General features: G+C 39.0%; 44 protein-coding genes, 3 tRNA genes and 1 pseudogene. 34 read left to right on the top strand and 14 right to left on the bottom strand.

The window, feature by feature from the left end:
• Nucleotides 1-89 precede the first annotated feature (89 nt).
• Nucleotides 90-1,118: a hypothetical protein gene (locus tag BUA16_RS14865; RefSeq protein WP_072765538.1), complete on the bottom strand. Its 1,029-nt coding sequence runs from the start codon at nt 1,116-1,118 to the stop codon at nt 90-92.
• Between the two features lie 156 nt (nt 1,119-1,274).
• Here BUA16_RS14865 and BUA16_RS14860 point away from each other — a divergent pair, with 156 nt between their 5' ends.
• Nucleotides 1,275-1,736 (top strand): Lrp/AsnC family transcriptional regulator, encoded by a 462-nt coding sequence (locus BUA16_RS14860; protein ID WP_072765537.1) that lies wholly within the window; start codon nt 1,275-1,277, stop codon nt 1,734-1,736.
• 82 nt (nt 1,737-1,818) lie between these two features.
• Here BUA16_RS14860 and BUA16_RS14855 read toward each other — a convergent pair.
• Nucleotides 1,819-1,894, bottom strand: a tRNA-His gene (locus BUA16_RS14855).
• A gap of 524 nt (nt 1,895-2,418) precedes the next feature.
• Nucleotides 2,419-2,494 (bottom strand) — tRNA-His (locus BUA16_RS14850).
• Nucleotides 2,495-2,835: 341 nt separating this feature from the next.
• Here BUA16_RS14850 and BUA16_RS14845 point away from each other — a divergent pair.
• Entirely contained in the window at nt 2,836-4,830 is a 1,995-nt protein-coding gene (locus BUA16_RS14845; protein ID WP_178338893.1) for a tetratricopeptide repeat-containing sensor histidine kinase, read from the top strand.
• On the opposite strand, the gene bshB1 is transcribed toward BUA16_RS14845, so the two are convergent.
• From bshB1 to ccsA, 3 genes are all read right to left on the bottom strand, one after another.
• Entirely contained in the window at nt 4,827-5,549 is a 723-nt protein-coding gene (bshB1, locus tag BUA16_RS14840) for a bacillithiol biosynthesis deacetylase BshB1 (protein WP_072765535.1), read from the bottom strand. The genes BUA16_RS14845 and bshB1 overlap by 4 nt on opposite strands.
• Before the next feature lie 229 nt (nt 5,550-5,778).
• Entirely contained in the window at nt 5,779-6,954 is a 1,176-nt protein-coding gene (locus BUA16_RS14835) for a trans-sulfuration enzyme family protein (protein WP_072765534.1), read from the bottom strand.
• 197 nt (nt 6,955-7,151) lie between these two features.
• The gene (gene ccsA, locus BUA16_RS14830; protein WP_072765533.1) at nt 7,152-10,325 is read right to left on the bottom strand and encodes a cytochrome c biogenesis protein CcsA; all 3,174 of its coding nucleotides are present in this window, start codon (nt 10,323-10,325) and stop codon (nt 7,152-7,154) included.
• 312 nt (nt 10,326-10,637) lie between these two features.
• Between ccsA and BUA16_RS14825 the strand changes: the two genes are divergently transcribed.
• The 8 genes from BUA16_RS14825 (at nt 10,638) to BUA16_RS18450 (ending at nt 18,863) form a co-directional block, all read left to right on the top strand.
• On the top strand, nt 10,638-11,402 hold the full coding sequence (locus BUA16_RS14825; RefSeq protein WP_072765532.1) for a Rossmann-like and DUF2520 domain-containing protein: 765 nt from the start codon (nt 10,638-10,640) through the stop codon (nt 11,400-11,402).
• Nucleotides 11,386-11,913, top strand: a complete 528-nt coding sequence (locus BUA16_RS14820) for a KdsC family phosphatase (RefSeq protein ID WP_072765531.1) — start codon at nt 11,386-11,388, stop codon at nt 11,911-11,913. The genes BUA16_RS14825 and BUA16_RS14820 overlap by 17 nt, the downstream gene beginning before the upstream one ends.
• 4 nt (nt 11,914-11,917) lie before the next feature.
• Nucleotides 11,918-12,505, top strand: coding sequence for a Maf-like protein (locus BUA16_RS14815; RefSeq protein ID WP_072765541.1), 588 nt, complete (start codon nt 11,918-11,920; stop codon nt 12,503-12,505).
• 34 nt (nt 12,506-12,539) lie between these two features.
• The gene (locus BUA16_RS14810) at nt 12,540-13,487 is read left to right on the top strand and encodes a septum formation inhibitor Maf (RefSeq protein ID WP_072765530.1); all 948 of its coding nucleotides are present in this window, start codon (nt 12,540-12,542) and stop codon (nt 13,485-13,487) included.
• 3 nt (nt 13,488-13,490) lie between these two features.
• Complete coding sequence (locus BUA16_RS14805; protein WP_072765529.1) at nt 13,491-14,039, top strand: mechanosensitive ion channel domain-containing protein; 549 nt, start codon at nt 13,491-13,493, stop codon at nt 14,037-14,039.
• Nucleotides 14,040-14,110: 71 nt separating this feature from the next.
• Nucleotides 14,111-16,633 (top strand): PIG-L family deacetylase, encoded by a 2,523-nt coding sequence (locus BUA16_RS14800; protein WP_072765528.1) that lies wholly within the window; start codon nt 14,111-14,113, stop codon nt 16,631-16,633.
• A gap of 113 nt (nt 16,634-16,746) precedes the next feature.
• On the top strand, nt 16,747-18,453 hold the full coding sequence (locus tag BUA16_RS14795) for a sodium:solute symporter family protein (RefSeq protein WP_072765527.1): 1,707 nt from the start codon (nt 16,747-16,749) through the stop codon (nt 18,451-18,453).
• A 209-nt stretch (nt 18,454-18,662) separates the two neighbouring features.
• A complete protein-coding gene (locus BUA16_RS18450) occupies nt 18,663-18,863 on the top strand; it encodes a hypothetical protein (RefSeq protein WP_143150527.1) in 201 nt (66 codons plus the stop codon).
• 16 nt (nt 18,864-18,879) lie between these two features.
• Here the strand turns inward: BUA16_RS18450 and BUA16_RS14790 are convergent, their stop codons facing one another.
• Nucleotides 18,880-19,725 carry a DUF2911 domain-containing protein gene (locus BUA16_RS14790; RefSeq protein ID WP_072765540.1) on the bottom strand — a complete coding sequence of 282 codons (846 nt, stop codon included), beginning with the start codon at nt 19,723-19,725 and terminating at the stop codon, nt 18,880-18,882.
• Nucleotides 19,726-20,039: 314 nt separating this feature from the next.
• On the opposite strand from BUA16_RS14790, the gene BUA16_RS14785 reads away from it, so the two are divergent.
• The 10 genes from BUA16_RS14785 (at nt 20,040) to BUA16_RS14740 (ending at nt 27,246) form a co-directional block, all read left to right on the top strand.
• The gene (locus tag BUA16_RS14785) at nt 20,040-20,537 is read left to right on the top strand and encodes an SRPBCC family protein (protein WP_072765526.1); all 498 of its coding nucleotides are present in this window, start codon (nt 20,040-20,042) and stop codon (nt 20,535-20,537) included.
• A gap of 1 nt (nt 20,538) precedes the next feature.
• Nucleotides 20,539-21,228: an SDR family NAD(P)-dependent oxidoreductase gene (locus BUA16_RS14780; RefSeq protein ID WP_072765525.1), complete on the top strand. Its 690-nt coding sequence runs from the start codon at nt 20,539-20,541 to the stop codon at nt 21,226-21,228.
• Nucleotides 21,229-21,338: 110 nt separating this feature from the next.
• On the top strand, nt 21,339-22,646 hold the full coding sequence (locus BUA16_RS14775; protein WP_072765524.1) for a cryptochrome/photolyase family protein: 1,308 nt from the start codon (nt 21,339-21,341) through the stop codon (nt 22,644-22,646).
• 63 nt (nt 22,647-22,709) lie between these two features.
• Complete coding sequence (locus BUA16_RS14770) at nt 22,710-23,129, top strand: DUF1801 domain-containing protein (protein WP_072765523.1); 420 nt, start codon at nt 22,710-22,712, stop codon at nt 23,127-23,129.
• A 50-nt stretch (nt 23,130-23,179) separates the two neighbouring features.
• A complete protein-coding gene (locus BUA16_RS14765) occupies nt 23,180-23,764 on the top strand; it encodes a Crp/Fnr family transcriptional regulator (protein ID WP_072765522.1) in 585 nt (194 codons plus the stop codon).
• 80 nt (nt 23,765-23,844) lie between these two features.
• Nucleotides 23,845-24,723 carry a pirin family protein gene (locus tag BUA16_RS14760; protein ID WP_072765521.1) on the top strand — a complete coding sequence of 293 codons (879 nt, stop codon included), beginning with the start codon at nt 23,845-23,847 and terminating at the stop codon, nt 24,721-24,723.
• A 386-nt stretch (nt 24,724-25,109) separates the two neighbouring features.
• Complete coding sequence (locus tag BUA16_RS14755) at nt 25,110-25,355, top strand: (4Fe-4S)-binding protein (RefSeq protein WP_072765520.1); 246 nt, start codon at nt 25,110-25,112, stop codon at nt 25,353-25,355.
• 144 nt (nt 25,356-25,499) lie between these two features.
• Entirely contained in the window at nt 25,500-26,009 is a 510-nt protein-coding gene (locus BUA16_RS14750; RefSeq protein ID WP_072765519.1) for a DUF3124 domain-containing protein, read from the top strand.
• 213 nt (nt 26,010-26,222) lie between these two features.
• On the top strand, nt 26,223-26,516 hold the full coding sequence (locus BUA16_RS14745) for a hypothetical protein (protein WP_072765518.1): 294 nt from the start codon (nt 26,223-26,225) through the stop codon (nt 26,514-26,516).
• A 28-nt stretch (nt 26,517-26,544) separates the two neighbouring features.
• Nucleotides 26,545-27,246, top strand: coding sequence for a lysoplasmalogenase (locus tag BUA16_RS14740; protein ID WP_072765517.1), 702 nt, complete (start codon nt 26,545-26,547; stop codon nt 27,244-27,246).
• Nucleotides 27,247-28,120: 874 nt separating this feature from the next.
• Here the strand turns inward: BUA16_RS14740 and murA are convergent.
• From murA to BUA16_RS14720, 3 genes are all read right to left on the bottom strand, one after another.
• The gene (murA, locus tag BUA16_RS14730) at nt 28,121-29,431 is read right to left on the bottom strand and encodes a UDP-N-acetylglucosamine 1-carboxyvinyltransferase (protein WP_072765516.1); all 1,311 of its coding nucleotides are present in this window, start codon (nt 29,429-29,431) and stop codon (nt 28,121-28,123) included.
• 15 nt (nt 29,432-29,446) lie between these two features.
• Nucleotides 29,447-30,100, bottom strand: a complete 654-nt coding sequence (locus tag BUA16_RS14725) for a DUF4290 domain-containing protein (RefSeq protein WP_072765515.1) — start codon at nt 30,098-30,100, stop codon at nt 29,447-29,449.
• An 86-nt stretch (nt 30,101-30,186) separates the two neighbouring features.
• Nucleotides 30,187-30,474 carry a DUF493 family protein gene (locus BUA16_RS14720; protein WP_072765514.1) on the bottom strand — a complete coding sequence of 96 codons (288 nt, stop codon included), beginning with the start codon at nt 30,472-30,474 and terminating at the stop codon, nt 30,187-30,189.
• A gap of 116 nt (nt 30,475-30,590) precedes the next feature.
• Between BUA16_RS14720 and BUA16_RS14715 the strand changes: the two genes are divergently transcribed.
• The 5 genes from BUA16_RS14715 to BUA16_RS14695 all read left to right on the top strand — a co-directional run bounded on the left by BUA16_RS14715 (nt 30,591) and on the right by BUA16_RS14695 (nt 35,106).
• Nucleotides 30,591-31,133: an AAA family ATPase gene (locus BUA16_RS14715; RefSeq protein ID WP_072765513.1), complete on the top strand. Its 543-nt coding sequence runs from the start codon at nt 30,591-30,593 to the stop codon at nt 31,131-31,133.
• Entirely contained in the window at nt 31,133-33,037 is a 1,905-nt protein-coding gene (locus BUA16_RS14710) for a RecQ family ATP-dependent DNA helicase (protein WP_072765512.1), read from the top strand. The genes BUA16_RS14715 and BUA16_RS14710 overlap by 1 nt, the downstream gene beginning before the upstream one ends.
• Nucleotides 33,034-33,981, top strand: a complete 948-nt coding sequence (gene fmt, locus BUA16_RS14705) for a methionyl-tRNA formyltransferase (RefSeq protein WP_072765511.1) — start codon at nt 33,034-33,036, stop codon at nt 33,979-33,981. Before BUA16_RS14710 ends, fmt begins: the two co-directional genes overlap by 4 nt.
• A 178-nt stretch (nt 33,982-34,159) precedes the next feature.
• Nucleotides 34,160-34,432 carry an HU family DNA-binding protein gene (locus BUA16_RS14700; RefSeq protein ID WP_072765510.1) on the top strand — a complete coding sequence of 91 codons (273 nt, stop codon included), beginning with the start codon at nt 34,160-34,162 and terminating at the stop codon, nt 34,430-34,432.
• 113 nt (nt 34,433-34,545) lie between these two features.
• Nucleotides 34,546-35,106, top strand: a complete 561-nt coding sequence (locus BUA16_RS14695) for a YqgE/AlgH family protein (RefSeq protein WP_072765539.1) — start codon at nt 34,546-34,548, stop codon at nt 35,104-35,106.
• Here the strand turns inward: BUA16_RS14695 and BUA16_RS14690 are convergent.
• The gene (locus BUA16_RS14690) at nt 35,103-35,948 is read right to left on the bottom strand and encodes an aminotransferase class IV (protein WP_072765509.1); all 846 of its coding nucleotides are present in this window, start codon (nt 35,946-35,948) and stop codon (nt 35,103-35,105) included. The two genes, BUA16_RS14695 and BUA16_RS14690, sit on opposite strands and share 4 nt — an antisense overlap.
• A 54-nt stretch (nt 35,949-36,002) precedes the next feature.
• Nucleotides 36,003-36,386, bottom strand: coding sequence for an START-like domain-containing protein (locus BUA16_RS14685; protein ID WP_072765508.1), 384 nt, complete (start codon nt 36,384-36,386; stop codon nt 36,003-36,005).
• A 142-nt stretch (nt 36,387-36,528) separates the two neighbouring features.
• Between BUA16_RS14685 and BUA16_RS14680 the strand changes: the two genes are divergently transcribed.
• Nucleotides 36,529-36,602 (top strand) — tRNA-Met (locus BUA16_RS14680).
• A gap of 483 nt (nt 36,603-37,085) precedes the next feature.
• Here the strand turns inward: BUA16_RS14680 and BUA16_RS14675 are convergent.
• Nucleotides 37,086-37,208, bottom strand: a pseudogene (locus tag BUA16_RS14675) (JAB domain-containing protein); the annotation flags it as partial.
• A 682-nt stretch (nt 37,209-37,890) separates the two neighbouring features.
• Entirely contained in the window at nt 37,891-38,730 is an 840-nt protein-coding gene (locus tag BUA16_RS14670) for a M23 family metallopeptidase (RefSeq protein ID WP_178338892.1), read from the bottom strand.
• Nucleotides 38,731-38,791: 61 nt separating this feature from the next.
• Between BUA16_RS14670 and BUA16_RS14665 the strand changes: the two genes are divergently transcribed.
• The 8 genes from BUA16_RS14665 (at nt 38,792) to BUA16_RS14625 (ending at nt 50,044) form a co-directional block, all read left to right on the top strand.
• Complete coding sequence (locus BUA16_RS14665) at nt 38,792-40,015, top strand: hypothetical protein (protein ID WP_072765506.1); 1,224 nt, start codon at nt 38,792-38,794, stop codon at nt 40,013-40,015.
• Between the two features lie 122 nt (nt 40,016-40,137).
• The gene (locus BUA16_RS14660; RefSeq protein ID WP_072765505.1) at nt 40,138-40,968 is read left to right on the top strand and encodes a hypothetical protein; all 831 of its coding nucleotides are present in this window, start codon (nt 40,138-40,140) and stop codon (nt 40,966-40,968) included.
• A 194-nt stretch (nt 40,969-41,162) separates the two neighbouring features.
• A complete protein-coding gene (locus tag BUA16_RS14655; protein ID WP_178338891.1) occupies nt 41,163-42,578 on the top strand; it encodes a toprim domain-containing protein in 1,416 nt (471 codons plus the stop codon).
• Between the two features lie 105 nt (nt 42,579-42,683).
• Entirely contained in the window at nt 42,684-45,212 is a 2,529-nt protein-coding gene (locus BUA16_RS14650) for a type IV secretory system conjugative DNA transfer family protein (protein ID WP_072765503.1), read from the top strand.
• Nucleotides 45,213-45,223: 11 nt separating this feature from the next.
• A complete protein-coding gene (locus tag BUA16_RS14645; protein WP_072765502.1) occupies nt 45,224-45,622 on the top strand; it encodes a hypothetical protein in 399 nt (132 codons plus the stop codon).
• A gap of 964 nt (nt 45,623-46,586) precedes the next feature.
• Nucleotides 46,587-46,997 carry a Fur family transcriptional regulator gene (locus BUA16_RS14635; protein WP_047788656.1) on the top strand — a complete coding sequence of 137 codons (411 nt, stop codon included), beginning with the start codon at nt 46,587-46,589 and terminating at the stop codon, nt 46,995-46,997.
• Between the two features lie 67 nt (nt 46,998-47,064).
• A complete protein-coding gene (locus BUA16_RS14630) occupies nt 47,065-49,248 on the top strand; it encodes a TonB-dependent receptor (protein WP_072765500.1) in 2,184 nt (727 codons plus the stop codon).
• A gap of 1 nt (nt 49,249) precedes the next feature.
• The gene (locus BUA16_RS14625) at nt 49,250-50,044 is read left to right on the top strand and encodes a cation efflux transmembrane domain-containing protein (protein WP_072765499.1); all 795 of its coding nucleotides are present in this window, start codon (nt 49,250-49,252) and stop codon (nt 50,042-50,044) included.
• Nucleotides 50,045-50,580: the final 536 nt, after the last annotated feature.

Below are 50,580 nucleotides of genomic sequence, written 5' to 3'. Positions count from 1 at the left end.
ATGCCCCAAATGGTCTTTTAATTGTGTATTCCTGTTGCCATTTTCTGTGTATTCCTATTTACCGAAAACTGTGCAGATTTAATTTCCGATTACACAAGATCTACATCGTAAGGAGTATGCAACAGAGAACAAGAAGAAGCTATACAGAGTTTGTCCTTACTAACTTTTTGTGATGCCTTTTTTATAAGATCCAATGAGGCTTCGTAATTATTCTTCCAGATATTTCTTCCATCAACCACTCCCAAAGACAACAGTTGCTTTCCTGTGAAAGCCGGCGATTCCAAGATATCGTCCAACTGTAAGGGACACCTAATCAAATCTAAATGTAAGGCATAGACCGGAAGCTGTAAAACCGTCTCTAAATTGTCGCCATAACAGTCAAAATAATTGGTCAGGATAATTTTTAACTCCGGAAATTTTTCTGCTAATTGCGCATACAAGCTTACTATAGCCGTTCTTTCCCTATCGCTTAAATCTAGCGACAAGCAAGGCTCATCTACCTGAATGTATTCTGCCCCTGCCAAGGCTAATTGTTCTAACAATTCAAAAAACACAGGCAAAAGCCTATCGAGTAATTCGATCCTATGAAAGCCCTCTTCTTTTTCCTTTCCTAAATAAAGATAGGTAACAGGGGAAATCAGCACCGGTTTCGTAAAGATTCCCAAGTCCGATGCTTGTTTAAACTCCTCTACGGCCTTCAAAGACAATAGTTCAAAGGACTGATTTTTTGTAAACTCCGGTACTATATAATGATAATTAGTATCGAACCATTTGGTCATTTCCATTGCAGTGATATCAAAACCATCTTTTTGGATCCCTTTTGCCATAGCAAAATAAAGATCTACATCAGATTTACTTCTTTTAACTCCATGAAATCGAGAAGGTATACAACCAAAAATCATGCTAGCATCGAGTATTTGGTCATAAAACGAAAAGTCATTAGACGGAATTAGATCAATGCCGGCACTTTTCTGCAATAGCCAATTCTCTTTACGAAGCTCATTCCCCACTTGTATTAATTCATTTGCGGTAATTTGGTCTTTCCAATATTTTTCGGAAGCCTTTTTTAGTTCTCTATTGCCACCAATTCTTGGGAAGCCTAAAAGGTTTGTTTTCATTTTTACAGTATTATATTTTCTCCTGCAAAGCTTGTATTTTAATAGGAATTATCCTTATAATTGTGTTTTTTTAGATAATTCATCTATACATGACCTATATTATGGTTGCTTATTCTTTTTAAGGAAGTAACAGGACACTAAACAGAAAAATATTCCATGACAGATTTAGACAAGATTGACATTCAAATTTTAAATTTATTACAACATAATTCTAACCTCACTACCAAGGAGCTGTCCAATAAGGTAAACCTATCTACCACCCCCGTTTTTGAACGAGTGAAGCGTTTGGAAAAAAACGGATACATAAAAAAATATGTAGCCATTTTAGATGCTGAAAAACTAGACAAAGGCCTCACGGTTTTTTGCAACATTACCTTAAAACAACACACCAAGGAAATAGGTAATAAGTTTGTTCGGGACATAGCGGCTATAAAAGAGGTGACCGAATGCTACAATATTTCTGGTGATTATGATTTTTTATTAAAGGTGATGGTCAAGGACATGAAACATTACCAAGATTTTGTACTAAACAGTTTGGGATCGGTAAAAAATATCGGCAGCGCCCACAGCACCTTTGTCATGGGAGATATAAAAAATACCTACGCTGTACCTATTTAGTTAATGTAAGAACTAGAAACTATAAATCTTTTAAATAAGCCACAAAAAAAGCCTTGTCTTTTAGACAAGGCTTTGTATTTTTGGGTGGAAGACCGGGTTCGAACCGGCGACCTCTGGAACCACAATCCAGCGCTCTAACCAGCTGAGCTACAACCACCATTTGTAAGCGGTGGCAAAGATAACCCTTTTTATTAAATATCCCAATATCTATGGGGATTATTAAAGTAAAAAATTAAAGTTTTTATGAGGATTTACAAGGGGTAACATTTATTTCTTGCAAGGAGTTTTTAGAATCCATTCCTAATGTTTTTATAACCATAATTTTACAGTCTACAACACACCTTCCTAGCGTGTCCGAGACCACACGAAACAAATATTATGCATCGAAAAAAAATTAGGCGAGTATGGCTAAATATCAATAATCGGGTGTGAATTTATTTCATTATTACGCGTTAGGGAGCGCGGCGGCATCCCCGAAGCAGAGCGAGGGATATAGCCAAGAGCCCGACCGACGCAGTCGGGAACGCCCAAATTATTTTTGATATGGCCTTAAGGGCTTTTATAAAGAATAGAAATTATTGCAAAATCCCCACAACATGTGACCAGATCTTGGATCCCTCCTAATTCGTTAAAAATGAGACACAAAAAAAGCCCTGTCTAAAAGACAAGGCTTTGCATTTTTGGGTGGAAGACCGGGTTCGAACCGGCGACCTCTGGAACCACAATCCAGCGCTCTAACCAGCTGAGCTACAACCACCATTTGTAAGCGGTGGCAAAGATAGTTCTTTTCATTAATCTTCCAAATAATAATCGCCTTTTTTTTAAAAAAAATATAATATCCCTTCCATAACAAATAATTGAGAATATTTTCAAAAATAATTCAACTTTATCGACTAAATGCATATTTTTATTGTTTAAACACCAAAAAAACAGGTTTACACAACAAAATCTCTGAGTGTATTCTTACAATTACATACCTTTAAGCTCTTAATCTATTTTTGAAATGTATACACCAACAAGAATCTTTCTTCCCTTAAGGTCAAGATTCATAAAATACTATTTCTTCCTGTTTTGCGTATGCTATCTTTCCCAAGTGAGCATGGCACAAACCGCTCATCACAATAGCACCAAAAACAAGCTTTTGGCTATAGAGGCTTCGAAAAACTTTTCCGCAATAGATACCACTTATATTAATTTGTTAAATGAGCTTGGGAACGAGCAGCTTTTTAAAAATAATGACAGCCTGCTCTTATTAAGCAAAAAAGCTTTATCGCTGAGCAAAAAGGCCAATTACCCTTATGGCACCGGTGAATCTTTGTTGGGGATAGGACAATACTACGCGGGTACCGGCGAAATGTTAACTGCCATTTTGAAATATGAGGAGGCCCTTTTAGCCATTAGCACCTACAACTTCCCTAAATTAAGATTCCGAATCCTGTCTGACCTTGCCATGACAAGAAGCTATCAAGGAAATCTAGCCGAGGCCCTTGCAACGTACATGACCGCTTTAGAATTGGCAGAGAAAGAGGATCAAAAGTATTGGATGTCGGTTGCCAAAGACAATATAGGCTCTTTATACTCTTCTCTCAATGATTACGATCAAGCAATAAAATACTATACTAGATCTCTGAAAATACAGGAAGCATTGGGAAATGACTTGCATTCAGCAGAAACCCAAAGCAATTTAGCGGCCGCTCTTACCAAAGCAGGAAAATTGGATGAAGCTTTAGAGTACCTAAACCCCAGTATTAAGATCTTTGAAAAAAACGACAAAATAGGTTGGTTGGCCTTTTGCTATGAAACAAAGGGGCAAATATTTATTGATAAAGGTTTATTTAATACCGCTTTAAAATGGTACGAAAAAGCAGCTGCTTTACATGAACAAATAGACGAGAAAAAAGAAAAAGTGTTTGTTTTAAACGGAATGGCCAAAGCATATTTAGGCCTTAAAAACTCTACGCTTTCCGAACAATACGCTATCGAAGCTTTAACATTATCAGAACAAATAAAATTTATCGAAGGAGTACAAGAAAGCACAAAAACACTGTATAGGATCAACAAAGCGGAAAATAACTTTGAAACTTCTTTAAATTACTTTGAACACTACATTACACTGTCAGATTCTATTGCTAGAAAAGAAAATCAACTGGCCTTAGATCTCTTAAAAACCAAAAAATCCTTTCAGCAGCAAAGAGAGGCTTTAATTAAAGAAAACGAAAAAGCCCTGGCCCAACAACGCTTTTACATATATTTAGCTTTGGCCTTTTTATTCATTATGGTAGTGGTTTCTCTTCTAATTGCTAGAGGTAAAAAAATACAGAAAAATATAATTAATGAATTAAACAAGCAAAAAAAGAATTTAGAATTACGAAAAGAAGAGCTTCAATTTGCCAACGATACCAAGAACAAGCTGTTTTCTATTATTGCGCATGATCTACGCGGCCCAATGGGGGCTCTCGATGGGCTCTTAGCATTATTAATGAGCGGAGATTTGAAAAATTCTGAATTTAAGGCCCTGCTGCCCAAACTAAAAGCCGACGTTAACAACCTTTCTTTTACCCTTAACAACTTACTTAGTTGGGGCAAGACGCAATTAAACGGTACCACTACTACCAGAACAAACACCAATTTACATCGATTGGTGAATGAAAATATTGTTTTACTACACAAACTTTCGGATTCAAAATCGATTACTATCGAAAATACACTTCCTAAAAAGACAGTGCTTTGGTCGGATAAAGATCAGTTAGATATTGTGATAAGGAACCTTTTGAGTAATGCTATAAAATTTACCCCCAACAACGGAAAAATCACGGTGGGCGTCAAAGACTTAAATGGTTTTATAGAGGTATTTATCAAAGATACCGGCGTAGGAATGACCAAGGAGATTCAGGAAAAAATACTATTAAAGGATTCGCATTTTACAAGCTACGGTACCAACCATGAAAAGGGCACAGGCTTAGGTTTATCACTGTGCAAAGAAATGCTTTCTAGAAACGGAGGATCCCTACAAGTACGAAGTATTATAGGAGAAGGCTCTACTTTTTATTTCACCATCCCCAAGGGCAAAAAAGGATTGAAAAAGACAGCCTAAATAAGGCTGTCCAAACTTTTTACCGCCACATATCTTTCGGCCGTAAACCCTTCGCCATATTCGACACCGATAAGCCTTCCTAAATCACGAGCTCTATAGTTAACGCTATCCGTGAAATTTCTACTACTGATAGGTGTTTCTGGCTCTTTGCTATTTGGATCAAAAAACTGTGAGGAATACGCCATAATAGCCTTTTCTTTTACACTTATATAATTGGACACCTCCACAACGAAATCAGGTTCCAAATTTTTCCACTGAATATAGTGGTATACCTGTTTGGGACGCCATGGCTCTTGCCATAGCTCTTCGCCATATAATTTGGTATCTATTTTCTTTAAGCCGCTTAAAAAACAAGCATCACTAACGAGTTTACTGCCTTTAGCATGATCTATATGGCGATCGTCCACGGCATTGCACAAGACAATCTCTGGCCGATACTTCCTGATCATTTCAATTACTTTCAGCTGATGTTGAGCATCGTTCACAAAAAAGCCGTCGGCAAATTCCATGTTCTCTCGTACCACTACCCCTAATATTTCAGCTGCTTTTGCCGCTTCCCTATCTCTAATTTCGGCAGAGCCACGAGTCCCTAACTCTCCTCTGGTCAAATCGATGATTCCTACTTTTTTTCCGCTGGCCACTTCTTTTGCTATGGTAGCCCCAGCTCCCAATTCTGCATCGTCGGGGTGGGCGCCAAACACCAATATATCTAATTTCACAAGCTTACATTTAAAGGGTTACATCAATAATTTAACACTATAATCAAGGGCAGCTGTAACCAAGGCCATCCTAATTATTTAAAAAACTTTTACCGTCTTTTTGGATTTAGGCAAAGATATTGCTTAAAAAGGGTAATGCTTTAGAAGCCGATCCTTTTTTTTTAGCATTCCGTTGGGATACTAAAGTAATATTTTCTGACTGCTTTTGTATTCAGAGAATCCCTAAGATCTAAGGTAATTTTAAAGTTGAATTTGATTTTACATTTTCCAAGGCTTGGTCGATATCTGCCATCAGATCTTCTACTTCTTCGATTCCCACGGAAAACCGTATTAGCCCATCGGCTATTCCCTGACGTTTTCTCTCTTCTGCACTCAATAAGGCGTGAGAGGTTTTTGTCGGAGAAAGCATGGTACTCTCTACCCCTGCCAAACTCATGGAAGACTTTATAAGCTTTAGGGATTTTTGAAATTCTGAAGCATCGATTCCTTCTTTTAGTACAAAAGACAGCATTCCGCCAAATCCCTTCATTTGAGCCTTGGCTATTTCATGATCGGGATGAGAAGGCAAGCCTGGATAATATACAGTTTCTATATCCTTATGCTCGGCCAAATACGCTGCCATTTCTAGGGCATTTTTATTTTGTGCACGGACCCGTATGCCCATGGTTTTTATACTTCTCTCTAGGAGCCATACGGTATAATCACTTAAGCTACCGCCCAGATTCTTGCCCAAATGGAATATACGGTGAATATAGTCTTCCGTAGTGGCCACTGCCCCTGCCAGTATATCCGAATGCCCTCCCATATACTTCGTTGCACTATGGATAACCACATCGACCCCAAAGTCTATGGGGTTTTGGTTTACAGGACTAGCAAAGGTATTATCAATCATAGATATGATATTGTGTTTTTTACACAGAGCAGATACCGCATTTAAATCGGTAATGGTCAACAAGGGATTCGATGGGGTTTCGATATAAATCACCTTTGTATTCTCCTGAATTTTAGCTTCAAAATCCGCCACCTTCAGACCATCGGTAAAAGAATAAGAAATACCAAATTTACCAAACTCTTCGGTCACTAAATTATAGGTCCCCCCATACAGGGTTTTCTGTAATACCACATGGTCGCCTGCTTGCAAAAAAGCTAACAAGGAAGTACTAATTGCCGCCATTCCGCTACCAAAAATCAAAGCTGCTTCGGCATGCTCCAAAGCGGCTATTTTTTGAGCCAAGGCTACTTGATTAGGGGTGTTAAAATACCGTGGATAACGCTTTACAGCTACCTCTTCAAAGGCATAGGACGTGCTCATATACAATGGCGACACCGCACCTTTATAAACGGTATCTTCTAATTCACCAAAATGAGTACATATGGTGTTGATTCCTTTTTTTCGTTCTGCCATAACTATGAATGAGATTGATTGTACGTGTTTAAAATTACAAAAAAATCATCGGAAACGTTTTTTATACACCCCAGTTATTTAGCCACGACCACGGCTCGTTTTTTGTGCCCAACGCCACAGTGGATCGCAAAAAAAATGTCCTAGGGGTACCCCTAGGACATTTTAGATCTTTTCTTAAGAAATCGGAAAAATAGAACTTATTTAGAATAAAATATTTTATATCTCCAATAGCTCACCGCCCCTAGAATGACTACTCCAACTACAGTATAGTAAATAAAGGAAGGGGTAATCACCTGTGCCCCACTAGCGTAACTATGCAGCCCTACCAAATAAAAATTCACCCCAAAATAGGTCATCATTATGCTCCCAAAAGCTACAACACTCAGGAAATTAAACATCCAACGTCCTCTTAAACCAGGAACTAATCTGGTATGTATCACAAAGGCATATACCATAATAGAAATCAGGGCCCAAGTTTCCTTAGGGTCCCATCCCCAATAACGGCCCCAACTCTCATTGGCCCATTGTCCTCCTAAGAAGTTTCCTATGGTCAACATCACCAAACCTGTCGTCAAGGACAATTCATTAATTATAGTGAGTTCCTGAATATTTATTGCCATTCTTTCCTTGTTCTTTTCATTGGTAATCACCATCAAAATCAAACAAACAACCCCTAATATCATCCCTACTGTAAGCGGACCATAGCTACCAACGATCACCGCAACATGGATCATTAACCAATAACTATCCAAAACAGGTTGTAGATTGGCTATAGCAGGATCTACCCAGCTCTGATGTGCTATCCATAACAACATAGCGGTCACAAAAGTAGATGCCGCTACGGTCATATTACTCTTGGTTGTAAATAATAACCCCATTCCCAAGGTTGCCCATGACACATATAGTATACTTTCATAAGCATCACTCCAAGGAGCGTGTCCAGAGATATACCATCTCATAATAAGACCTGCCGTATGAGCTGCAAAAAACAAGTATATAATTACCTTTAAAGCGCTTACACTAATAGTATACACCTTTCTTTCCTTAATAATTTGGAATACCAATATGGTAAACATCAGAAACCCTACCAAGGCATAATATTTATACAGCTTGTTAAAAACATCAGCTTTATTATAAAAAATTTCGGCCTTTACCTTATTTTCTGAAGGCAAGACTTCACTGCCGTGATTTTCTTGGTTCTTTTTAAAAGCTGCCAGTAATTTATCGGCTTCCGAATAATCTCCGCTCTTTTTGGCTTTTTGCAAGCTCATTAGATAGAATGGTATGGAATTCTTAATAAAATTACCGTAAAGGGAGTCTTGAACTTCAAATTGTCCCCCACGATATTCAATCGCAGAAATCCATTTATTGTTTTCGTGGTTCAACAGTGGAAATATTTTTACAATTTCGCCACTTAAGGCCCTGTTCAACAATACCAAGCGCCCATCTATATCTTTAAAATCCTGCTCAAATTTATTAGGGGTATTGGTACTATAAGCATCCTTTAGATAAGGTGCTAATTTGTATTGCCCCTTGCTATCAAAGAAATCGGTAGCCTTTACATATCGCTTTCCTTCCGCAACGCCAATAATTTTTCTCAGACTGTCGTTCTGACCTTTTTTGTCCAAAGCAATAAATTCGGTATTGTACCATGCGGCCGGATTCAGCATCATGGAAAGAAATACCTGATCAGAATTGAAATCCATAAACTTATCCTTTAGGCTCAACTTCCTTAAGAGCTCTGAAGAAAAGGTATTTATAGGCTTCATTCTACCCCCTTCATCCTGTATGACCAATTTGGCAAACTCTGCCGCATGTGCTTTGGACGGGGTGATAGCGTGCAACAAAGAATCGATCTCCTGTGCCGTAGGCATGTTGCCATGCTCATGCTCACCTGCAGGTTTTTCCTGAGCCATAACATTTAACCCTAGTCCTAAGGCCAATACAGCTACTATCTTCGTTCTTTTCTTTTTTAATTTTTCTAAAGATTCTCCTAGATCTTTAAATCTTGTCTTACCAAAAAACATAATTCCCATTAGGCCTGCATACAGTAAAAAATATCCAATATACGTAATCCATGTTCCCCAAAAATCGTGGTTTACAGATAGTACGGTCCCTTTTTCATCTGGGTGAAAACTCGCCTGAAAGAAGCGGTACCCCTTATGGTCTAATATATGGTTCATATAAATATCGTAATCAAACGGACGCTCGTCCTCAATGGTCACCTTACTCATAAAGGAAGAGTAACTGTTTTCTGTTCCTGGATGTCTTTCTGCAATGAAATCGTTCAATTTAACGCCAAAGGGCAACTGATATACCTTTGAACCATAACTCATATTAAACTTTAATCCGCCTACTTCAAAATTCCCCGAAAAATTCGATGTCCCTCTGGCGCCCAATAATTTCTTTCGCACCGTTTCACCATTACTAGTAACATCTAGGACTAGCGCATTAAGGTCATTTTCTGTTTTTTCATCTTCAGGAATGGCAACAACACCATAAGAACCTTTTACCATAGGATCTGGAATTACGAATTGCATTCCTGCCATGTTGTATAAAGAGCGTAATTGTAAGGTTTGCAAGCTATCCTTGGTTACCGTTCCCTGAAATTGGTCGGCCATCCTCATAAAGTTCCCTTCGAAGGGCGACATTATTTGAAACTCTCCGTCCTTACCGATAATATTAATAGCGCCTTCCGTCATTTTATTCAGGGAAAAAAGCACATTGTGTATACTAGAAACTTGTCCGTTTTCTAAATAGTGATCATGTCTGTCCCCATCACCGGCTTCGACAATTTTTAAATATTCTTTTCCATTGGCATCTTCTACAAGTCCTTCTTTGGCACCTTCAATAAAGTCGACATAAGAAACCTTAAAGTCCTGATCGTTATAATCATATTTCCAAGGTAAATTGGATCTCTGTGCTTCGGGAGTCACCAAAATAGCGTCTTCCAAAATCTTTCGCCTAGGCTCGCCGTCAATTTCTCCATCAACATAAACAGTCAAGTACGTTTTGTCAGAATAAAACACATTCTCGGTTTCTCCTTCTCGTATCGGCATTACGCCTTCAAAACTTATATATCTAGTAACAAAGGCTCCTACAATAATAAGGATCCAAGAAAGGTGTAGTAGTAATACGGCCCATTTTTCTAAACGCAATAATTTATAACGAGCAATATTGCCTATAAAATTAATTACAAAGAACACCATGATAGCTTCGAACCAAGTGGTGTTGTACACCCAAATTCTGGCGGTATCTGTACTATACCAGCTTTCAATAAAGGTTCCAAAGGCCATCGCAGTTGCAAAAACAATGTACAAAACTGCCATTAAACGGGTAGAAAAGAAAAACTTTTTAAAGAGTTCGGTCATCTTACAAGGAAAAGGTTAAATTTAAAATTGCGAAAATACGTCTTTCTATAGGTATAAATATCAAATCTTTTGTTAATTGACGCGTATTTTTCACTTTTAATTAAATATGTTACACAAAACTATCTTCCTCAATAATTGACAGGCGCACTACAAGAATGAACTTTAGGTATTCCTAATAAATGCTCCTTTAAATTCACCTTAAAAGTATGCCCCCCCTTCCGACGGTTGCTCCTACACCTTAATGAAAATGCCGGAATAAAAAACTTCTTAAAAAGAACCATTGCGTTTTTGATTTAATATTTACTTTTGGGCATGATTTCGATTGTAATTTTAGGCAGCGGGAATGTTGCCGAACATTTGTTGGATACTTTTTTGCAGTTTGATACGATAGTGGTCAAACAACTCATTGGTCGCAGTGAAACCTCGATTTCTTCCTTTACCAACAAAACTGTAACCAGTATTGGATATGATGCTATTGAAGAAGCAGACGTATATATTATAGCTGTTAGCGACGATGCTATAGCCGAAGTGGCCGAAAAACTTGCCCAAAAACAAGGCCTCGTAGTACACACTTCCGGTAGTGTCCCCATGCAGGGGTTGCACCCTAAAAATAGAAGAGGCGTTTTTTACCCTTTACAGACTTTTAGCCCAGGTAAGAAAATAGATTTCAAAAGCGTGCCTATCTGTATAGAAGCAGAAAACCAAAAAGACATAACCTTATTACAACAATTGGCTGCTATTATCTCGGATAAGGTATTTGAAATTTCTAGTGAACAGCGAAAAAGCATTCATTTGGCCGCAGTTTTTGTCAATAATTTCACCAATCACCTCTTTCACATTGGTCAGCAAGTATGCCAGGAAAATGAAGTGCCGTTTGAGGTGTTGCTGCCCTTAATTAAAGAAACGGTTCAAAAATTAGAACAGTTGTCTCCCTATGACGCCCAAACGGGACCCGCCAGGCGAAACGATAGCAACACCCTGGAAAGACACCAAAATCAACTCAATAAGAATATTTATAAAGATATTTACAGCTTGTTAAGTAAATCGATTAAAGAAACCTATGGACAAAAGTTATAAAGAACTATTAGAAAACATTACCACCTTTGTATTTGATGTGGACGGAGTTTTTACCGATGGCTCCGTAATGATTACCTCGGAAGGTGAATTATTAAGAACGATGAGTATTAAAGACGGCTATGCCGTCAAGGTCGCAATTCAAAAAGGCTACAATGTTTGTATCATTTCTGGTGGTACCAATGAAGGAGTCAGGGTTCGCTTACGTGGCCTGGGCGTTACCGATATCCATATGGGGGCCCATCATAAAATAGATCCTTTTGACGAATACCTGGACGTTTACAATATAGATCCTAAAAACGTTCTTTATATGGGCGACGACATCCCCGACATCCCCCCTATGGAATTGGCAGGACTACCTACGTGCCCACAAAATGCAGTACCGGAAGTGAAAGGGGTTGCCAAATACATTTCGCATAAGAACGGTGGCGATGGCTGTGTTCGCGATGTTATTGAACAAGTCTTAAAGGTTAGAGGCGATTGGATGGAAAATTTTAGTGCTAAAAACGATTAAAATGATGCTACAGGAAAAACTTTCCGGCTATCAGATCATCTTAGCTTCTGGTTCCCCAAGAAGACAACAATTTTTTAGGGAATTGGGCATAGATTTCTGGGTTCAGGCCAAACCAGTAGACGAAGTATACCCCTTACATTTACAAGGAGCACAAATATCGGACTATTTGTCGGAACTAAAAGCAGCTGCCTTTGAGGATAGCTTAGAAGAGATGGATATTCTAGTGACCTCCGACACCGTGGTATGGCACCAGAACAAATCCTTGGCAAAACCTGCCAATGAACAAGAGGCTTTTCAAATGCTAAAAACCTTGTCCAATGACTGGCATGAGGTGATTACATCGGTATGTTTTACAACCCTTAAAAAACAAGAAACCGTCAACCATACCACCAAAGTAAAATTTAAGGAGCTCAGCGAAGATGAAATCTGGTATTACATAAAAAACTACAAGCCATTTGATAAGGCCGGAGGCTACGGAATACAAGAGTGGATAGGACTGATCGGTATTGAAGAAATCAAAGGTTCCTACGCCAATGTAGTAGGTTTACCCACTCATTTGGTGTACAAAACGTTAATGCGCATGGTTGGGTAAATTATTTTAAATATTTTTATGGAAACCATACTTCATGAAAATGTCCAAAATAGCTCAAGTAATACCATTGTTGGCCTTTTCTGTTTTGCTTACCGCCTGTAATCAAACCTCTAAAAAAGAGGATAAAAACATGGAGGCAACAACCAAAAGAGAAAAGGTCACTTCCAAGCCCACCGCACAACGCTCTGAAGAATTTAAAAAGTACTGGTATAGCGGAACGGCAGAAATCAGCTCTTATACCCTAGAACAAGCCCGCTATGGAGAAATAAGGGAAGGAAGCGCTGTACTTGTATATGTAACCGAACCCTTTTTGGCAGACAAACAAGTCAAGGCCGATGAGCACCACCCCGATAATATTCCAGTATTAAAACTAAATAGCACCAAAAACTTCCTAACCGGAATTTACCCCTACTCTGTCATGAATAGTAGTTTTTATCCGGTGTCCGACCAACAACACGCCCTAAAACTAACGACCTCGGTACAGGAATGGTGTGGCCATGTTTATGTACAATTAAATAATAGGAAACAGTTTAATGTGGAGTCTTTCTCTTATTTTGCCTCCGAAGGGGATCAAAAATTACAGTTGGAAAAAACTCATTTGGAAAACGAAATATGGAATAAAATACGGATCGACCCCAATAACTTGCCTTTAGGAACAATAACCATGATTCCGTCCATGGAATACTTGCGTTTTTCACATCAAGAATTAAAAGCCTACGAAGCTACCGCCTCTATAAGCAACGATGTTGGCCAAAAAACCTATACGTTGCACTACCCCAAACTCAATAGAACATTGCGTATTAGCTTTAATACCGCCTTCCCATATCATATTGAAGGCTGGACAGAAAGCTATAAAAGCGGCTTCGGCCCTAATGCTCAGATACTTACTTCCAAGGCTTCAAAAATTAAAACTTTAAACCGTGCATATTGGAAAGAAAATCAAAATAGGCATGTATTTTTGCGTGATAGTTTAGGATTATAATTTATGGAAACATTTTTAATTACCTATGATGAACAAATCTTAGGGACCGTCATTTTAGTTGTAATATTGCTTGTTCTAAAGTATTTGGGAGCGAAAGCAATTAAAAAAGTCGGAAAACTTAGTGATATCCACGAGGTGAGAACCAGACTTATTATTAAATTTTCTAATATTACCGTCACTTTTATAGGGATCGTGGCCCTCACCTTCGTTTGGGGGGTGGATTTTCAGAAATTAGGATTGATTTTTTCTTCGGTCTTTGCCGTTATTGGTGTAGCCCTATTTGCCCAATGGTCTATTTTAAGCAATATCACTTCGGGTATTATCTTATTCTTTTCCTTTCCTTTTAAAATTGGTGACCGGATTAAAATATTGGACAAGGAAGTAGATCTCAACGATGAAATTTTCTTCATTGACGATATTCGTGGTTTTCATGTGCATCTTCGAAGGTCCAATGGGGAACTGATGACCTATCCCAACAACTTAATGCTACAAAAAGCAGTAGTTTTAATTCAGACTTATGAGGATTCAAAAGACAGCACGGATGATTTATAAGCAATTAGCGTTGTTTTAAAAAACTATCCTTTATATCTTTCTCTATTTATAAAATCTATTAAATAAACGATATGCGCACTGTTTTGGCTTCCCTTATAGGACTACTTTTTTTTCATAGCACTGTTATCTCACAAGCCCCTATAAAAACCAGTGTTACCGATATTTACCATTCGCTTCAGAAATTAAATTTTTTAGGAACCGCCTTGTATATCGCCGCTCACCCCGACGATGAAAACACCCGGTTAATTTCCTACCTATCAAACGAAGTCAAAGCTCAAACCGGCTACTTATCCCTAACCCGTGGCGATGGTGGACAGAATTTAATAGGCCCAGAATTACGAGAGTTATTGGGAACCCTAAGGACACAGGAATTACTGGCGGCACGAAGAATCGACGGGGGAGAACAATTCTTTACCAGAGCCAATGATTTTGGCTACTCCAAACATCCTAATGAAACTTTAAAAATATGGGATAAGGAGGCTGTTTTAAATGATGTAGTTTGGATTATACGGAATTTTAAACCAGATGTTATTATCAATCGGTTCGATCATAGAAGCCCAGGAACTACCCATGGCCATCATACCTCATCGGCCATGTTGAGTGTCGAAGCTTTTGATTTGGCCAACGATCCATCCGTATTCCCCAATCAATTGGAGTCCACAGAAGTTTGGCAACCAAAACGACTATTTTTTAATACCTCTTGGTGGTTTTACGGCAGCGAAGATAAATTTTTAAAAGCCAATAAATCCAATATGCTATCGTTAGATGTAGGGGTCTATTATCCTTTAAAAGGTTTATCCAACAACGAAATTGCCGCTTTGGCCAGTAGCCAACACCTATGCCAAGGCTTTGGTAGACTAAGTAACAGGGGAAGTGAAAAGGAATACCTTGAAGTGCTAAAGGGCAATACTCCCAAGGATCCTACCAATGTATTCGAGGGAATAGACACCAGCTGGTCTCGTATAGAAGGCGGTGAGGCGGTAGGTGAAATTTTGTACGCCTTGGAAAAGGAATTCGATTTCACCAATCCGGCCAAACACTTACCGGCCTTATTAAAGGCCCATAAGGCCATACAAGAACTGAAAGACGAGCATTGGAAATCTTTAAAAACTAAAGCCTTAGAAAATATCATCTTGGACATAAACGGCTTGTACCTAGAGGCATCAGCGACAGCCCCCCATATGTATCCCGGCGGTAATCTTCCCATCAATATCGAAGTGCTTAATAGAAGCAGCAATGCCGTAACTCTAAAATCGATCTCCATTGCCAATGGGCAGGAAGAAAATAAAAACATCGTCTTAAAAGAAAACAACAAGGAATCTTTTCAGATGAATTTAGACATTCCAAAAAACACCCCTTATACCACGCCTTATTGGTTGACCGAAAAAGGAAGTATTGGAATGTATACCGTAAAAGATCAAGATTTGATTGGCAGACCAGAGTCCCCTGCGGCTTTTGAAGTTACTTTTGAATTAACACCGAACGGTTACCCAATCCGTATTAAAAAACCCGTTGTGTACCGGTATTCAAAACCCGATAAAGGAGAATTATATCAAGACTTCGTTGTGTTGCCTAAAGCTTCGGCCAGCATTAAGGATAAGGTCTTAATTTTCCCAAATGATCAGCCAAAGCTTATTCCCGTGACCATAAAGGCACATAAAGACAACCTAAAAGGCGAAATTCAACTCCATTATGGGAAAGGATGGCAAGTAGATAAAGAAGTGCAATTTTTTAATATTGAAAAGAAGGGCGATCAAACAACTATTAGCTTTCAATTGTCCCCTCCTACCGAAGAAGACGAGAGCTATGTTTCTCCAATAATTAAAGTCAACGGGGAAGAGATCTCTAAAGAATTAATAGAAATTTCTTACGACCATATCCCTAAACAAAGGGTGCTTCTTCCTACTGAAACCAAAGTGGTCAGAATAAATATCGATAAGGCCGGTGAACATATCGGATATATTGTAGGGGCTGGAGATGATATTCCGGAAAGCTTGGAACAAATAGGATATAAAGTTCATAAAATTGATCCCTTGACCATCAAAAGCAGAACCTTATCTCAATTCGATGCTGTCGTTGTTGGGATCAGGGCGTATAATGTGAATGCCGATCTAAAATTCAAACAACCTTATTTGATGGATTATGTAAAAGAAGGCGGTAATCTCATAGTTCAATACAATACGGTCGATAGAAGTGGTAAAGGCATCGAAAACTTGGCTCCTTACCCCCTTTCCTTGTCACGGGATAGAGTAACGGAAGAAAATTCTGCCGTAGAAATTCTTGCTAAAAACCATCCGGTGGTAACCACGCCCAACATAATTACTGCGAAGGATTTTGACGGATGGGTCCAAGAAAGAGGCCTGTATTTTCCCCACCAATGGTCCAATGAATTTACCCCTATTTTATCCATGCACGACCAAGGAGAAGAAGCCTTAAAAGGCAGTCTTTTAGTAGCCCCATTTGGTAAAGGATATTATATGTATACCGGCTTAAGTTTCTTTAGGGAATTGCCCGCCGGGGTCCCAGGGGCCTTTAAGCTATTTGCTAATATGCTTTCGCTGGATAAAGAGAAAAACAACAAAAAAAACCCATAAATACTTCCCTATGCTCAATAAGTTTGAATGGAAAAAAGAATATACCTTGGTAATTGTCATGAATATAATTTACATCCTTGTTTTTTATTTTATAATGACCGGAAATTCTTAATATGGCAAGTTTAGACTGGATTATTCTTTGCGGAACCCTTCTCTTTATTGTTGCTTTTGGAGTTTGGAAGACTAAGGGAAGTAAAGACGTTAAAGATTATGTTTTAGGCGGAAGCGATGCTAAATGGGGCACCATAGGCCTGTCTGTTATGGCTACCCAGGCCAGTGCCATTACCTTTTTATCTACCCCAGGACAGGCGTTTCACGACGGAATGGGCTTTGTTCAATTCTATTTTGGACTCCCCATAGCCATGATTATCATTTCCATTGTATTTGTTCCCATCTACCATAGGCTCAAAGTATATACGGCCTATGAATTCTTGGAAAATCGATTCGATGTAAAGACAAGAACCCTTGCAGCCTTGCTCTTTTTAATCCAACGCGGACTCTCGGCCGGAATAACCATTTTTGCTCCTTCTATAATTCTATCGGCAGTATTGGGATGGGATTTAAAGACCCTTAATATCATCATAGGTATTTTAGTTATTATCTATACGGTATCTGGAGGAACGAAAGCGGTAAGTGTCACCCAAAAGCAGCAGATGTTTGTAATCATGTGCGGAATGTTCATGGCCTTCTTTTTTATCATGAAGTACCTACCAGATGATATCACCTTTAACAAAGCCCTTAAAATTGCTGGTGCCAGCGATAAATTAAACATCTTGGATTTTAGTTTTAACACCACTAGCCGCTATACCTTTTGGAGTGGTGTTACCGGTGGGCTATTCCTAGCCTTGGCCTATTTTGGCACCGATCAGAGTCAGGTACAACGTTATCTGTCCGGGAAAACAGTACGAGAAAGTCAGCTTGGACTAATTTTTAACGGCCTATTAAAAATCCCCATGCAATTTTTTATTCTATTGGTAGGGGTTATGGTCTTTGTATTTTTCCAGTACAACCATTCGCCATTAAATTTCAATCCGGCGGCCACCAATGCTATCGCCAATTCGGCTTACGCCAAGGAATACCAACTTTTAGAAGAAGCGCACTTACGTTTGGAAGCCGAAAAAAGAATGGCTCAGAACAAATTTTCTACAGCCCTGGACCTTAAGGAATACGGCGCCACGGAAGAAGCCAAAAAGAAAATCGTCAATATCAATAAAATAGAACGCACGAATAGGGATTCGGCAAAAGCTCTTATCAAAAAAGCCGATGAAACGGTTGAAACCAATGATAAGGACTATGTTTTTATCCATTTTATATTAAATTATCTCCCGAAAGGGCTTATTGGTTTATTGTTGGCAGTAATTCTATCGGCAGCCATGTCCTCTACGGCATCCGAATTAAACGCTTTGGGCACCATTACCGCCTTAGATCTTTATCAGCGCAATACCAAGGGCGCCTTAACCCAAGCGCATTACGTAAAAATGTCGAAAATATTTACCTTGCTGTGGGGAATAATAGCCATTTTGATCGCCAATATTGCCAACCTTTTTGACAACCTAATACAGTTGGTAAATATCATCGGTTCCATCTTTTACGGCAATGTCCTTGGCATTTTTCTAATCGCCTTCTTCCTTAAATTTATAAAAGGCAATGCGGTATTTGTTGCTGCACTGATAACCCAAGTAATTATTATCTGGGGATTTAGCGATGACTGGATGTCTTATCTATGGTTAAATGCCTTTGGTTGTGGCCTTGTTATTTCTTTAGCAACTATTCTCGAAGGTTTTAATCGATTTATATCAACCTCTTCTACCCCAAAATAGTATCGCAGTTAGGCTTCTTATGTAGAATAAGCGATTGTGGAGTTCCGTAATTAAGTCAGGGTAATTTATAATTCCGATGGCTTTTAAGAGTACGGTTTTGGGCGTTCCCCCCTTCGGCGGTCGCGCCCTTGGCTATATCCCTTGCTCCGCTGCGGGGATGCCGCCGCGGTCCCTAACGCAGATACCGGCCAAAATGGAGCAGCCTGATCATGTTCCTATTGGTTACCAAATCAATTGGAGAATTTGGCAGTAAGAAGAAAAAAAATACGATAGGGAAATTAGATAAAACAATGCAGCATGGTACAAGGGCCGAAGTGATAAGAGGCCTTCGAAGGAACACCATCTGCCTGTCCGTCAAGGAAGTACATACAATTACCATAAAAAAGCTCGCCGTTTGGCGAGCTTTTTAACTTAGAAAGTATCGATTTACTTGCCTCCCCACTCTTTCAGGGAATCTTTGTTCATCTTAATATAATCCTCATTCCCTGCGGCTTGCGAAGCAGCCAAGGATTCTTTTGCAGCGGCGATAGCGCCTTTTTTATCACCAGCTTTGGCATAGATCAAAGATTTTTGCCTTAATTGCCAAAAAGCAGGCTTTGGAGTCATACTCATGGCCTTATCCATCCATTCTTTGGCCTTGTTAATATCCTTACCAGCATTCATATAATATACAGCAGCCGCATAATAATCTCCAGCACCTGGTCCTGCCATGGCTTTTTCTATCCCTTTCATAACTGCCTTATCGGTTGGCACCTCAAACTTTACGCCTACATAGGTATTTTCCCAAAGCATCCCTAAAGTGGCCGAAGTATCCGAGAGGTCATCTATAGAAATGGTAAAAGTCTCTATAGGCGATTCCATGGTATGTACGGCAGCAGTAGTCTTGGCTGCCACTTTACTTTCATCCCATTGTGCCGGGGTTCCTCCCCCTTCGGTATCGGTATAAAAATAGACATCCCAAGAAGTTGCTGTAGGTTTGGTAAAAATAGCATAAGAACCAGCAGTAAGCTCCTGCCCACCTATCATTACATTTTCACTAAAACTAATGGTAGTCCTTGCATTGGCACCCGTACGCCAAATTTTATCAAAAGGGACCAAGTCGCCAAATATAGTTCTCCCACGCATGGAAGGTCTAGAGTATTCTACCGTAACTTCGGTTAATCCAACAGTCTGACTCAACTTGGCAGCCGGACTTGGTTGTGGTGTCATTATCTGGGCCTGCATCCCGGCAGAAGCTAAAACAGATACGACCAAAAGTGCTAATTTTTTCATTTTTCCTAAGGTTTTTAAGATTTTCACTAATTTACGAATTAAAAAGATACCGCTTACGGCTATAATTAAACATCCATCCTTTAAATTATTTACAATAATTAAAGCGATACAGCCTAGCTATGATCCAATGTCATAAAATTATAGTGTGAAAAACCCATAGAATGGCATCACTCAATATATAGCTGCCTTTCTAATAACAAAGACACTCTATAAGCTCGGGGTTAATATCCATGCCAGCGTACTTAAATTTATTTTTTGTTCATTCTTTAACTTAATTTGTTAAACAAAATAACTATATTTGTGTAAATTACGCTATGAAATTATATCAACTTCATGCCAAACAATCACTTCCCATTTCCACCGAGGAGGCTTGGGATTTTTTGTCCAGACCAGAGAACCTTAAAATCATCACTCCGCCACATATGGGATTCCATATTCTCTCAGGAAACGGCAAAAAAATGTTTCCCGGACAGATTATTCAATATAAAGTCTCTCCTTTTAAAGGGTATACTACCAAATGGGTAACAGAAATAACCCATATAAAGGAAGGCGAATACTTTGTGGACGAACAGCGTTTTGGTCCTTATGCCTTGTGGCATCACAAGCATTTTATACATCCCATTACAGGAGGTGTTACAATGGAAGATATCATCGACTATAAAATTCCCTTCGGAATCTTGGGACAACTTGTCCACCCTATTATTGTTAAAAAACAACTTCGGAAAATCTTTAGTTATAGGGAACAAAAACTTACCGAGCTATTTGGCAACATTGCAGAAAAACCGGCAGAATTTAAATTAAAATCGTTCTGATATGAGAAAAAACATACTAATGATCGGCGGTTCTAAAGGGATCGGGTTTGCAGTTGCGAAACTATTATCGCAAGAGCACACCCTTTACATTGCCTCAAGGGACCGGGGAGATTTAGGTGAAGTAGCGCATCATATCCCTTTCGATGTTACCACGGACGATCTAGACCCTACTAGCTTGCCCAATGAGTTACATGGAGTTATATATTTACCAGGGAGCATTAACCTAAAGCCTTTTAAAATGTTAGACACCGATACCTTTTATAAGGATATGGAGCTTAATTTTTTTGGCTTGGTAAAGGTTATTAAAGCTATCATCCACAAAATGGCCGAAGGGGCTAGTATGGTATTCTTTAGCAGCGTTGCCGTTAAAATAGGAATGCCCTTTCATACGAGTGTTGCCGCTTCCAAAGGGGCTATTGAAGGTTTTGCCAAATCCTTAGCCGCAGAATATGCGCCAAAAATACGGGTTAATGTCATTGCGCCTTCCCTAACAGACACTCCATTAGCTTCCCGATTTTTGAGCAATGATAAAAAACGTGAGCTTATGGCCAATCGCCATCCCTTAAAGAAAATTGGATCTCCATTGGATATGGCCAATATTGCAGTATTCCTATTGAGTGATGACAGCGCATGGATGAGCGGACAGGTCATTGGTGTCGATGGAGGTCTATCGACCTTAAATGTTACCTGATATAATATGTACCAATTCTTTTAGATTCCTTATATTCATAGCAATCAGGAATAAACGCCCCACAATAAAACCACTTCCTTGCCACTTACAAGGACACACTATACTTTGACATGCAGAAAAAAGTTTCTATTTTTTGGTTCAGACGAGACCTACGCCTAGACGATAATACTGGTTTTCTTGCCGCCTTAAAAGCAGGTGTACCGGTATTACCGATTTTTATATATGACCAAGAAATTTTGGAACAACTCCCTAAAGATGATGCTCGGGTTAGCTTTATTTATAGTTCCTTACAAAAAATACAGCTTCAGCTTCAACAACAAAATGCTTCGTTAGCTACTTTTTACGGAACACCCACAACTGTCTTTCAACAGCTTTTGCAGGAATTTGAGCTTCAAGAAGTGTACACTAATGAGGATTATGAACCCTATGCAAGAAAGAGAGATCATGAGATCTTTACGCTGCTGCAAGCCCATCACATTCCCTTTAACACCTACAAGGATCAGGTTGTATTTGATAAATCGGAGGTTGTAAAAAAAGACCACACCCCTTATTTGGTGTATACTCCCTATAAGAATCGCTGGAAACAAAAATTCAATCCAGAAAAAGATCTCCAGCTCCAGGACAGCCTTAAGCACCTTGGAAATGTTTTAAAAAACACAGACCTACCCTTTGTTTCCCTTTCGGATATAGGTTTTACCCCTTCCTCCATTCGAGTTCCAGATTATGATTTAAGTCCACCCCTAATCCAAAATTATGAGGCTAGGCGAAATTACCCTTCTATAGAATACGGCACCTCCAGATCAGGGCCACATTTACGCTTTGGAACCCTTTCGATACGTACAGCGGTAAAAAAAGCCATTGCGGAACAAAACGAAGTCTTTTGGAACGAACTCATTTGGCGCGAATTTTTTATGCAGATCCTTTGGCATTTTCCCCATACCGTTCATAAATCCTTTAAGCCAAAATACGATCGCATCCTGTGGCGGAACCAAGAAGGGGAATTTGAAAAATGGAAAAACGGAGTTACGGGCTATGCCTTGGTAGATGCCGGAATGCGAGAGCTGAATGCCACCGGCTATATGCACAATCGGGTGCGTATGTTGGCAGCAAGTTTTTTATGCAAACATTTACTGATCGATTGGCGTTGGGGAGAAGCCTATTTTGCAGAAAAATTATTGGATTACGACTTGAGTGCCAACGTGGGAAATTGGCAATGGGCCGCCGGTTGTGGTGTAGATGCTGCCCCTTACTTTCGGATATTTAACCCTATGACCCAAATAGAAAAATTCGATAAACAGAAAGACTATATAAAGAAATGGGTTCCGGAATGGCAAGAACTTACCTATCCCAAAAGAATGGTAGATCATAAAGAAGCTCGCGAACGCTGCTTAAAAGTGTACAAAGCGGCACTGACATAAGTTTTTTTAGTAACTTTATTTGCATGCATCCCTTAAAATTGGAATAAATTAACACACCCCATCATGGCCGAAAACAAAACGAAACCTACTTCAAATTCCGTGACTACTTTTCTAAATGCTTGCGAACCCGAGCAAAAACGCCTAGAGGCCTGGGAATTAGTTGCATTGTTTCAAAAAACCACAGGCGAAACCGCCGTCATGTGGGGCGAAAGTATTGTGGGATTTGGGAAGTATCACTATAAATACAAAACTGGAAGAGAGGGAGATATGTTATTGACCGGATTTTCACCTCGCAAGCAAAACTTCTCCATATACATCATGGCCGGATTTCCTAAATATCAGCATTTACTCGAAAAATTAGGGCCCCATAAAACCGGAAAATCTTGCTTGTACATAAAACGGCTTTCCGATATTGATCTAAATGTCCTCGGCGAGTTGATAAAAACCTCCTTTGAAACCTTCAAAGATAAAAAATGGCCCTAAAGCCAGTCCCTGAGCATATCGATTAAATAGACCACTAAAAAACAAAAACCGTGAAGAACTTCACCAAATATTTAAAGACCAAAGCGCAAGTTTCCGAAGAAAACTTTGAGCTACTGATAAAAAAAGTTACGGTAAAAAAAATAGCGAAAGGCACCGTTATTTTAAGGCCCGAAGAAGTTTGTAAATTTTCTTTTTTTGTTGAAAAAGGCCTTTTAAGATCTTATACCATTAACACCTCGGGAAAAGAGCACATCCTTCAATTTGGTTCCGAAAACTGGATTGTGGCCGACCGTAGCAGTGCCTTTTTTAACGAACCATCCGAGCTGTTTATAGATGCTATAGAAGATTCGGAGGTGGTACTCATTGGAGCCGATTTCATAGAACAGGCCAGTGAGATCAGCCAATATTTCCGAAAATATAACCAGATAGCCCTTCAAAACCATATTCGCCACCAACAGAAAAGAATTAATCTTTTGTTGAGTGCTTCGGCAGAAACCAGGTATATGAATTTTATACAACTTTATCCCGACCTCATCAGCAGGGTCCCTCAATGGATGATAGCCTCCTATCTGGGGATAACGCCCGAAAGTTTAAGCAGGGTACGCAAAGAAATGGCAAAAAAGCCTTTGAAGTAGTACTAAAACTTTCTTATCATGGATCAATGCCCAGGCTTTAAATACTCCCTAACTTTGGTTGTAATTAAATAGAAAAGACCATGAGCAGAAAAAATATAGAAATCGTAGTAGCCCCAAAAACACCACATTATGTAGGGGATGGATTTAGAGTACACAATTTTATCCCCAGCGGGTATCATTTGGATATGGAAAGGATGAATCCTTTTATTTTAATGGATTATAATGCTCCGTTCTATTTTCCCCCTACCGATAAACCACGTGGCGTAAGTGTGCACCCCCACCGCGGTTTTGAAACCGTCACCATTGCCTATAAGGGTAGGATTGCCCACCATGACAGTGCCGGAAATAGCGGAGTTATTAAGGAAGGTGATGTGCAATGGATGACAGCTGCCGCTGGAATATTGCATAAAGAATACCATGAAACCGAATTTAGCAAGGCTGGGGGCGAATTTCAAATGGTTCAATTGTGGGTGAATCTTCCTGCAAAGGATAAAATGTCGGCTCCAAAATACCAAGGTATTACCCATGACCAAATACACAAATACGAATTGGCCGGCAAAAACGGTCTCGTTGAAGTTATTGCAGGGAATTATAAAGGGATTCAAGGAACCGCAACTACCTTTACGCCGGTAAATCTATTAAACACCCGATTAAACAAAGGCGCAAAAACCGACTTTAGCTTCCCTAGCAACTATAACACTGCCCTTTTAGTTTTGGAGGGTGAAATAAAGGTAAACGATACAGAAGTTGTGCCGACAGATCATTTCGTTTTGTTCGAAAACAAGGGGGAGGATTTTGTGGTAGAAGCAATGGAAAACGCCATTATCCTTGTTCTTAGTGGAGCACCCATCAACGAACCTATTGCGGCCCAAGGTCCATTTGTCATGAATACGCGTAGCGAATTGATACAGGCCATAGAAGATTACAATCTGGGAAAATTTGGCTATTTGGAAGAATAGTTTTACCGGCGACAACCGCAACATTCAATAAAACCGGTCAGCCCTAATCAGGGAAGCACAGCATTGTTTTATGCTAATTGGTCATTGTTAGCCGAATGCCGCGTAAGCTATTGCAGCGGCATCCTTTTTTAGCGGGCTCGGCCCGCTAAAAAAGATACAGCGAAAAGAGCGACCCGATAGGGAAACGCCCAAAATAAAATTCTCTCAAAAAAATATTTAATCCGCACATAAACAAACTTTTATCAGTTTCTAAAACAACACCTTAGCATACTTTTCCTATAAATTTAAGTACCTTTATAACAGTGACCGCTACCTTGTAAATACGTTTCAAAGACAATTTAAGTCACAGAAAACAATACTATTAATTGGACTAATAACTTAAAATCATGGCTAGTAATGAGATTAAAAAAGAATATACCAATGGTGAGATTACCGTGGTTTGGAAACCGAAAAAATGCATACACTCTGGGATTTGCGTAAAAACCTTGCCACAGGTGTACAACCCAAAAGAAAATCCTTGGGTAAAACCCCATAATGCTACTACGGACTCCCTTAAAGCCCAGATATCCAATTGTCCTTCGGGTGCCTTGTCCTTTTATATCAACGAAGAAAAAAACAGTCCACACGCCTAAATTACGCCTCTAAAAAAAATAAAATATAGCTACTTCTAAAAAAATAATGATGGCAATTGGGATATTAGTTATGGAACGTGAACCTTTAATAGGTTGCTTTTTGTAAATTACTTTGGCAAAACAAAATGTCAAGAAGTTTATTCCATGAAAAAGTACTTATCCATTGGTTATAGCCTAATTTTAGGGGTAATAAGTTGTAATGAGAACAAAGAAACTACTCATATAGACCCTGTAAATTGGGATAGCAAATATATTTCCGTGCCGGAAAAAGATTCTTTGATCAAGGGCAGCTCGTACCTCTCCGTCTATTCTTCTATATACGACGGCACGGAGAAGGTGCTACACCACTTAACGGCTACCACAAGCATCCGCAATATAAACCCTACCGATTCTATTTATATTTTAAAAGCGGCATATTACAATACCGAGGGCGCTATGCTACGGACTTATTTTAAGAAACCTATTTTCCTTAAACCCCTAGAAACCATAGAGATTGTCATAGACCAAGACGACAAACACGGCGGCCCCGGAGCCAATTTCATTTTTGATTGGGCGGTAAAGCCCAAAGATCACGAGCCCATTTTTGAAGCCGTCATGATTTCCACAACGGGACAACAAGGTATTTCCTTTACGACACAAGGAATAAAATTATGAGTGCTTCTTAATAAGCTCCCAATAACATTAGTATAGGTACGATAATTGCGATTTTCGCATTCTAGGGATGTTAAAATAATGTATATTTAAAACTATAAACCGTTCTTCAAAAAAGCGCTATAAACCGTAGGCACTTTTTTAAGATGAGTTAAATTGCCCTAGAAATAAAACCTTTTAACATTTGTCCAACCCCTTTTTAATGATATTAATAAGATGAGTTTTTTACACAGTATCCCAGAAAGTATTTTTGAAACTATAGGTATCACGGCCGGTTTGGGCGCTTGTTTTGTCATTGCCATTCAGGTGTACAAAGAGTTTAAATTTAAAGGTCTTAGCAGTCTTTCTTACGGCTTTGTTTTTGGGTGGGTCTTTATATACCTCTTTTGGTGTTTTTACGGAATTCGCTTCAATACGGTAGCCCTATGGCTTACAAATGGCATTGCCGTGGTACTGCAAACAACCCTTTGCTTTATAGTGGTCAGAAAAAGAAAACTTTATGCAAACTAGCAAGTAGCAGCTACTTTAACTACCGCCTATGAAATTAAGAACAATACCCTTTTTATGGTTTTTTCTACTGCTCGTTATTCTAGATCTATGGGTAGGCACGTCCGATTTTACCGGTTTTCGTCAGCTAACAAAACCATTAATTCTTACCGCATTACTCCTTTATTTTGGTCATTTTGGAAAATCCCTGCCAAAATCTATCTATAGACCTACCCTTTTGGCCCTTTTATTTTCGTTACTGGGTGATATCTTTTTGCTTTATGACACCCAATATGAGCTGTTTTTTATTTTGGGCCTAGGGTCCTTTTTTATGGCCCATCTCTGTTACGCCCTGGTTTTTTTTAATCAACGAAGCCCACAACTCCCTAAAGGTTTTTGGTTTGTCCTTAGCCTTCTTATTACTTACGGAAGCACCCTATACTTAGTATTAGCAGAAAAACTAGGTGCCTTAAAAATTCCGGTGCTACTCTATATCCTAGGAATATTGACCATGGCCATCACCGCTTTTGCAAGAAAAAAAGAGGGTCGCCCTAAACCTTATACCCTTGTTTTTACTGGGGCTTTATTCTTTATAGTTTCCGATAGTATTTTAGCGGTCAACAAATTTTTAACGGCTGTACCTTGGTCACACCTCTTGGTAATGGGCACCTATGCCGTGGCACAATACCTTATTGTGATGGGGTTGTTAGGAACGAAATCAAAATCAAGAGCTACTTCTAAAGTAATTAGCTAGATGTTTATAGCATACTATTTTGAGCGTTACCCCCTTCGGCGGTCGGGCTCTTGGCTTTATCCCTTGCGCTGCTGCGGGGATGCCGCCGCGATCCCTAACGCAAAATGATATTAAAATAAAGGAAAAGACCTTGGGAACGGTCTTAATTTTTAAAGGCACAGGCCAACTAAGCGCATCTTCTTAATATAAATCAACGCCCATCTTACTCCTTGGTATATCAATAGGATTTTAGGGCAAGTATGCTAAAATGCGCCCCCTTTTTTTTATACTAGTTACCTTTCTGTAGACGTCATTACTTTTGGACTTTTCTTTTACCTAACTTATAGGCTACCAACCTTGTTTTTTATGAAACAATTCCTCTTTTAATTTTTATCGCTCAATATTCTATTACTTATGGACAGGGATTTGACTTTAGTATAGACCATTCTTCCCTACTTGTAGCGGACTCAAAAGCTACGGGCGATTTTTATGCGGACGCCATACAGCTAGAAGAAATTCCACATCCCGATAATTCGCCTGGATTTAGATGGGTTCTAATTCAAGGCAGCACTCAATTGCATCTTATCCTAAAAGATACGGTACCCATCAAAAAACACAAATCCATGCACCTATGCCTGTCGACTCAATAACTAAAAGCATTTATCGATTATCTGGAGCAGCACAAAGTCCCTTATGAAGATTGGCGCGGGAAGAAAAATGCCATTACAATGCGGACCGACGGGGAGCAACAAATATACCATCAGGATCCCGAAGGTTATTGGATAGAAATCAATACCGCAAAACATCCCTAAATTTTTCTAGGCGCGCATAAAAAAAAGAATTCTTAGACTGGGTGCCTAAGAAGCCTTATAATTTATAACAGAAAATTCGTTTTCTACTGGAGTCGGGTTATCTTCGCCCCTATAGCACGTAAACGTGTATCGATATTTTCATATCCACGGTCTATCTGTTCAATATTGTGAATGGTCGATGTTCCTTTTGCCGAGAGCGCCGCAATAAGCAGGGATACTCCGGCCCGTATATCTGGAGAAACCATCGTAGTAGCTTTTAGGGTCGATTTAAAATCGTGCCCTATAACCGTAGCCCTATGCGGATCGCAAAGAATAATCTTTGCCCCCATATCTATTAATTTATCGACAAAAAACAAGCGGCTTTCAAACATTTTTTGATGAATAAGCACTTCTCCTTTTGCCTGGGTAGCCATTACTAAAATTATACTCAACAAATCTGGCGTTAACCCTGGCCATGGCGCATCGGCTATGGTCAATATAGACCCATCGATATAATTTTGAATTTCATAACCGTCCTTATGTTCAGGAATTACAATATCGTCGCCTTGGCGCTCTAACTGTATTCCCAATTTTTTAAATACGGTAGGTATCTGTCCAAGGTCGTCCCAATGAACATTTTTTATGGTCAGGTGACTTCTGGTCATCGCAGCCAGTCCAATCCAGCTACCGATTTCTATCATATCGGGAAGCATTCTATGTTCGGTACCCCCGAGAGAATCTACACCTTCTATTTCCAAAAGGTTAGAGCCGATGCCATTTATTTTGGCGCCCATTCTATTGAGCATTTTACATAGTTGCTGCAAATAAGGTTCACAAGCGGCATTGTAAATGGTTGTTTTTCCTTCTGCCAAAACCGCAGCCATAACAATATTGGCTGTTCCGGTTACCGAAGCTTCATCTAACAACATATAGGTACCTGTAAGCTTTTCAGCTTCTACCCCATAAAAATGCTCTTCTTTGTTGTACCTAAAAGTAGCTCCTAACTTTATAAAGCCTTCAAAATGGGTATCCAACCTTCGTCGGCCAATTTTGTCACCGCCCGGTTTTGGAATATATCCTTTTCCAAATCGCGCCAATAAAGGTCCAACCAGCATTATAGAGCCTCGCAATCCTCTTCCGTCCTCTTTGAACTGGGCAGATTGCAGATAGTCTAAGTTAAGGTTGTCAGCTTTAAAGGAATAAGTGCCCTTGGCTTTCTTTTGAGTTTTCACCCCCAAGTCCTCCAACAAGGAAATTAGCTTATTTACATCGACAATATCTGGAATGTTGCTGATGGTTACTTCTTCGGATGTGAGTAAAACGGCACACAGAATTTGTAATGCCTCATTTTTTGCCCCTTGTGGTGTAATTTCACCATGCAATTGATGGCCACCTTCAATTATAAATGTCCCCATTAAGCGTTGAGAAAATTAGTATCGCTTTTTACTGCGAGTGTGAGTTCTTTGTGTTTTTTTACCAGAAGTGGTTTTTGGTGATTTGGCGACCCTATTCTTAAGAAACTGTCCGCTATCGGTTAAGTTTTCACCTTCCTTAGCTAGGTCAATTTGCCCATCGCTCAACTCGTATAAGTGTTTAAATATGGCCTTGTCCTCTACGGTATCCTTGTTCCAATTTAAATAGCACTTCTTCATATGATTGGCTATGGCATATTCCAAGCCGTCTCTCATATCCCCTTTTTCCCAATTGACTGCCACATCGATCATCCTTTTTATGTTATTCCCATAAAAGCGATATTTTGGAAAATTCTGTGGGTATTTTAAAGGTTCGGGCCGTTTCTGAAGTGTTTCTTTTGAAGTTACCGGAAAAGGAGAATCTACATTCAACTTAAAATCGGACATTATGAATAATTGATCCCAAAGTTTATGATGAAAATCGGGCACATCCCTCAAATGAGGCTGTATATTTCCCATTACACTTATTATAGCTTGGGCTACCCGATTACGCTCTTCATCGTCTTCTATGGAAATGGCATGATCGACCATTTTCTGAAAATGACGGCCATATTCGGGAATAATGAGCTTTGTACGCTCAGTATTGTATTCTAAGTTTTCTACTAAATTCAAATTGAAATATTTTTACTTAAAAATTTAAGACAAGGAAGTATTCTTGTACGCATGCAAAATAACAAAAATATGCCACAAAAACTATTTTAAAGTGAGATTACCCCTTTTACAGCCCCTACTTGTTTGTATTTATGAATGACTTCGTCTGGACTCTTAAGGTTTACAGTAATCGAAAGACTGGTATACTTGGCGTTCTTAGATTGCTTTGTTTCTATTACAGCCCCTGTATTATCAAAAATTTTTTCGATCTGGCTAATTTTTCCAGCATCGGTGGGCACAATAAATTTGTATAGGTAATCTGAAGGCCACTTTGTTCCTTGGGACAATTGTTCCTTTAACCTGATATAAAACTCGTCTGATTTTTCTTGATCCATAGCAATGTTTTTGCAAATATATAAAGTATCCTTGGCAATTTTTTAGTCTTAGGGGTATTTCATTACTTTGCAGTAGCATTTTATCCCTAAAAAAGGAAAATCCAAAATCATAACAATTGAAGACCAAAAAAATTGTCATCACAGGAGGTCCCAGCACCGGGAAAACATCTATAATAGATACAATTGCAGAGAAGGGCTTTTTTTGCTTCGAGGAAATATCCAGGGAAATTACCTTAGAAGCGAGAAAACAAGGTATTCCGCAATTATTCGTTTCGGACCCGTTATTGTTTAGCGAACGGATTATGGAGGGAAGGATAAAACAATACCAAGAGGCCGAAAAAATAGCACAACCTTTAGTTTTCTTAGACCGTGGCATTCCGGACGTATTGGCTTATATGGATTGTTTTGGACAGCCTTATGAAAATAAGTTTATTACGGCCACCACCTCTTTTGTCTACGATCAAGTATTTTTATTACCGCCTTGGCAAGAGATTCATGCTTCGGACAACGAGCGATACGAGAATTTTGAAGAAGCCTTGCGCATACACACCTATTTAGAAAAAACCTATAGGTATTACGGTTACAACATCATCATGGTGCCTAAGGATACCGTAGACCAAAGGGTTAACTTTATCCTTAACCATATAAAAAACGTATAGTGCCCCAGCACCCAAAAGAAATTTTACAAGAATTCTGGGGGTATCCAGAATTCCGAAACTCTCAGGAAGAGATTATCAATGCCGTTCTTGACGGTAGGGATGTTATGGCATTGCTGCCCACCGGCGGCGGAAAATCACTTTGTTATCAGGTTCCGGCACTTGCAAAAGATGGTATTTGCATTGTCGTATCTCCTTTGATTGCCCTGATCAACAACCAAGTAGATGCCTTAAAAAAACGCGGGATTAAAGCACTTGCCCTCACTGGCGGAATTTCTTTTGAGGAAGTTAACAACCTATTGGACAACTGCCTGTACGGCAAGTATAAATTTTTATACCTATCCCCAGAAAGGCTTCAGCAAGAATTGGTACAAAATAGGATACGCCAAATGGATGTAAATCTTATCGCCATAGATGAAGCACATTGTATTTCGCAATGGGGAAATGATTTCAGACCAGCCTACTTAGACTGTATCATTTTACGTGAACTTGCACCAAGCGCACCTGTGATAGCCCTTACGGCTACAGCGACAGAAGTTGTGGTACAAGACATGATGAGCAACCTAAAATTTGAAGCCCCCCTTCTTATTAAAGATTCCTTTTCCAGAGATAATATTTCCTTTTCTGTCTGTTGGGAAGAAGATAAAAGATACCGTCTAAAACAGTTGTGCAGCGAAACAAAAACAAGTATCATCATATATGTTCGCAGCAGGCGAATGACACAGGAAGTCGCCAACTTTCTTCACCAACAAGGGTTTAAGGTTACTTTATTTCATGGCGGCATCCCCAAAAAGGAAAAAAAAGAACGTTTAAACAATTGGCTTCAGAACAAGATTCAGGTTATGGTAGCCACCAATGCATTTGGAATGGGTATAGACAAACCAGACGTGGGCCTGGTAGTACATTACCAAATTCCGGACAGTATGGAAAACTACTTTCAGGAAGCCGGAAGAGCAGGTAGGGACGGCAGCCCGGCAAAAGCTGTATTAATCACCAATAAGGCAGATGAAATTCAGGTCAGAAATCAGTTTTTAAGTGTGTTGCCAGATATTGCCTTCGTTAAATTACTGTACAATAAACTGAACAACTATTTTCAAATCTCCTTTGGCGAAGGCACCGAAGAAACATTTCAATTGCCTTTTAATGCCTTTTGCAGTACCTATAAGTTAAACCCCATTACCACCTATAACGGTTTGCGGATTTTAGACCAAAATTCGGTCATTGCCTTGTCCGAATCTTTTTCTAGAAGAACGAGTATCCGTTTTATATGTACTAAGAACAGCATCTTTAACTATTTGGACCTACATCCAAAGCAAGCTCCTATCATCCAGACCATTCTAAGAACCTATGGGGGGATTTTTGATTTTGACACCAAAATCAACACCTTGTTAATTTCAAAAAAAACCAATTCTTCGGAAAAGTACGTTATATCGATTTTGGAACAATTAAAAAAAGACGACTTAATCGAATACCACGCACAACATAGCGATCTGGAAATTAGTTTTTTAGTTCCCAGAGAAGACGATAGAACCATTAATATATTTGCTAAAAAAATAACACAGTTACAAAAGATAAAAACAGACAATATAGAAAGCATCATTTCCTTTATAAAAAACGACTCCATTTGTAGAAACAAGCAACTATTGGCTTATTTTGGAGAAAAAGGGAGCGAAAATTGCGGGAAATGCGATGTATGCCTTCGGCCTAAAAATTTAAACGGAGATATTATCCGAATCATTAAACAAGAAATTTTACCACTTTTAAAATCAGGCCCTCAAAATTCTAGAGCCATCATAGAGACCCTTATATACAAGGAAGTCAATATTATTTTGGCACTACAAGAATTGTTGGAAGAGGGTACAATAAAGATAAACGCGGTAAACCAATACGAAATAAACAAAGTATGAGCAAGCTAAGAATAGTATTTATGGGTACCCCCGATTTTGCCGTGGCAATTTTAGATTCCCTTATTGCGAACAACTATGAGGTTGTCGGAGTCATTACTGCTCCCGACAAACCGGCGGGAAGAGGCCGAAAGCTTCACGAATCGGCTGTAAAGGTATACGCCAAAGAAAAGGGACTCACCCTTTTGCAACCCACTAATTTAAAACAAGAAGAGTTTTTAAACCAGCTCAGTGATCTTAAGGCCGATCTTCAGATTGTGGTTGCTTTTAGAATGTTACCACGAGAAGTATGGCAAATGCCAGCACTAGGCACCTTTAACCTACACGCGTCTTTACTGCCACAATACCGCGGTGCAGCCCCCATAAACTGGGCCATTATCAATGGAGAGACAGAAACTGGGGTGACCACCTTTTTTATAGATGACAAAATTGATACCGGAGAAATTTTACTCCAGAAAAAAACAACTATAGACAAGGACGATACAGCAGGGATCCTGCATGATAAACTGATGTACTTGGGCGCCGATTTAGTTGTAGAAACCGTAAAACGAATAGAAAACAAAGACATAGTTCCTAGCAAGCAACAGGATAACAACGCCTTAAAGGAAGCCTACAAAATACACAAGGACACTTGTGAAATTGATTGGTCGCAACCTATAAAAAATATTTACGATAAAATAAGAGGCTTAAGCCCCTACCCCACTTCGTGGACTACCCTGTATAATGGAGAGGACGAATTGTTCTTAAAAATCTACACCGCTTCCATGGAAGAAGCGGAGCATGATTTAAAAACAGGTTCGCTATTTTTTAACAAATCCCAGATAAAAGTAGCGGTCGATGGAGGGTTTATAGCGCTATTGGAGATACAATTACCAGGGAAACGAAAAATGGCCACAAAAGATGTTTTAAACGGTTTAAAGTTAAAAAACGAGGCCTATGTTGGCTAAACCCCCATGTACATTGAGGGTGCCGGGAAAAGTAAAAAACCTCTTACGTTATTAACAAACAATCAAAGTTATTAACAAAATAATGGATTTCCCCCTATTTTACTTGCGTTACTGACAAATCCGTATAAATTTGTTGAAGTATTAAAGTTTAAACAATAACAATTAATTTAACAAAATTATGAACAAAACAGAATTAATCGATGCAATGGCAGCTGATGCTGGCATTACAAAAGCTGCGGCAAAAAAAGCATTAGAATCTTTTTTAGGAAATGTTGAAGGTTCATTGAAAAAAGGCGATAGAGTTTCTCTAGTAGGATTCGGATCTTGGTCAGTTTCTCAAAGAAATGCTAGAGAAGGAAGAAACCCATCTACTGGTAAGACAATCCAAATTGAAGCTAAAAATGTTGTTAAGTTTAAAGCAGGAGCTGATTTAAGCAACGCTGTAAACTAGTCATAATTACCCGATAATTTAAAAGCACTTCTTCCAAGAGGTGCTTTTTTTTTTGAAAAATTCTTTAGACTTAAAAAGAAATGTTTTATTTTAGAGACTAGAACTACTAAATGATGGTTGAAGTAAAACCAAAAAAAGGAACCCTTTTGATTGCTGAACCGACTCTTTACGGAGACGTGTCCTTTAACAGATCAATTGTTTTATTGGCAGAACACGGTGAGGAAGGCTCTATTGGATTCATCCTTAACAAACCGTTAGATTACACCATCAACGACCTTGTAAAGGAAATTGAGACACCATTTAAAGTCTATAACGGTGGTCCTGTAGAACAAGACAATCTATATTTTATTCATAAGGTTCCTCATCTAATTGAAAACAGCATCGAAATATCGGACGGTATATTTTGGGGCGGAGATTTTGGGTCCATAGTCGACCTGATCAATCAAAATATTATTGGCGAAGATGATATCCGCTTCTTTTTAGGGTACTCTGGCTGGTCTTCCCTCCAATTGAATGAAGAGCTAAGCTCTAAGTCTTGGATAGTAGTAGAGAATGTATATGAAAGTAATATCATTCAAAAATCGCCCAATGCCTTTTGGAAAGAAAAAATGGTAGAACTTGGGGGCAATTACCTTATTTGGTCGAATGCCCCGGAAAATCCAAATTTAAACTAATTCAACCTAGCTGCAGCGTTAAGCTTTCCTAACAAATCTGCTGCCACAGTACTACCGTATTCCTTTTTCCTATATTTTGTTATCGGCTGTATTCCTACAATAGCATTAGTGATAAACAATTCATCAGCTTTTTGCAACTCAAATGGGGAAATAGCCGATTCTTCAAATTCATACCCTTCCAAAGCGCCAAGGATACCGATCAATTTTTTCCTGATGATACCATTTAAGCAACCATCTTTTACCGATGGGGTTTTAATCAGGTTTCCCTTTACCAAAAACACATTGCCATTAAGGGCCTCTACCACTCTTTTATCTTGATTGAGCAACAGGCAGTTTTGGTATCCGTTTTCGCTTGCAAAAACGCTCCCAACAACATTTATGATCTTATTATTGGTCTTTAGAGTAGAAAGCATGTCTGCATTGACATAAAAATCTTTAAACAACTCCACCTCGTACGCACCTTCATTTAATATAAAAAACGGTGTATTTAGGGCATTAGCCTCTACGATATAAGAGATGTCATTGGTTTTTGGAAGGTATAAGCCCCCGTTGTTCCTGAACACGGTAAAGCGGATCCTGACCGGTTTACTTTGTAGGTTGTTAGCGTTAACGGTAGCCAATATTTGTTCTTCTAAAAACTCCATGGAAAAATTCATGGGAATTTCCATTCTTAGAATCCGCATAGAGGCCATTAGCCTTAGGTAGTGGTCTTCCAAAAAAAACACCTTGTTGTTCACAACCCTAATTGCTTCGAACAACGCATCGCCATAACGAAGCCCCCTATTTTCTTGATTTAAAAAATAGGAGTCTTTTGAATGTAAGTTGCCATTAAAATTAATCATAAGAAAAGCCTTGATTTATCAAGGCCAAAGATACATTTTATTCAATAAAAGAGACTAGGCCGAACCTAAAACCTGCTTTAGACTCGATACCTGGTTCTGCCATAGCATCTTAGCTTCATCCTCCTCGCCTTCTTCGGCAAAATCGGTGATAAACAAGGAAACATCCTTGGTAATTTCATCGACAATGATTCGCATTTCGAAAAAACTATCGTCTTCTTCGGCAAGCCATTTAAATTTTACGAACTCATCGCTTTTTCTCTTTAGCAACTTCGCCTCCTCTTCGGAACCGTCCCATATAAAACTAAACATTTCTCCTCTAGAATTTACATTGTCTGCAAACCACTCGGACAAGCCCGATGGAGTTGAAATATACTGATATAGTAGTTGCGGAGAAGCGTGTATTACAAACTCAACTTCAAATTTAATTTTATCGTTCATCCTTAATCTTATTTACGTCGGACAATATATATATTTCTACATGATTAAAAAATTTATGGGGGTAGAATATTTTTTTTAAAAAAAATTTTGACAATTGAAAAATAGAACTATCTTTGCACCCGCTAAGCAATAGCAGTAACACGGCGAGGTAGCTCAGTTGGTTAGAGCGTCGGATTCATAACCCGGAGGTCACGAGTTCAACTCTCGTTCTCGCTACTAGTAAATACAGGCAACCCAGGAGATTCATCTTCTGGGTTTTTTTATTAGGTAAAACATAGGTAAAACATTTTGACCCCTATATTGCCTATTATCCAACAACTTATACATTTTCAAAACGTCTTTTTCTTTTGCCATTAAACTGTTTCCGGTTGTGCTTTTAAGGGTTTTTCAATAGCCAATTGATCCCTGATTTTATAATTCAAAATTCGCATTTAGAATAACACATCTTTTAAAAACCTGAATAATTTGAATAATTTCACTCTATCCCGCCTCGTCTTTTTCTCTTTTCTATACAATAATAAGATCCGCTTTATATTATTTTTCTTAATTAATTAGTCGCCGTATTATATAGCTGTTATATTTTATTAGGAATTTTTCTAGGCATAATTTTTTTTTTTGTTCTATTCGATAAAAAAATTCCTGAAACTAGCAAAACATCATTCCGAATACAGTGAAACAAAACACAAATAAAAAAAGGGCCTATAAAAGCACTTCATCAGCAAAGGAGAAGTATCCTTCCCTGGTTAGGATGATACTATCCAGTGTGGAGATATCCAATAATTTGGAAGCATCCTTCAATTTGGTTGAGATTTGCTTATCGGCTTCCGAGGGATTTTAAGTTCCCTGAAGGGTGATTAATGCACCATGATTATACTACTTGTTTTAATCAGTACTACTTTGCCGGAGTACGTCTTTTACCGAGATCAGGCATCCGCTATCGGTTCCAGAGGTTAGATGGTGAACGTTTACCACCTGATTTTTTCGGTTCAGATGAATGACCGGTTCACTTCCTCGTGATCGTCCAAAATATCCTCGAAGTAAGGATAAATGAAAGTTCTCACGTCACAGGAAGCGGTTATCTTAAACGTAGGTAGAGTGGTCCTTTTGTAAATAGCCATTATTTTTCCATGATAGTAAATTTTTAAGATTATGCGGCCAACACAATCAACAGCAGCGCAGCGGTGCGGATAAGTCCATGTGGAGATTTTAAAAAATTGCGGTGGGTTCCCCCGATAGGAGGGATACCTTATTTTTTCTAATACTACATGGACTGGGCAAAGGCGGCTTGATTAACTTGCAGCATAGTCATGAAAATTGACTTATTAGGTCTCGGCAATTCCTTCGACCTACTAAGATATTCGATCTAATAAAAACCGGGATTGAATTTATCCCCATAAAACAATAGAGGCCTAATTGGAACCAATAAGTAACAGGCTGGTAGTTGGGATCGATAGATTCTGGAACCAGGAGCCTATAAAATTAAGAATCCATAAATGGAAGACTCCTACTCCACTCCTTTTGTTCCGGAGTTGCTAAGGAACAACTCATCATAGATCTTCATTTTTAGCTCAAAGGAAGGTCGCGGATCGATCTTCTTTTTGTTTTTTAGTATTTCGTAGTGCAGATGATACCCCGTTGAACTTCCCGTATCCCCTACCGTACCAATAATCTGGTGCTGAGCTATCGTCTCTCCTTTATAGACCAGCACCTTTTCCAAGTGCCCGTATAAAGTTTCAAAACCAAAACGATGCCGCATGACAATATAGGTACCATACCCCTTTTTGGAATACACGACCTCCTTAACGGTACCAGATGCTGTTGCATGCACCTTTGTTCCGGCTGGGGCGGCCAAATCGATCCCATAATGTTTTTTCTCATTTTCCGAAATGGGATGAATTCGCCTGCCGTAGTTACTTGAAATTGAATAATCGCCTTTTCCCAAGGGTACGGCAGCGGGAAATTGTGCTAGCAAATTTGGCCGGTACTTTAGGTATGTCTCCAATGAGCCCATGTATGAGTAATCCGGGATGCGATACAGAAAACCTATTATTCGCTCTTCGATAGCCATCAACAATCGCTCCCGTTCCCTTTCTGTACCCTCCCCTGCAGTTCTGCTGGAATGCAAGTTCATTTTTAAACGTTCCTCATATAAATTCATCGTTTTCACGGCATCTTCCAGCTGCTGGACAGATTTACCCGGACTATTCTGAACAACATAGAAAAGACTAATGACCATGAGCACTACAAAGTAGCCCAAGTCAGCTTTTCCGAAAACCATATTGGTTTCCAGCTCTTTAGCACCGACTTTTTTACTCCAAAAACCAAAGGAAGTGAAAAATTTCATATATTTGTATTTATATACAAAAATACTAATTATATACATATTAATACAAAATTAATATTCTATGGACAACTGGCTTACAAAAGACCACCTAATACACCTCCCCAACCTTTTCGAATATTTAGGGTTCCAACTCCTCCGCTCTGAGGACACCTACCTGTTATTTGAAAAGGGCGGGAAGCATTGCATAACCATCCACACGGAGAAGGGATATTTCTATTATACGGTACAACGCCCTCAGGAAAAACTTGCCGCCTCAGACCTAATTACGGATCATGTATCCAAAATGGAAGGGGCTAAAGAAGAATTGATTTGGGACAAGGTTGCTAAGTATTATGACCAAGTGTTGGAAAAAAAATCCCTTCTCATAGCCAATAACCCAAACCTTGGGTTTAAAAAAGTTGGAATGGATTTCAACCATTTTCATTCTTATCGAAAACCAATGGAAGAGCCATTGAATGAGGAGCTGAACAAGATAGAGAATGACGGCCCTTTTTCCGAGCGCATATACCTCAGTGAGGAAGGAGATCCCCTGTTTCCACTGTTCAATTTACAGAATGAGATCTGCGGCTACTTCCGTGATTTGGGCAAGGAGGTAGTCCCTTATAGGGAGTCGGCCATTGGGCACTCCCTATGGTATTCCAATATCCCCAAGAAAATAGAAGGTCTATTTCTATTTAGCAACCCCAAGGAAGCCCTGGCCTTCCACAAGAAATTCCGATTGGAAAATGTGGTCTATCTCGCCTTGGGCACCCTTAATCACACGACCACCAATATACTATTCCAAATACAGCGGATTACAAAAGTGGATAAACTGTATCTGAGTTTCACGGGCCAAGGAAAGATAGATGGGTATTTACGGGACCTGCAATTACTCACCTACCTACAGGGTTCCAAGCTGCGACTGACCCATACCGACCGTACGCTTATGGTACGGTTCCCCATTGGAACTGATAGATCCTTTACCCGATTATACGATCATATAAGGCGTTATAACAAGGCATTGGCCCAAAGAATGCTGGAGTACAATAAAATCCTCGACCAAAACATACTCAACAAATTCAGTATTCTAATTTCCAAGGACAATGGCGACCTTAGGGTGCGATTGCCTATAGAATCGCACGCGATCAAGGTTTTCGTCTGGTCCTATTACAAAAACTACCTAAACAAAACGGTCGATATTCTAAAACCACGATCCGCGAATTGGAATGCCGAATGGGAAAATACGTGCAACCAGGTCAATGAAGGGAAGGAGGTGCCATTGAAAGAATATAGAATAGCGCTTTAAAATGAAAAGAGGACGCTCCCGCCCTCTTTTCTTCAAATTCCGTAACTCACAAATCACTCCTGATCTGAAAGTTATTCAAAGGTAACAAATTCAAATTCCGTAACAATTAAAATCACTCAAAAATGGAAAATCAAGTAGAAAATACAGTTCAAAAAGTATTCGTCTTTGTCAATCAAGTATGGCACAAGGGTGAAGCCGTATCCACAGATGATGCCACCTTTAAAATAAAGACCATTAACCATCCTCCCTTTGAAATGTCAATAGACAGCATTCATGTGGAAGTCCGAAAAACCAAGGATCAACAATTCGCTATGGCCGATGCCAAAAGACGGTTAGAAGGAGCTTATATAAGTTTTGAAAAGTTAGCGCATAATATTCAAGAGAATATCTTGGAGGGCAAGGAAGCGTTAATAACGACCACCTATATAAAAGACGGAAAATTAAAAGAAACCGTAAAGATGGTTCAAATGCTCTACCACCCAATCTATGGTTCCAAATTGGACGTGCAGATAAAACGCACCGAGCCTGTTAAATGGAAGGAAGCAAATGCCTATGGGTACCAGTTCACCAAGGAGGAATACCATGCCATGGTGCAAGAGGGGAAGACCGTCCTGTTTACAGGAAGTTCCTTGGATGGGGAGACCTTTCAAAAACTAGCCTATTATGAGCCAAAACTAAATAACATCCGCACCAAGTCTACCGTATCTGCCAATATGTATGTTCTGGGCCAACAGCTAACCGCATCCCAAGCGGAAAAACTGAACCAGGGCAAAGAGGTGCATATAACGATACGAAAAACGCAAAAAGGGCCTTTGACCTATAGGGTAAGATGGAGTGCAAAGAGCCAACGTTTTCTTTATAGAAATTGCGAACCAATAGAACAACAAAAGACAACTATGTCGACACCTGCTGAAACAAAAAAGAATCAGCTTAACAATACCTTAAACGGGTAGGTTTTTTTTTGCAAATAACCAATGGCCGGCCTACAACATAGGTCGGCTTTTATTTCTTCGCCATGAATGGGCCAAATTACATAGATGATCCACAACACTATAAAAGATTAATCTCAAAAATCAATTCTGAGGTTAACTTTCCTTTTTTCCTTCATCGAAATGACTATAGTTTAATAAAGAAAAGTGCGAGCTCCATGGAGTTTAAAAATTCTAGGGATCGCATTGTACTGCATATCGGCCGAGATCCGGTAACCTATTTCAATCGCAATGATTCCCAGGATAAGGGGCTTTTTTTCAAATACCTATTAAAGCGGAGCGACAACTTTTACGTGGCCGTTCGGGAAGGACTAAAAATTGCGAATATCAGCGAGCAATCGGTCTGTATCCCCATAAAGAAAAGACAGACTACTTCCAAAAACAAACCCTTGGAGCTACGTTTTACTATTGCCCCCTTGGAAAATCCCGCTTACCTACTGAATCAAAGAGGAATTTCTATAGCTACCTTAAAGAGCGTAAACTTTTGCGGTCGTATCTATAATGCCTACCCCAATAAAAAGAATGGGCGTAAAATAGCGAACATCGCCTTTCCCAAATACGATTTGGCGGGCAGGCCACAAAATTACATGCTTTTTAACCAGTCTTATAGGAGCAAAAAGGAGAATAGAATAAAAAAGTTTCGTCTTGTGCTCAACCGAAAGGACCATTTCTTATTTTATTCCACCCCCATAAAATGTCCCTCTGCCATAGTAGTAGCTGAAAGCGCCGTAGACCTACTCTCCTACCACCAACTCCATGGAAGCCCTCAATATTTTTATGTTTCTTTCAGCGGAAACGTCTACACCCAAAAACTCGTTTTTTTCAATCAATTAACCGCCCCCTTTTTCGATTCCAACAAGACGATCATAAAATCTATCATGGACAACGATAGTAAGGGATACGAGTTCGATATAAAATTGCTCACAAGTCTATTAAATTTTCATAATCAGGATCTCCAGGCAGAAGCACTGTTTCGACGCGGAGATGTTGACTTTTCCATTAACTACTCCGACGGTAGCAGAAATAAATTAAGCATTCATACACAGCGTTTAGCGAAAACAATAACTCCCATGGTACAAAGGAGTTTGGTCCAATGGATAAAATCCCATGATAAAATAGTGTTAAAATTCTCCTTAAAGGAGATGATGGACTTCCCTCAGGAGGAGGGAAAAAAACATCCTTTCAAGGCACTTATAGAAACCATTAGCTCTGTTTATTTACCCTTTAACATCACCGTCCATAAATCAATTGGAAAAGACTGGAACGAAGACCTCATGGATTCCAGTAAGGAAATTTATCATAAGTTGGAAACCGTTGCCCCCAATATCATGGCCATTGGAGATAAAATAACTATAAAAGTCTGGTTAGGAAACCATAGCCCCGGCAGTATAGGAACTATTAAAGCCCTTAACGATGACTGTGTTAGATGCGAATTTGGCCCAGGGGATAGCGAAACGATTCCCTTTAATTATATCAAGGAGCATTTTACTAAGCGAACATCCCTTGTCCCGATCACTTGGAAAAAGGACCTAATGAGAGACCATCATGCGCCATACCTTAAAATGGACCGGTAGGATGCTTTTTGGATTACATCGATAAAGGTAATGCTTCTTTTAACCAGCTTGATATTCGACTTATAAAACCTTGAAAGGAAGGCGTGTTTACAAAACGATACCATTATGAACAACCAGAACTTGGCATTTTCGGCCATGCTACTTTCAGTAAGTTTCTTTGTAATATTGGGGATTATCCCATATTACCCACTGCTGCAATACCTTGAACTGGATTCGCCCCTTTTCGGAATGGTTCATGATTTTTTAGGACGGTTCAAGACATTACAAAAGCCTTTTCTCAGCAGGTCCTTATTGCTATTGATTGTTTTGGGGAGCGTTATGCTCTATAACCCCAGGAAAAAAGAAAGTAGCTCCCTTGTCACCGGATTTGTATATTTTTCATTCGGCGCCCTACTACTGTTTATTACGGCATATTTTAAGGCATACCAAATTCCCATACTTGGGTACTCCCTTTTCTTGTACTGCATTGGGTTTTTATTTTCGGTTATAGGAGCCGTTCACTTATTCCAAGTTATGGACTTTACCAACGAAGCCGAGGAAGATCCATTTAACGAACAGAACGAGTCTTTCCGGCAAATGGAAGAAAAGATAGATACCAAATATTCTGTAAACATACCTTATGAGTATCGCTATAGGGGGCAACTCCGCAAAGGATGGGTGAACTTCGTGAACCTGTTTCGGGCTTTGTTGGTCATAGGCACCCCAGGTAGTGGGAAGTCCTTTGCCTTGATCGAAGAGATCATAGAACAGATGATCACAAAAAACTATACCATGCTGATCTACGATTTTAAGTTTGATACTCTTAGTAAAATCGCCTACAATTATTGGCGCCGTAAAAAGGAGCTACCTCATGAAGCGGACCCATTACATAGGCTACCCGAATTTTACATCTTGAGCTTTGACAACATTGAGAAATCGCACCGCTGTAATCCTATAGACCCCTACCTGATGCAAAACCAGACGGACGCTTCGGATGCTGCTACTATTATCATGAAGAACCTGAACAGGGAATGGATCAAACGCGGTGATTTTTTCTCCAAAAGCGCCATTAGTTTTGTAGCGGGACTCATCTGGTATTTAAAAAAGAAATCCGAGGAAACAGGAGAATACATCTGTACCCTACCCCATGTGATTACCTTATCTACCATAAACATAGAATATCTCTTGGAAATTATGATGCAGGAAGTAGAAGTTCGTAGTTTAATGATTCCCTTCAAGGATGCCATGGAGCGAAAAGCAGGTCAGCAATTGGCTGGACAGACCGCCAGTGCCCAGATTTCCCTTTCGATGTTGGCCAGCAAGGAAATCTATTATATCATGACCGGTAACGATTTCCAATTGGATATCAACAACCCGCAAAGCCCAAAAATAGTCTGCATCCAAAACAATCCCGACCGCTCTGAAATATACGCTGCGCCCATTGGACTGTACATTAACAAAGCGCTACAGGTGGTGAACAAACCGGGGTGTAGGCCAATGGGTCTGATCTTGGATGAACTCCCCACCGTTTTCATTATGGGACTACGTAGGATTATCGATACCGGACGGGCCCACTACGTAGCCACCGTACTGGGCATACAGAGTATCTCCCAACTAATAGCCGATTACGGCAGAGAACTGGCAGAGGTCATTTTTGACAATTGCTCCAATGTCTTCAGTGGTGCTGCGAAAGGAGAAACCGCTCGTCGGATCAGTGAAATTTTTGGCCGTATCCATCAGGAAAAAAGAAGCAAGGCGGTTTCTAACCAGGATACTACGGTCAATTTTAGCACCATCCTATCGTCCTTGCTTCCAAAGAGCAAGATAACGAGTATGTCCACTGGCCATTTTGCAGGTATTGTGGCGGATACCTTTGAGCACCCGATAACACAAAAACTATGTTGTGGATTGTTAAAGCCCAACATGGAGGCAAAGAAAATACAGGACAAATACGAACTACCTTCACCCACCCAATTTATAAATAAACACCATCAGGAATTGGTAGCCTCCAAAATGACCGTTCTACAAAATCTCAATTTTTTTGAAGTAATAAAACATCTGGATTTTGGTCAGAGGGATCATAGGAAGTTCTATGGCAAGTACCTCGATCAATTTACCAAGGAACGGTACAGTAACCCTATAAAACAAATGCAGTTTATCCCAATAGCCCGTGAAATAAAACTATTTGACCACCTACATAAATTAAAGAGCCTTACAATAGAAGATACCGATACAATAAATTCTATAAAAAAGTTTATTACCGCTCTAGTGGACCGTATGTTCATAGAACAGGAAAAAAACAGGGTATTGGAGAAAAATTTTATGAAAGTGATCCAGGATATCAATACTCTGGTGGAACGGGAGTATTCTCGATGCACAGGAAAAAAACCCAAGTTACCGATATTTGATAAAACCAAGATAGGCGGTGAAATAGGTACGTCTTTGGAAAAAAACGATCTTATCGCCAAGGGTTTTATTACCGATTTTCATAGCAGGGCCAAAAAGGCATTGGCAGATTCATTCCGTAAGCAGTATGAAATACCTAACTTTGGAAAGTTTACCGAAGCCAATCAATTGGAGCCTGGAAATGTTACAGAGAAAGATTTGGAAAGCTTATTCTCCAGCTTTCCTATAATAATGGATATGGAAAATTAATAATTTGAAACATGAAAGACATATACGAGCTGATGAAAGCCCCTACTGAGGATTTTACCTACATCAGTGAACGATTAAAATTGATACGTGAAGAACTGATAACGAAAGATACCGGTAATCGGCGTACGAGCGCATTTTCCATAAAAGCCATTACAGAGCGATTTGACATGGACTACAATACCTTGGTCAATGTAGAACGTGGGGCCATCTCCTTAACAACCATCAAATTGATATTATACTACTATTCCCTAGGGTATAATCCGGCATGGATCCTTACGGAAGACAACGAGTTTATCCCAAAGACCAATATTGGTGAAAATGTCGTCTATCAAGCCGATGTACAAGAGGAATACAAGGAAATGGAAGCCGCTATCGTAACTGCTTTGACCGAGTTTAAAAAGAAGATTTAAAAAGGATCCTCCAACCTACTGTCACTTCAATGGACAACAATATTTAAGGGGGAGAGTCCTTCTCCCCTACCCCTATCCTGCTATCCTACAACGATGAGAGTTTTTGTTGTAAACCTTACTCTTTTTCAATAAGTGTAGTTACAATTTACCAAAGCTTGATGCCTAATCCTACCCTTTCATACCATTTATAGTCCATGTTGATTGCCTCAAATAAAACAGCTTCTTTTTTAATAAAAAAAACCCTACATTAGTTAATTCTAAAATAGATGTATAGTAACTTGTTACTATACAAGTACGTTAGCGGTAACTTGCTATAAAAATTAAGAGCAGCATCGGGACTTCCTTTTTTTGCTGCCTACCCTATAGTTTTACCAATCGGTACGAAAGCAGTACGTTTATCAGGGCAGCAAAAAAACTACGGTCTGTAAATCGCACTATCAGGATTTCAGTAGGTATTGGGATTTAAAATAGAGCAACGACAGGGCTCATCCTTTTGCCGCCAGTACGCAAGCAGTACGCTGTTCGAATTTTGGCTTGCCAGTATCTGCCAAAGTTTTATAGAAGATTAAATTTTGTTTATGTCCGCCCAGATATGCGCCGGATTGAATATGCGGCAAATCCCCGGGGATTGTTCCATTAGTTTTTCCTCTGGGGTATGGTCAGCGCAGCAAGCAACCGCTAACAATACCTATAATTCAGTCTTGCCTTTTCCAAAAGATAAAATTGCTTACTTTTATTCCAGCACGATTCCGATCATGTAAAATCCTGTCGGATTCCCAGACCGAAATCATAGCTAAAACGTTGTGCATAATGCAAAAAATCGTTCTAAAATTCAACATTTGAACTAAAAAAGCCAACCGCACAAACAGCACATTTATTTTTTTTGCCAACGCGAAATACCAACGCTAAAAAAATAAAAGAGCTGTTTTTCGCCAACGCTCGAAAAAAATGATACATTAGGAAAATGCAAACTGAAGAAGAAATCCTAAAAATAAAAAAAGTAAAAAACACCGCAGTCAGAACTGTGGTTTTACGACATCTTTTGAGCCAAGAAAAAGCCCAATCTTTAAAAGATATTGAAAACGCATTGGCATATACTGACAGAAGTTCGATTTTCAGAACGCTGAAAACATTTGAGGAAAACAAAGTTATCCACAGCATTGAAGATGGTTCTGGAATGACCAAATATGCGGTTTGTGCCAAAGGCTGTAACTGCGACCCAAAGGATTTGCACTATCATTTTTACTGTACAAACTGCGATAAAACATTCTGCCTTTTCGATGTTCCAATTCCTCAAATTGAACTTCCTCAAAACTTCAAACTACAACAAGCTAATATGGTTGTAAAAGGCTTGTGCGACAACTGCAACAAGTAATCTTTGCAATCGAGTTGCAGTAAAAGGAATTTACATTTGTACTATTCTTTTAAATCAGAATAAGCAGATGAAAAACATATTTTTAAACACATTATTTTTATTCGTATCAATCATATCGTTCTCACAGACGAGCGATATTTCCATTTCTGTTAGCGATGCAGGAACCAACGAACCATTATTGGGTGCTACCGTCTATTTTGAAGAATTAGCAAAAGGAGCAGTAACAGATTTTTACGGAATTGCCACATTTACAGAAATCCCAAATGGAAACCACATTATAAAAATTTCATACATAGGCTTCAAAACCATAGAAACTACTATTGATGTTGGAACAAAAAAGGAGTTCGCTTTCAAGCTCGAATCTGGAGGTAATGAACTTGACGAAGTTGTCATACAATCTTCAAGAAGTACACGAACTGTTAGAAAAATTCCAACTCGAATTGAATTTATTGGAGCGGAAGAATTAGGCGAAAAAGCAGTAATGAACCCGACAAATATTTCAATGGTACTTCGAGAAAGTACAGGCATACAGATGCAACAAACTTCGTTAAGTAGCGGAAATACCAACATTAGAATTCAAGGTCTCGATGGACGCTATACACAACTTTTGAGAGATGGATTTCCACTTTATGGCGGTTTTTCCAGCGGTTTGAGTATTTTACAAATTCCGCCATTAGACTTAAAACAATTTGAAATAATAAAAGGAAGTTCATCAACGCTTTATGGTGGTGGTGCAATTGCAGGTTTGATAAATATGGTTTCCAAAACACCAGACGAAGAACCTGCTTTGGATATTATGTTGACACAAACCCAAGCTCTGGGAAGTACAGCAAATGTATTTTACAGCAAACGGAATGAAAAATTTGGTGTTTCACTTTATGGTTCAGGTCATTATCAAAAAGCGTATGACCCAGAAGATGATGACTTTAGTAACTTGCCAAAAACAACTTCGATTTCATTCAACCCAAAGTTCTTTTATTATCCATCGGAAAAAACAACATTTTGGTTTGGCTTAAACGGAACGTATGACGACAGAATTGGTGGCGACATCACAAAAATTGAAAGTGGCGAAAATGGCATCCATCAATATACCGAAGAAAACGTATCGAAAAGATTGAGCAGTCAAGCGGTTTACGAAACTCAAATAGATTCCGTCAGTTCATTAACTATCAAAAATAGTATCTCGTTCTTCGACAGAGAACTGACCATTCCCGATTTTACATTTGACGGTAAACAAACCAATACATTCACGGAAATAAACTATCAAAAGTCAGCCAATAAAACAGATTGGATTTTTGGAGCAAACCTATATACTTCTGATTTTGATGAAAATGATAATGCAACTTTGCAACGCGACCAAACAGATATAACTTATGGAGCATTTGCAAATAACATTTATGACATTTCGGATAATTGGATTTTGGAAACAGGATTGCGAGCAGATTACAATACTGATTTTGGCTTTTTTCCGCTTCCACGAGTTTCATTGCTATACAAAAACGATAGTGGATTTTCGAGCAGAATTGGTGGTGGATTAGGTTACAAAATTCCAGATATTTTTACAGAAGAGGCGGAATTTATCAATTTTGAAAATGTACTTGGTATTGATAAATCTTCACTAAATGCGGAACGTTCTTACGGTGTAAATCTTGATTTCAACTATCAAACACGTTTATTTGAAACCGTTGGTTTTTCTATTAATCAACTGTTTTATGTAACTGCGATTAATGATGCATTACTGTTAAATTCAACTGATAATGGATTTTTCCAATTTGAGAATGCAACAGATGAAATTTTGAGCAAAGGTGCTGAAACAAACATCAAGTTTACCTATAAAGATTTTCGTTGGTTCTTGAATTATGCACTCATTGACACAAAATTGAATTATTTGGCTGGAAATCCACAAAAACCGCTAACTGCAAAACATAACGCAGGAAGTGTTTTGATGTACGAATCTGAAAAATGGCGAATCGGTTACGAAACGTTTTACACAGGAAAACAATTTTTGTCTAATGGAACAGAAACAACCGACTTCATAACAATGGGTTTTGTGGCAATGCGAAATTTTAAATGGGGAACAACGTTTGTGAATTTTGAAAACTTTACGGACAGAAGACAAAGCAGGTTTTCGCCATTGGTTTTGCCACCACACGACAATCCAGAATTTTCCGAAATTTATGCACCAACAGACGGTTTTATATTTAGCGTTGGAGTAATAATCAAACCTTTTGGAAACGAAGATGACGACTAAAATGAACAAAACGATATTTGAAATCAGTAAGATGGATTGTCCTTCCGAGGAAAATCTTATACGAATGAAATTGGATGGAATCCAAGAAATCAAAAATCTCGATTTTGACATTCCCAACCGAAAATTGACCGTTTTTCACGATGGTCATAACGACCAAATTGAAAAGTCAATTATCGAATTAAAATTAGGCGGAAAGAAAATCTCGACCGAAGAAACCAACAAAAAAGATTTTGTAGAAAACACCAACCAAAAAAAGCTACTTTGGATTGTACTGGCGATAAATTTTGTCTTCTTCATTATCGAAATGACCACAGGGCTCATCTCGAAATCAATGGGATTGGTTGCCGATAGTTTGGATATGCTTGCCGACAGTTTTGTTTACGGAATTAGCTTGTTTGCGGTTGGCGGAACGTTGATTAAGAAAAAACGGATTGCAAAAATTGCAGGCTATTTTCAGATAACACTTGCGATTATCGGATTTGTGGAAGTGTTGAGAAGATTTTTTGGAGCCGAGAAACTTCCCGATTTTTCAACGATGATTATCGTTTCGATTTTAGCACTTATCGCAAACGGAATTTGTCTTTACATTTTGCAAAAGTCAAAGAGCAAAGAAGAGGCACATATGAAAGCGAGTATGATTTTTACTTCCAATGACGTGATTATCAATTTGGGAGTAATAATCGCAGGAATTTTAGTGAATTGGCTAAATTCCAACAAACCTGATTTGATTATCGGAACAATCGTTTTTATAGTGGTAATACAAGGTGCATTTCGGATTTTGAAATTAAGTAAGTAATCGGAATTGCCAACGCTGAAAGCCATACACATTTACAGTCGCTCAAGCCATCGCACCACCAAAACTGTAAAAGAATATGTCTTGCCAACGCTCAATTTAGAACTAAATAACAAACATCGGAAAACCAAGCAAAACGTGAAAAGCACTATGCACAACAATGTATCCTATGAAAAGCACTAGTCCAGTTCTCTAAAGTTAATATTTTATCCTTTAACTATCTCATAATATTAGTTTTAAGCGTATTGAATTATGAATGAGGCTGTGCATCATTTAAAATTCAATACCATATAACTTGCTCGGCATCCTATATGTGATCCTCGTCTTAGCAGAAGTGGTCACCAGCATCTGTATGATTATAAGTTATAATAAGCCTGGTCACTTGCTAACCGATGTGATACATGGGTAATGTCCACCTACATTGTTTTGTGATCCAAGCAAATCTACTATTCTTGGTGAGCTTAGTTATTGTATTACCGTTCATCCTCTTAATTTTATTCCAATACCCCTATCACATAAGGGGTCTCCGTCTTTATTAC

It is taken from the genome of Arenibacter nanhaiticus, from assembly GCF_900141935.1.
In the GTDB taxonomy this organism is placed as follows: Bacteria; Bacteroidota; Bacteroidia; order Flavobacteriales; family Flavobacteriaceae; genus Arenibacter; species Arenibacter nanhaiticus.
This window is presented reverse-complemented; position numbering and strand designations above follow the sequence as displayed.

Bases quoted from the DNA above. Each gene is read 5' to 3' on its own strand.
- ccsA (WP_072765533.1), bottom strand. From the start codon at position 10,325: ATGACCGAACTCTTTAAAAAGTTTTTCTTTTCTACCCGTTTAATGGCA.
- BUA16_RS14865 (WP_072765538.1), bottom strand. From the start codon at position 1,118: ATGAAAACAAACCTTTTAGGCTTCCCAAGAATTGGTGGCAATAGAGAA.
- BUA16_RS14760 (WP_072765521.1), top strand. From the start codon at position 23,845: ATGAGCAGAAAAAATATAGAAATCGTAGTAGCCCCAAAAACACCACAT.
- BUA16_RS14695 (WP_072765539.1), top strand. From the start codon at position 34,546: ATGGTTGAAGTAAAACCAAAAAAAGGAACCCTTTTGATTGCTGAACCG.
- fmt (WP_072765511.1), top strand. From the start codon at position 33,034: ATGAGCAAGCTAAGAATAGTATTTATGGGTACCCCCGATTTTGCCGTG.
- BUA16_RS14790 (WP_072765540.1), bottom strand. From the start codon at position 19,725: ATGAAAAAATTAGCACTTTTGGTCGTATCTGTTTTAGCTTCTGCCGGG.
- BUA16_RS14635 (WP_047788656.1), top strand. From the start codon at position 46,587: ATGCAAACTGAAGAAGAAATCCTAAAAATAAAAAAAGTAAAAAACACC.
- BUA16_RS14860 (WP_072765537.1), top strand. From the start codon at position 1,275: ATGACAGATTTAGACAAGATTGACATTCAAATTTTAAATTTATTACAA.
- BUA16_RS14795 (WP_072765527.1), top strand. From the start codon at position 16,747: ATGGCAAGTTTAGACTGGATTATTCTTTGCGGAACCCTTCTCTTTATT.
- BUA16_RS14750 (WP_072765519.1), top strand. From the start codon at position 25,500: ATGAAAAAGTACTTATCCATTGGTTATAGCCTAATTTTAGGGGTAATA.
- BUA16_RS14720 (WP_072765514.1), bottom strand. From the start codon at position 30,474: ATGGATCAAGAAAAATCAGACGAGTTTTATATCAGGTTAAAGGAACAA.
- BUA16_RS18450 (WP_143150527.1), top strand. From the start codon at position 18,663: ATGTTCCTATTGGTTACCAAATCAATTGGAGAATTTGGCAGTAAGAAG.
- BUA16_RS14805 (WP_072765529.1), top strand. From the start codon at position 13,491: ATGGAAACATTTTTAATTACCTATGATGAACAAATCTTAGGGACCGTC.
- BUA16_RS14665 (WP_072765506.1), top strand. From the start codon at position 38,792: ATGGACAACTGGCTTACAAAAGACCACCTAATACACCTCCCCAACCTT.
- BUA16_RS14645 (WP_072765502.1), top strand. From the start codon at position 45,224: ATGAAAGACATATACGAGCTGATGAAAGCCCCTACTGAGGATTTTACC.
- BUA16_RS14810 (WP_072765530.1), top strand. From the start codon at position 12,540: ATGAAAATGTCCAAAATAGCTCAAGTAATACCATTGTTGGCCTTTTCT.
- BUA16_RS14775 (WP_072765524.1), top strand. From the start codon at position 21,339: ATGCAGAAAAAAGTTTCTATTTTTTGGTTCAGACGAGACCTACGCCTA.
- BUA16_RS14785 (WP_072765526.1), top strand. From the start codon at position 20,040: ATGAAATTATATCAACTTCATGCCAAACAATCACTTCCCATTTCCACC.
- BUA16_RS14655 (WP_178338891.1), top strand. From the start codon at position 41,163: ATGGAGTTTAAAAATTCTAGGGATCGCATTGTACTGCATATCGGCCGA.
- BUA16_RS14650 (WP_072765503.1), top strand. From the start codon at position 42,684: ATGAACAACCAGAACTTGGCATTTTCGGCCATGCTACTTTCAGTAAGT.
- BUA16_RS14845 (WP_178338893.1), top strand. From the start codon at position 2,836: ATGGCACAAACCGCTCATCACAATAGCACCAAAAACAAGCTTTTGGCT.
- BUA16_RS14800 (WP_072765528.1), top strand. From the start codon at position 14,111: ATGCGCACTGTTTTGGCTTCCCTTATAGGACTACTTTTTTTTCATAGC.
- BUA16_RS14780 (WP_072765525.1), top strand. From the start codon at position 20,539: ATGAGAAAAAACATACTAATGATCGGCGGTTCTAAAGGGATCGGGTTT.
- BUA16_RS14825 (WP_072765532.1), top strand. From the start codon at position 10,638: ATGATTTCGATTGTAATTTTAGGCAGCGGGAATGTTGCCGAACATTTG.
- BUA16_RS14820 (WP_072765531.1), top strand. From the start codon at position 11,386: ATGGACAAAAGTTATAAAGAACTATTAGAAAACATTACCACCTTTGTA.
- BUA16_RS14815 (WP_072765541.1), top strand. From the start codon at position 11,918: ATGCTACAGGAAAAACTTTCCGGCTATCAGATCATCTTAGCTTCTGGT.
- murA (WP_072765516.1), bottom strand. From the start codon at position 29,431: ATGGGGACATTTATAATTGAAGGTGGCCATCAATTGCATGGTGAAATT.
- BUA16_RS14630 (WP_072765500.1), top strand. From the start codon at position 47,065: ATGAAAAACATATTTTTAAACACATTATTTTTATTCGTATCAATCATA.
- BUA16_RS14835 (WP_072765534.1), bottom strand. From the start codon at position 6,954: ATGGCAGAACGAAAAAAAGGAATCAACACCATATGTACTCATTTTGGT.
- BUA16_RS14755 (WP_072765520.1), top strand. From the start codon at position 25,110: ATGGCTAGTAATGAGATTAAAAAAGAATATACCAATGGTGAGATTACC.
- BUA16_RS14625 (WP_072765499.1), top strand. From the start codon at position 49,250: ATGAACAAAACGATATTTGAAATCAGTAAGATGGATTGTCCTTCCGAG.
- BUA16_RS14670 (WP_178338892.1), bottom strand. From the start codon at position 38,730: ATGAAATTTTTCACTTCCTTTGGTTTTTGGAGTAAAAAAGTCGGTGCT.
- BUA16_RS14690 (WP_072765509.1), bottom strand. From the start codon at position 35,948: ATGATTAATTTTAATGGCAACTTACATTCAAAAGACTCCTATTTTTTA.
- BUA16_RS14660 (WP_072765505.1), top strand. From the start codon at position 40,138: ATGGAAAATCAAGTAGAAAATACAGTTCAAAAAGTATTCGTCTTTGTC.
- BUA16_RS14685 (WP_072765508.1), bottom strand. From the start codon at position 36,386: ATGAACGATAAAATTAAATTTGAAGTTGAGTTTGTAATACACGCTTCT.
- BUA16_RS14700 (WP_072765510.1), top strand. From the start codon at position 34,160: ATGAACAAAACAGAATTAATCGATGCAATGGCAGCTGATGCTGGCATT.
- BUA16_RS14770 (WP_072765523.1), top strand. From the start codon at position 22,710: ATGGCCGAAAACAAAACGAAACCTACTTCAAATTCCGTGACTACTTTT.
- BUA16_RS14745 (WP_072765518.1), top strand. From the start codon at position 26,223: ATGAGTTTTTTACACAGTATCCCAGAAAGTATTTTTGAAACTATAGGT.
- BUA16_RS14740 (WP_072765517.1), top strand. From the start codon at position 26,545: ATGAAATTAAGAACAATACCCTTTTTATGGTTTTTTCTACTGCTCGTT.